52 protein-coding genes and 1 riboswitch (1 of these 53 running past the window's edge) are annotated in these 57,671 nt (G+C 36.3%); of the genes, 14 read left to right on the plus strand and 38 right to left on the minus strand.

What is annotated here, in order from left to right:
• Positions 1-305: 305 nt before the first annotated feature.
• The 3 genes from cysS to folE all read right to left on the minus strand — a co-directional run bounded on the left by cysS (position 306) and on the right by folE (position 3,001).
• Positions 306-1,772: a cysteine--tRNA ligase gene (gene cysS, locus FN817_RS05255; protein WP_142717061.1), complete on the minus strand. Its 1,467-nt coding sequence runs from the start codon at positions 1,770-1,772 to the stop codon at positions 306-308.
• A 125-nt stretch (positions 1,773-1,897) separates the two neighbouring features.
• Positions 1,898-2,329 (minus strand): DinB family protein, encoded by a 432-nt coding sequence (locus tag FN817_RS05260; RefSeq protein ID WP_142717062.1) that lies wholly within the window; start codon positions 2,327-2,329, stop codon positions 1,898-1,900.
• A gap of 3 nt (positions 2,330-2,332) precedes the next feature.
• Positions 2,333-3,001 carry a GTP cyclohydrolase I FolE gene (gene folE, locus FN817_RS05265; protein ID WP_047376638.1) on the minus strand — a complete coding sequence of 223 codons (669 nt, stop codon included), beginning with the start codon at positions 2,999-3,001 and terminating at the stop codon, positions 2,333-2,335.
• A gap of 101 nt (positions 3,002-3,102) precedes the next feature.
• Here folE and FN817_RS05270 point away from each other — a divergent pair, with 101 nt between their 5' ends.
• Positions 3,103-4,254 carry a hypothetical protein gene (locus FN817_RS05270; protein ID WP_142717063.1) on the plus strand — a complete coding sequence of 384 codons (1,152 nt, stop codon included), beginning with the start codon at positions 3,103-3,105 and terminating at the stop codon, positions 4,252-4,254.
• A 273-nt stretch (positions 4,255-4,527) separates the two neighbouring features.
• On the opposite strand, the gene metF is transcribed toward FN817_RS05270, so the two are convergent.
• The 7 genes from metF to FN817_RS05305 all read right to left on the minus strand — a co-directional run bounded on the left by metF (position 4,528) and on the right by FN817_RS05305 (position 14,158).
• Entirely contained in the window at positions 4,528-5,487 is a 960-nt protein-coding gene (gene metF, locus FN817_RS05275) for a methylenetetrahydrofolate reductase [NAD(P)H] (protein ID WP_142717064.1), read from the minus strand.
• Between the two features lie 7 nt (positions 5,488-5,494).
• Positions 5,495-8,155 carry a methionine synthase gene (metH, locus tag FN817_RS05280; protein WP_142717065.1) on the minus strand — a complete coding sequence of 887 codons (2,661 nt, stop codon included), beginning with the start codon at positions 8,153-8,155 and terminating at the stop codon, positions 5,495-5,497.
• Between the two features lies 1 nt (position 8,156).
• The gene (locus FN817_RS05285) at positions 8,157-9,248 is read right to left on the minus strand and encodes a fatty acid desaturase family protein (protein ID WP_142717066.1); all 1,092 of its coding nucleotides are present in this window, start codon (positions 9,246-9,248) and stop codon (positions 8,157-8,159) included.
• Positions 9,249-9,330: 82 nt separating this feature from the next.
• Positions 9,331-10,341: a homocysteine S-methyltransferase family protein gene (locus FN817_RS05290; protein WP_142717067.1), complete on the minus strand. Its 1,011-nt coding sequence runs from the start codon at positions 10,339-10,341 to the stop codon at positions 9,331-9,333.
• Positions 10,342-10,390: 49 nt separating this feature from the next.
• Entirely contained in the window at positions 10,391-11,551 is a 1,161-nt protein-coding gene (locus tag FN817_RS05295; RefSeq protein WP_142717068.1) for an O-succinylhomoserine sulfhydrylase, read from the minus strand.
• A 124-nt stretch (positions 11,552-11,675) separates the two neighbouring features.
• A complete protein-coding gene (locus FN817_RS05300; RefSeq protein WP_142717069.1) occupies positions 11,676-13,214 on the minus strand; it encodes an ACT domain-containing protein in 1,539 nt (512 codons plus the stop codon).
• On the minus strand, positions 13,214-14,158 hold the full coding sequence (locus FN817_RS05305) for an alpha/beta fold hydrolase (RefSeq protein ID WP_142717070.1): 945 nt from the start codon (positions 14,156-14,158) through the stop codon (positions 13,214-13,216). The genes FN817_RS05300 and FN817_RS05305 overlap by 1 nt, the downstream gene beginning before the upstream one ends.
• A gap of 66 nt (positions 14,159-14,224) precedes the next feature.
• Positions 14,225-14,331: riboswitch (SAM riboswitch) on the minus strand.
• A gap of 188 nt (positions 14,332-14,519) precedes the next feature.
• Between FN817_RS05305 and FN817_RS05310 the strand changes: the two genes are divergently transcribed.
• Positions 14,520-17,135, plus strand: coding sequence for an MGH1-like glycoside hydrolase domain-containing protein (locus FN817_RS05310; protein WP_142717071.1), 2,616 nt, complete (start codon positions 14,520-14,522; stop codon positions 17,133-17,135).
• Between the two features lie 77 nt (positions 17,136-17,212).
• Here the strand turns inward: FN817_RS05310 and FN817_RS05315 are convergent, their stop codons facing one another.
• The 8 genes from FN817_RS05315 to FN817_RS05350 all read right to left on the minus strand — a co-directional run bounded on the left by FN817_RS05315 (position 17,213) and on the right by FN817_RS05350 (position 24,483).
• Positions 17,213-17,632 carry an OsmC family protein gene (locus FN817_RS05315; protein WP_047376627.1) on the minus strand — a complete coding sequence of 140 codons (420 nt, stop codon included), beginning with the start codon at positions 17,630-17,632 and terminating at the stop codon, positions 17,213-17,215.
• 27 nt (positions 17,633-17,659) lie between these two features.
• The gene (locus tag FN817_RS05320; RefSeq protein ID WP_142717072.1) at positions 17,660-18,982 is read right to left on the minus strand and encodes a DUF58 domain-containing protein; all 1,323 of its coding nucleotides are present in this window, start codon (positions 18,980-18,982) and stop codon (positions 17,660-17,662) included.
• A gap of 67 nt (positions 18,983-19,049) precedes the next feature.
• Positions 19,050-19,403 (minus strand): four helix bundle protein, encoded by a 354-nt coding sequence (locus tag FN817_RS05325; RefSeq protein WP_142717073.1) that lies wholly within the window; start codon positions 19,401-19,403, stop codon positions 19,050-19,052.
• Positions 19,404-19,471: 68 nt separating this feature from the next.
• Positions 19,472-20,503 carry an AAA family ATPase gene (locus FN817_RS05330; RefSeq protein ID WP_185149896.1) on the minus strand — a complete coding sequence of 344 codons (1,032 nt, stop codon included), beginning with the start codon at positions 20,501-20,503 and terminating at the stop codon, positions 19,472-19,474.
• A gap of 97 nt (positions 20,504-20,600) precedes the next feature.
• A complete protein-coding gene (locus FN817_RS05335; RefSeq protein WP_142717075.1) occupies positions 20,601-21,758 on the minus strand; it encodes a DUF4350 domain-containing protein in 1,158 nt (385 codons plus the stop codon).
• 11 nt (positions 21,759-21,769) lie between these two features.
• A complete protein-coding gene (locus tag FN817_RS05340) occupies positions 21,770-22,561 on the minus strand; it encodes a DUF4129 domain-containing protein (protein ID WP_142717076.1) in 792 nt (263 codons plus the stop codon).
• The gene (locus FN817_RS05345; protein WP_142717077.1) at positions 22,554-23,516 is read right to left on the minus strand and encodes a DUF4013 domain-containing protein; all 963 of its coding nucleotides are present in this window, start codon (positions 23,514-23,516) and stop codon (positions 22,554-22,556) included. The genes FN817_RS05340 and FN817_RS05345 overlap by 8 nt, the downstream gene beginning before the upstream one ends.
• Entirely contained in the window at positions 23,500-24,483 is a 984-nt protein-coding gene (locus tag FN817_RS05350) for a stage II sporulation protein M (RefSeq protein ID WP_142717078.1), read from the minus strand. Before FN817_RS05350 ends, FN817_RS05345 begins: the two co-directional genes overlap by 17 nt.
• Before the next feature lie 28 nt (positions 24,484-24,511).
• Between FN817_RS05350 and FN817_RS05355 the strand changes: the two genes are divergently transcribed.
• Positions 24,512-25,261, plus strand: a complete 750-nt coding sequence (locus FN817_RS05355; protein ID WP_142717079.1) for an RDD family protein — start codon at positions 24,512-24,514, stop codon at positions 25,259-25,261.
• 118 nt (positions 25,262-25,379) lie between these two features.
• Positions 25,380-25,670, plus strand: a complete 291-nt coding sequence (locus FN817_RS05360; RefSeq protein ID WP_002983358.1) for a GNAT family N-acetyltransferase — start codon at positions 25,380-25,382, stop codon at positions 25,668-25,670.
• On the opposite strand, the gene FN817_RS05365 is transcribed toward FN817_RS05360, so the two are convergent.
• From FN817_RS05365 to smpB, 5 genes are all read right to left on the minus strand, one after another.
• Entirely contained in the window at positions 25,659-26,630 is a 972-nt protein-coding gene (locus FN817_RS05365; RefSeq protein WP_142717080.1) for a glycosyltransferase family protein, read from the minus strand. The two genes, FN817_RS05360 and FN817_RS05365, sit on opposite strands and share 12 nt — an antisense overlap.
• Complete coding sequence (locus FN817_RS05370; RefSeq protein ID WP_142717081.1) at positions 26,631-27,455, minus strand: UDP-2,3-diacylglucosamine diphosphatase; 825 nt, start codon at positions 27,453-27,455, stop codon at positions 26,631-26,633. It abuts the gene before it with no gap.
• 57 nt (positions 27,456-27,512) lie between these two features.
• Positions 27,513-28,253 carry a YebC/PmpR family DNA-binding transcriptional regulator gene (locus FN817_RS05375; protein WP_047422445.1) on the minus strand — a complete coding sequence of 247 codons (741 nt, stop codon included), beginning with the start codon at positions 28,251-28,253 and terminating at the stop codon, positions 27,513-27,515.
• Positions 28,254-28,348: 95 nt separating this feature from the next.
• Positions 28,349-29,860: an OmpA family protein gene (locus tag FN817_RS05380; protein WP_142717082.1), complete on the minus strand. Its 1,512-nt coding sequence runs from the start codon at positions 29,858-29,860 to the stop codon at positions 28,349-28,351.
• 77 nt (positions 29,861-29,937) lie between these two features.
• Positions 29,938-30,396 (minus strand): SsrA-binding protein SmpB, encoded by a 459-nt coding sequence (gene smpB / locus FN817_RS05385; protein WP_045501613.1) that lies wholly within the window; start codon positions 30,394-30,396, stop codon positions 29,938-29,940.
• Between the two features lie 121 nt (positions 30,397-30,517).
• On the opposite strand from smpB, the gene FN817_RS05390 reads away from it, so the two are divergent.
• The gene (locus FN817_RS05390) at positions 30,518-32,140 is read left to right on the plus strand and encodes an ABC-F family ATP-binding cassette domain-containing protein (RefSeq protein ID WP_142717083.1); all 1,623 of its coding nucleotides are present in this window, start codon (positions 30,518-30,520) and stop codon (positions 32,138-32,140) included.
• A 76-nt stretch (positions 32,141-32,216) separates the two neighbouring features.
• On the opposite strand, the gene FN817_RS05395 is transcribed toward FN817_RS05390, so the two are convergent.
• On the minus strand, positions 32,217-33,029 hold the full coding sequence (locus FN817_RS05395) for a M48 family metalloprotease (RefSeq protein ID WP_142717084.1): 813 nt from the start codon (positions 33,027-33,029) through the stop codon (positions 32,217-32,219).
• A 110-nt stretch (positions 33,030-33,139) separates the two neighbouring features.
• Here FN817_RS05395 and recJ point away from each other — a divergent pair, with 110 nt between their 5' ends.
• From recJ to FN817_RS05415, 4 genes are all read left to right on the plus strand, one after another.
• Complete coding sequence (gene recJ, locus FN817_RS05400; protein WP_047422534.1) at positions 33,140-34,852, plus strand: single-stranded-DNA-specific exonuclease RecJ; 1,713 nt, start codon at positions 33,140-33,142, stop codon at positions 34,850-34,852.
• 128 nt (positions 34,853-34,980) lie between these two features.
• A complete protein-coding gene (gene nadD / locus FN817_RS05405; protein WP_142717085.1) occupies positions 34,981-35,565 on the plus strand; it encodes a nicotinate (nicotinamide) nucleotide adenylyltransferase in 585 nt (194 codons plus the stop codon).
• 3 nt (positions 35,566-35,568) lie between these two features.
• Positions 35,569-36,372 carry a hypothetical protein gene (locus FN817_RS05410; RefSeq protein ID WP_142717086.1) on the plus strand — a complete coding sequence of 268 codons (804 nt, stop codon included), beginning with the start codon at positions 35,569-35,571 and terminating at the stop codon, positions 36,370-36,372.
• A gap of 6 nt (positions 36,373-36,378) precedes the next feature.
• A complete protein-coding gene (locus FN817_RS05415) occupies positions 36,379-36,717 on the plus strand; it encodes a DUF3817 domain-containing protein (RefSeq protein ID WP_142717087.1) in 339 nt (112 codons plus the stop codon).
• Between the two features lie 64 nt (positions 36,718-36,781).
• Here FN817_RS05415 and FN817_RS05420 read toward each other — a convergent pair whose 3' ends face one another.
• The gene (locus FN817_RS05420; RefSeq protein ID WP_142717088.1) at positions 36,782-36,994 is read right to left on the minus strand and encodes a hypothetical protein; all 213 of its coding nucleotides are present in this window, start codon (positions 36,992-36,994) and stop codon (positions 36,782-36,784) included.
• Between the two features lie 257 nt (positions 36,995-37,251).
• Between FN817_RS05420 and FN817_RS05425 the strand changes: the two genes are divergently transcribed.
• The 3 genes from FN817_RS05425 to FN817_RS05435 all read left to right on the plus strand — a co-directional run bounded on the left by FN817_RS05425 (position 37,252) and on the right by FN817_RS05435 (position 42,761).
• Positions 37,252-39,519, plus strand: coding sequence for an outer membrane beta-barrel family protein (locus FN817_RS05425; protein ID WP_142717089.1), 2,268 nt, complete (start codon positions 37,252-37,254; stop codon positions 39,517-39,519).
• Between the two features lie 44 nt (positions 39,520-39,563).
• The gene (locus tag FN817_RS05430) at positions 39,564-41,816 is read left to right on the plus strand and encodes a TonB-dependent receptor domain-containing protein (RefSeq protein ID WP_142717090.1); all 2,253 of its coding nucleotides are present in this window, start codon (positions 39,564-39,566) and stop codon (positions 41,814-41,816) included.
• Positions 41,817-41,900: 84 nt separating this feature from the next.
• A complete protein-coding gene (locus FN817_RS05435; RefSeq protein ID WP_142717091.1) occupies positions 41,901-42,761 on the plus strand; it encodes an alpha/beta hydrolase in 861 nt (286 codons plus the stop codon).
• 50 nt (positions 42,762-42,811) lie between these two features.
• Here the strand turns inward: FN817_RS05435 and FN817_RS05440 are convergent, their stop codons facing one another.
• The 10 genes from FN817_RS05440 to FN817_RS05485 form a co-directional block, all read right to left on the minus strand.
• Positions 42,812-44,566: a discoidin domain-containing protein gene (locus tag FN817_RS05440; RefSeq protein WP_142717092.1), complete on the minus strand. Its 1,755-nt coding sequence runs from the start codon at positions 44,564-44,566 to the stop codon at positions 42,812-42,814.
• Between the two features lie 27 nt (positions 44,567-44,593).
• Positions 44,594-45,619 (minus strand): hypothetical protein, encoded by a 1,026-nt coding sequence (locus FN817_RS05445; RefSeq protein ID WP_142717093.1) that lies wholly within the window; start codon positions 45,617-45,619, stop codon positions 44,594-44,596.
• Positions 45,620-45,627: 8 nt separating this feature from the next.
• Positions 45,628-47,109 (minus strand): NAD(P)/FAD-dependent oxidoreductase, encoded by a 1,482-nt coding sequence (locus FN817_RS05450; RefSeq protein ID WP_228451488.1) that lies wholly within the window; start codon positions 47,107-47,109, stop codon positions 45,628-45,630.
• An 82-nt stretch (positions 47,110-47,191) separates the two neighbouring features.
• A complete protein-coding gene (locus FN817_RS05455; RefSeq protein WP_142717095.1) occupies positions 47,192-48,706 on the minus strand; it encodes a polyamine aminopropyltransferase in 1,515 nt (504 codons plus the stop codon).
• Positions 48,699-48,914 (minus strand): DUF350 domain-containing protein, encoded by a 216-nt coding sequence (locus tag FN817_RS05460; protein ID WP_142717096.1) that lies wholly within the window; start codon positions 48,912-48,914, stop codon positions 48,699-48,701. Before FN817_RS05460 ends, FN817_RS05455 begins: the two co-directional genes overlap by 8 nt.
• Positions 48,915-48,926: 12 nt before the next feature.
• Positions 48,927-49,121 carry a hypothetical protein gene (locus tag FN817_RS05465; RefSeq protein ID WP_047422431.1) on the minus strand — a complete coding sequence of 65 codons (195 nt, stop codon included), beginning with the start codon at positions 49,119-49,121 and terminating at the stop codon, positions 48,927-48,929.
• Positions 49,111-50,574, minus strand: coding sequence for a DUF4178 domain-containing protein (locus FN817_RS05470; RefSeq protein ID WP_142717097.1), 1,464 nt, complete (start codon positions 50,572-50,574; stop codon positions 49,111-49,113). Before FN817_RS05470 ends, FN817_RS05465 begins: the two co-directional genes overlap by 11 nt.
• A gap of 2 nt (positions 50,575-50,576) precedes the next feature.
• Complete coding sequence (locus FN817_RS05475; protein ID WP_142717098.1) at positions 50,577-50,936, minus strand: S-adenosylmethionine decarboxylase family protein; 360 nt, start codon at positions 50,934-50,936, stop codon at positions 50,577-50,579.
• Between the two features lie 20 nt (positions 50,937-50,956).
• A complete protein-coding gene (gene ctlX, locus FN817_RS05480; RefSeq protein ID WP_047422428.1) occupies positions 50,957-51,880 on the minus strand; it encodes a citrulline utilization hydrolase CtlX in 924 nt (307 codons plus the stop codon).
• 77 nt (positions 51,881-51,957) lie between these two features.
• Positions 51,958-52,872 carry a dimethylarginine dimethylaminohydrolase family protein gene (locus FN817_RS05485; RefSeq protein WP_047422426.1) on the minus strand — a complete coding sequence of 305 codons (915 nt, stop codon included), beginning with the start codon at positions 52,870-52,872 and terminating at the stop codon, positions 51,958-51,960.
• A 290-nt stretch (positions 52,873-53,162) separates the two neighbouring features.
• Between FN817_RS05485 and FN817_RS23065 the strand changes: the two genes are divergently transcribed.
• Complete coding sequence (locus FN817_RS23065) at positions 53,163-53,327, plus strand: hypothetical protein (RefSeq protein ID WP_156121012.1); 165 nt, start codon at positions 53,163-53,165, stop codon at positions 53,325-53,327.
• Between the two features lie 42 nt (positions 53,328-53,369).
• Here the strand turns inward: FN817_RS23065 and FN817_RS05490 are convergent, their stop codons facing one another.
• The 3 genes from FN817_RS05490 to FN817_RS05500 all read right to left on the minus strand — a co-directional run bounded on the left by FN817_RS05490 (position 53,370) and on the right by FN817_RS05500 (position 57,218).
• Entirely contained in the window at positions 53,370-55,544 is a 2,175-nt protein-coding gene (locus FN817_RS05490) for a TonB-dependent receptor domain-containing protein (RefSeq protein WP_142717099.1), read from the minus strand.
• Positions 55,545-55,624: 80 nt separating this feature from the next.
• The gene (locus FN817_RS05495) at positions 55,625-56,686 is read right to left on the minus strand and encodes a helix-turn-helix domain-containing protein (protein ID WP_142717100.1); all 1,062 of its coding nucleotides are present in this window, start codon (positions 56,684-56,686) and stop codon (positions 55,625-55,627) included.
• A gap of 154 nt (positions 56,687-56,840) precedes the next feature.
• Entirely contained in the window at positions 56,841-57,218 is a 378-nt protein-coding gene (locus FN817_RS05500) for a winged helix-turn-helix transcriptional regulator (protein WP_142717101.1), read from the minus strand.
• A gap of 76 nt (positions 57,219-57,294) precedes the next feature.
• Here FN817_RS05500 and FN817_RS05505 point away from each other — a divergent pair, with 76 nt between their 5' ends.
• Positions 57,295-57,671 carry the beginning of an alpha/beta hydrolase gene (locus FN817_RS05505; protein ID WP_142717102.1) on the plus strand. 442 nt of this gene lie beyond the right edge of the window, so only the first 377 of its 819 coding nucleotides appear in the window; it begins with the start codon at positions 57,295-57,297; its stop codon lies beyond the right edge, outside the window.

Genomic DNA, 57,671 nt, shown 5'->3' on the forward strand with positions numbered 1-57,671 from the left:
AACACCAATGCTCCTTTTCTACATAGAAACCCAAAACTAGAAACCCAATAACCCGAACAACGGTACCCCCTAGCCCTGATAGGAATGGTTACCCCGCAGCCTGGGTTGGAGAGCAGATGGGTTTGCGCGTGGGAAAGTATCGGCGCGAGGAGTAGGAATGGATAGCAGGATAAAGCTCCTGAAAAAAAATTCGTACTATATAATAATGTATAAAGTGTATTTCTCAGAAGGCCCCCAAAAAAACATTCCGTAAGAATCCTAGTGTGGAACTCCTACGGAATGGATATAAAACGAAGTTATATTTTTTAGCTCAGAACGTATGATGTTCCGTCTCTTCCGTCTTTTAATTCGATTCCTTCTGCAAGCAGTTTATCTCTGATCTGATCTGAAAGGTCGAAATTCTTGGATTTTCTTGCCTGATTTCTCAATTCAATCAAGACTTTTAGAGTTTGATCAAGTTTTTCATTATTATTTTCCTCTACAGTCTGTAGTCCCAGAACATCGAAGATAAAAGCATTCAGCGTGGTTTTCAAATCTTCAAGATCCTCTGTTGAAATCGTTTCTTTACCATCATTCAAAGCGAAGATGTATTTCACAGCTTCAAACAGGTGGGCAATGAGGATTGGTGAATTGAAATCGTCTGTTAAAGCTTCATAGGCTTTATCTTTCCATTCTTTCAGGCTGAAACCGGATTGTTTGGTATCATCAGGCGTGATTGAATTCAATACTTTTACAGCTTCCATCAATCTGATGAATCCTTTTTCACTGGCTATCATTGCATCGTTTGAAATATCCAGCACACTTCTGTAATGGGCCTGCAGGAAACAGAAACGTACAATTGAAGGGTGGAAAGGTTTTTCGAAGAAGTCATTATCACCAGTAACCAGCTGCATCGGAAGAATATAGTTTCCTGTAGATTTACTCATACGCTGAGAATTCATCGTCAACATATTGGCATGCATCCAGTAATTTACGGGTGCAGCATCATTGCAAGCTTTCCCTTGGGCAATTTCACATTCGTGGTGAGGGAACTTCAGGTCCATTCCTCCTCCATGGATATCGAAAGTTTCCCCTAAATATTTTGTACTCATTGCAGTACATTCAAGGTGCCATCCCGGGAATCCTTCTCCCCAAGGGGAATTCCATCTCATGATGTGAGCAGGCGATGCTTTTTTCCACAATGCAAAATCCTGTGGATTTTTCTTTTCTCCCTGTCCGTCAAGGTCTCGTGTATTTGCGAAAAGTTCTTCTATGTTACGTTTTGAAAGTTCACCATAGTTCAATCCTCTTTTGTTGTATTCTAATACATCAAAGTAAACTGAACCGTTGCTTTCATAAGCAAAGCCTCTTTCAATCAGTTTTTGAGTCAATTCGATCTGTTCTACGATATGTCCTGTAGCTGTAGGTTCGATATTGGGAGGCAGAAGATTGAACATATCCAATACTTTATGGAAATCTACTGTATATTTCTGCACAATTTCCATGGGCTCCAGTTTTTCAAGTCTGGTTTGTTTTACAAATCTATCGTTATCAACATTCCCATCATCGGTAAGGTGGCCTGCATCTGTAATATTTCTTACATATCTTACTTTATACCCCAAATGTGTTAAGGTACGGTAGATAAAATCGAAGGAAAGGAAAGTTCTCACATTTCCTAAATGCACATTACTGTACACTGTAGGTCCGCAGACATACATCCCGATATTTCCGTCTAAAATAGGTTTGAATATTTCTTTTTCCGCTGTAAGGGAGTTATATATTTTTAGTTGCATTTATTTTTAAGTTAAAAGATTCAATGATTTTAAAGATTCAAAAATTAGTTAAAAAATACTTCTGTCACAACAAATAATTGTTGTGATAAAAATTTTATCTGAAACTTTTTTAAATTTTATCATAATTAAATCGCTTTTAAATGATGCTGCAAATGGTCTACATAATCATTAATAATAAACTCCAATGTAAAAACCTGTGGTGCTGTTTTGGTTGTATCGCAGGTTCTCTGTAATGCTTCATCCGGGATGTTTTCCACTACATGAACAATCTGATAATTCAAAGACTTCCAAAGATCAATAAGATCCGAAACAGGAACATTCTGATAGTTCTGAGCTTTTACCCAGATATTCTGATCATATACAATATTTTCGTTCTCTTTATATTGAGTGACAACAAATCTACGAATATTTGTAAAAGCGCTGTCACAAAGATGTCCTATAATTTCTTTTTTAGACCATTTTTCCGGAGCGCTTCTGTATGACCATTCTTCTTCAGGGATATTTTGAAATCTCTGAAGTTCGGCATCAATAATATTTTTAAGGATTTGGTAGTTCATTGTTTAATAATCCAGTTTTGCATGACTTCCTACGTAATGCAGGAATTCCTGCCTTGTGATAGGGTTTGTTCTGAAAATACCACTTAGTTCTGCAGTAATGGTAGAGCTTGCCGTATCTTTTATCCCTCTGCAGTTGACACAAAGGTGTTTTGCATCAATGATACAGGCTACATCTTTTGTTCCCAAAGCTTCTTTTAAAGCATCTACAATCTGCATCGTAAGTCTTTCCTGAACCTGTGGTCTTTTCGCATAGTAATCAACAATTCTATTGATTTTTGAAAGACCTATTACCTCACCATTGGAAATATAAGCTACGTGGGCTCTTCCTATGATGGGTAAGAAGTGGTGTTCGCAGAAAGAATATACCGTGATATCCTTCTCCACCAACATCTGACGGTATTTGTATTTATTAGAAAAAGTAGAAATTCCCGGTTTGTTTTCAGGAAGAAGTCCTCCGAAAATCTCATTCACATACATTTTGGCAACACGTCTTGGAGAATCTTTCAGAGAATCGTCTGTCATATCCATTCCCAGCGTTTCCATAATCTCGCCAAAAAGCTCAGTAATCTTTTCTATTTTTTCCTGTGGCGATTTATCAAAAGCATCTTTCCTTATAGGCGTATGTTCTTTTCCAGTGAAAATATCATCGTCGTTATCAGTAAAATCAACCATTTTTATTTAATTTGCAGCAAAAATACGGATAATATCTATTTCTCTATTTCAAATAAGATGAAAAACATTATCTTTTATAGCCATTTCTGATTAAAAAGCCTATGATTATTGTCGAAGAAGTACAAAACCAACTCCATAAAAGGGAATTTCTGGAATTCCCTGCTCAACTTTATAAATACGACAAAAATTATATCCGGCCTTTAGATAAGCACATTGAGGAGATTTTTGATACTGAAAAGAATAAATTTTTTAAAAACGGAGTGTGTAAAAGATTTCTGTTTAAAAAGAATAACAAAACGGTTGGTAAAGTAGCTGTTTTTATCATCCATTCTTATGAACAGAAGCAACCTACCGGAGGAATTGGTTTTTTCGACTGTATTAATGATCAGGAAACAGCCAATTTTATTTTTGATCACTGCAAAAACTGGCTTCAGGAAAGAGGAATGGAAGCAATGGACGGGCCTATCAATTTTGGGGAAAGGGACAAATTCTGGGGACTTTTAATTGAAGGTTTTATTGAGCCTTTATTTGGAATGAATTACAACCTGCCTTACTACAAAGACCTTTTTGAAAATTATGGGTTTCAGATTTATTTTGAACAGCTTTGTTTTACCAGACCTATTTTCACGGAAGTTTCAAGGATTTTTAAGATTGCTCATGAAAGAAACAGAAGAAATCCTGCTATTTCAGCCCAGCCTATGAAAAAAAATAACCTGGCTAAGTTTGCAAAAGATTTTACTGAAGTTTATAATAAAGCATGGGCTTGCCACGGGGAAGGAAAACATCTGGAAGAAGCAAAGGTTCTGAAAATGTTCAATACCATGAAACCTATTATCAATGAGCATATTTCATGGTTTGTATATGAAAATGAGAAACCGATTGCCATGTGGATCAACATTCCCGACCTCAACCAGTGGTTTAAATATTTGAATGGAAAATTCGGGCCTTTTGAAAAACTTAAATTATTGTTTCTAAAACGGTTTAAAAAGAATGAAAAAATGGTGGGGCTTGTTTTTGGTGTAGTTCCAGAATGGCAAAAAAAAGGTATTGACGGATATATGATCTGGGAAGGCACCCAGCATTTGAGAAAGCATACGGATTTTAAGGTCACAGAACTTCAATGGATTGGTGATTTTAATCCTAAAATGATCAAGATTGCGGAAACACTGGATACTTCAGTAACGCGAAAGCTGGCTACTTACCGGTATTTGTTTGACAGGAATAAGGAGTTTGAGAGACATGAGATTCTTTAGGGTAAGGAAGATGGAAGATGGGAGTTATTGAAGCGTGTTTATTAACTAAAAGTTCAGTTTACTTTTTTTAATACTGTAAGCTATTTGACGCAAAGTTTTTATTTGCGACTGTTATATTTTTGAGGGAGCAAAGGTTGAATCAACTTTATTGATTCTTTCTAAGCGGATGTATAGCCTGCGGCTTACTTAGTTCATCTTATTTTCTGTATCGGATTCTGATTAAAATAAAAACCCTGCCTTTTACAGCAGGGTTCCTTCATTTTGGTACTTTTATTAGAATAGCTCACCGGCTACTTTTTTTATGTTATCACTTTTCCCCATGGAGTAAAAGTGCAGAACAGGAACTCCGAAATCCAGCAATTCTTTGCATTGAGCAATGGACCATTCTATTCCGATCTGTTTTACTGCTTCATTATTTTTTGCATTTTCTACTTCATTGATGAGTTCTTCCGGAAGATCTATTTTGAATACCTGCGGCAGTATTTTTAAATGTTTCTTTGTTGCAATTGGCTTAATCCCGGGGATGATAGGAACCGTGATTCCCATCTCTCTTGCTTTCTGAACGAATTCAATATACTTTTTATTGTCAAAGAACATTTGAGTAACGATATAATCCGCTCCGGCATCTACTTTTTGTTTCAACCATTTCAGGTCATAATTCATGGAAGGGGCTTCCATATGTTTTTCCGGATATCCTGCAACACCAATGCAGAATTTATTGAGTTCATCACTCACCTGTTCTTCGTTATGAAGATATTTCCCTCTTCCAAGGTCATTAATCTGGTTGACAAGATCCATTGCACTGGCGTGTCCTCCCTGAGTAGGCTCAAAATACTGATGCCCTTTCATAGCATCTCCTCTCAGAGCCATTACATTATCTATTCCGAGGTACATACAGTCTACCAGAAGATATTCTGTTTCTTCTTTTGTAAAACCTCCGCAAAGAAGGTGTGGAACTGTATCTACATTATATTTATGTTGAATAGCAGCACAAATTCCCAAAGTTCCAGGGCGCATTCTTGTAATACGGCGTTCCATCAGGCCATTTCCTTTGTCCAGATAGATATATTCTTCTCTGGATGTGGTAACGTCAATGAAAGGCGGATTGAATTCCATCAATGGATCTATGTTTGTATACAGATCTTCAATACCTATTCCTTTTTGTGGCGGAACAACTTCTAAGGAGAATAAAGTTTTTCCATTTGCGTTTTTAATGTGTTCTGTTATCTTCATGTCAATGTTAATCTGCTAAATTTGGCGACAACCATTTTCTCGCTTCCTTGATGCTACAGCTTCTTCTCGCTGCATAATCTTCAAGCTGGTCTTCTGTAATTTTCCCTAATCCGAAATATTTGGCATGCGGGCTTCCGAAATAATACCCGGAAACAGATGCCGTTGGGAACATGGCTAAGCTTTCTGTAAGGAAAACGCCTGTATTTTCTTCTACTTTTAAAAGATCCCAGATCGTTTTCTTTTCCAAATGGTCAGGGCAAGCCGGATACCCTGGTGCCGGACGGATTCCTTTATATTTTTCAGCAATAAGTTCTTCGTTGCTTAAGCTTTCCTGATTGGCATATCCCCAGTATTCTGTTCTCACTTTTTTGTGTAAGAATTCTGCATAGGCTTCTGCAAAACGATCTGCTAAGGCTTTCACCATGATGGAATTGTAATCGTCATTAGCTTTTTCGTATTCGCTGGACAATTCGTCAGTACCAAATCCTGTTGTTACACAGAAAGCACCCACATAATCAGTCTTTCCTGAGCTTTGAGGAGCGATGAAATCACTTAGAGCCAGATATTCTTTACCTTTTGATCTTTGAGCCTGCTGTCTTAGGGTTAGAAACTTCGCCTGCTCGTTGTTATTTTCATCAAAAATCAAGATATCATCAGATTCATTGGAGTTGGCTTTAAAAATCCCGAAGATGGCTTTTGCCGTTAAAAGTTTTTCATCCAGAATTCTCTTCAAAATAACCTGAGCATCTTTGAATAATTCTTTAGCTTGGGCTCCTACCACCTCATCTTCCAGAATGTTCGGATATTTTCCGTGGAGATCCCAGCTTCTGAAAAACGGAGACCAGTCGATGAAAGGAAGAAGTTCATTCAAATCCTGATTTTCGAAGACTTTTATTCCGAGATTATTCGGGGTGAAAATCTCTTCGTTTTCCCAATCGATTTTAAAATGGTTTTCTCTTGCTTCCTGAATGGATACATAATCTTTATCTACCTGCCTGTTCAGAAACTTTTCTCTGAAGTCAGAATAGTCATTCTTTAAATCTGAAACATATTCTTTATTTCTGTCACCCAACAATGAACTTACTACGTTTACGGCTCTGGAAGCATCATTCACGTGAACGACTGCATTTTTATATTTTAAATCGATTTTCACTGCGGTATGTGCCTTTGAAGTTGTAGCACCACCGATTAATAAAGGAAAATCTAAATTTTGTCTTTCTAATTCTGAAGCGATATACACCATTTCATCCAAACTTGGTGTAATCAGTCCGCTTAATCCTATAACGTCTACTTTTTCAGCAATAGCGGTCTGGATAATCTTTTCAGCAGGAACCATTACTCCAAGATCAACGATTTCATAGTTGTTACAACCCAGAACAACACTCACAATATTTTTACCAATATCATGAACGTCCCCTTTTACAGTTGCCATCAGGATTTTTCCATTGGCGGGTTTTGCTCCGTCTTTTTCAGCTTCAATGAAAGGCTGTAAATAAGCCACCGCTTTTTTCATTACCCTTGCAGACTTTACTACCTGAGGCAGGAACATTTTTCCACTTCCGAATAAATCTCCTACAACTCCCATTCCTGTCATCAGATTAATTTCTATAACATGAAGTGGTCTTTCTGCTGATTGTCTTGCTTCTTCTACATCTTCTTCAATAAAACGGTCGATCCCTTTTACCAAGGCATAGGTAATTCTTTCCTGTAGTGGATTATTTCTCCATTCTAAGTCTTCGGTCTTTTCTTTTTTGACCGATTTATGTTTTTCTGAATAGTCAAGAAGTCTTTCTGTAGCATCTTCTCTTTTATCCAGAATTACGTCTTCTACAAGCTCCAGTAATTCTTTATTGATCTCATCATACACTTCCAGCATCGCCGGGTTTACGATGCCAATATTCATTCCTGCCTGAATAGCATGGTAAAGAAAAACAGAGTGCATTGCTTCTCTTACGGTATCATTTCCGCGGAAAGAGAAAGAAACGTTGCTCACTCCTCCACTTACGGATGCATAAGGAAGGTTTTGTCTTACCCAGCGTGTCGCTTCAATAAAGTCGATGGCATTTCTTCTGTGCTCATCCATTCCTGTTGCCACCGGAAAGATATTTAAGTCGAAAATGATATCTTCTGCCGGAAAACCAAGCTGGTTGACTAAGATATCATAGGAACGTTTTGAAATCTCAATTCTTCGGTCAAAATTGTCAGCCTGTCCTACCTCATCAAATGCCATTACAATGACTGCTGCTCCGTATCTTTTAATGGCTTTTGCATGTTTGATAAATTCTTCCTCGCCTTCTTTTAAGCTGATAGAATTTACCACACATTTTCCCTGTGCTACCTGAAGGCCGGCTTCCAGAATTTCCCATTTAGAAGAGTCTACCATAATCGGGATTCTGGCGATATCTGGTTCAGAGGCAATTAAATTCAGGAATTTGATCATGGATGCTTTTCCATCAATCAATCCATCATCGAAGTTGACATCCAGGATCTGGGCACCTCCTTCAACCTGATGGCGGGCAATATCTAATGCTTCAGAGAACTTCTCCTCTTTGATCAGTCTTAAAAACTTTTTGGAACCGGCAACATTGGTCCTTTCACCAACGTTGATGAAATTACTTTCCGGGGTTATGATAAGAGGCTCAAGGCCTGATAATCTTAAATATTTCATTTTATTCTTCTAAAATATAGTAGGCATTATTGGCATTCTGCCTCAATAAATCCCTATGCTTACTTAAAGCTGTAATCAGTGGAAATCTTTTGTACGCTAAATTGTGTTCTTTAGCAAATTCTTCAATTTCTTCTGTGATCTCATTGTAATACATATAACTGTAATTTGGAAATAGATGATGGGCCACATGAAAATTAAAATTCCCCAACATATTTTTTACCAGCCAGTTATTTTCTTTTAAATCGTTCGTCACTTCAAACTGGTGACGAAGCCAGCTGAATGGAAGACCATTCTCTTTATTTAATCTCGGAAAGGCATTATCAGGAAGCGGATGCAAAGGCAGTAAAACAAACAATGCAAAAATACTTGCTGAAATCACCTGTAAAAACCACGCACCCAAAGCCAATCCCATTGATACTTTAAAGAACACAATAGGGACTACAATCTGATAAAAGAAGTAGAACAGCTTATAACTGATCATTTTTACCTTTTCCTTAACAGGTATTTGTCCCTGAGTTTTTAAAATCACCCTTTCCTTATCAAAGAAGTCTCTAAAGTCTCTTATAAACATCCAGTTGAACAAATACAATGGATATACTAAAAAGAAAAACTTATCCTGATACTTCTGTACTCCTTTTGCCTTGATCCACGGTACGATTAAAAGCAATCCGCTCTGTTCGATATCCGTGTCCCATCCGTCCACATTCGGATAGGCATGATGGCTTGCGATGTGTCTTTTCTTCCAGATGTAGGAGTTGGCTCCTATAAAATCAAAAATGTGAAGGACTAAATTATTCAGCTTTTTACTTTTATAAATGTTGTTATGGGCTGCTTCATGAATCAGGTTCAAATAAATTAAAACCAGGGAGATTCCCATTAAAACAAAACTCAAAATATAGACCCAGTGTTTTTCAGCATTAAAAAGAGCCAGAAAATATAATCCCAGATAGATCATCGGCAGAATAACTGCTTTCATCTGAATATAGATATCCCTGTTTTCAGAAATGGCTTCTACTCTTTGGTTCACTTTCTTTCTCAGCTCATTAAATAATCTGACATCCTCCGGATCTTTTAAGTAAATTGGCTTTTCCATTATATTTAACTTTGTGGTTTACATAAAGTTACTATTTATAATTAGCCTTCATTCTTGATTTTAATTAAAAAAATCTATCAAATCAGACAAATTCTCTCAATTTTCTTGGTGGATATTTTTCCACCAAATCTGCAATCGCCTTTATATGCTCAGGAGTAGTTCCGCAACATCCTCCGATAATATTGATCAATCCTTTTTCAACATATTCTTTGATCTGTCTTGCCATATCTTCAGGGGTTTCATCATATTTTCCAAAAGCATTGGGTAAACCTGCATTCGGATACGCTGAAACATAGAATTCTGAGTTATGGGCCAGTGTTTCAAGATAAGGAGTCAGCTGATCTGCACCTAATGCACAGTTGAAACCTACACTTAATAAATTCAGATGGGAAACGGAGATCAGGAAAGCTTCTGCCGTCTGTCCGCTCAAAGTTCTTCCTGAAGCATCGGTAATGGTTCCTGAAACCATGATCGGAATTTTGATTCCTCTTTCATCCTGCAGTTCATCAATGGCAAACAAAGCGGCTTTTGCATTCAGTGTATCAAAGATGGTTTCTACCAAAAGGATATCTGAACCTCCATCCAGCAAAGCTTCACATTGCTGTTTGTAAGCCACCCTCAATTCTTCAAAAGTAATGGCTCTGTATCCGGGGTCATTGACATCAGGACTTAAACTCGCGGTTCTGTTCGTTGGCCCGATAGATCCTGCTACAAATCTCGGCTTATCCGGATTTTTTGCGGTATACTCATCACAGGCTTTTCTTGCAATCTTTGCAGACTCATAGTTCAGTTCATACACCAATTCTTCCATATGATAATCTGCCATAGCAATGGTAGTTCCTGAAAAGGTATTGGTTTCTATGATATCAGCACCTGCTTCCAGGTATTTCTTGTGAACTTCTTCAATGGCCTGAGGCTGCGTCAGAGAAAGTAGGTCATTATTTCCTTTTACCGGATGTTCCCAGTCTTTGAAACGCTCTCCACGGTAATCTTCTTCTTCAAACTTGTACCTCTGAAGCATAGTTCCCATGGCACCGTCAAGAATTAAAATTCTTTCGGATAAAGCTTTATATAATTGTTCTGAATTTTTCATTTTTATCTATTTTGGTCATCAAAACGGGCTTTAGCCCGTTCCTATTGAACTAGTCTAAGGCCTGTTTAAGATCTGCAATAATATCTTCCACATTTTCCAAACCTACTGAACAACGAACCAGCCCTGCAGTAATCCCTACTTCATTTCTTTCTTCATCTGACAGTTTGGAGTGTGTGGTGGATGCCGGGTGAGTAACGATCGTTCTTGTATCACCTAAATTGGCAGAAAGTGAACACATTTGTATCTTATCTAAAAAGTTTCTTCCGCCTTCTATTCCTCCTTTGATTTCAAATGCCACGATATTTCCTCCAAGCTTCATCTGCTTTTTGGCAACTTCATAGCTCGGGTGAGATTTCAGGAATGGATATTTTACTAATTCTACGTTCGGATGGCTTTCTAAAAACTCGGCTACCTTCAATGCATTCTCACAATGTTTTTCTACACGAATGGCCAATGTTTCGAGGCTTTTTGATAATACCCATGCATTAAAAGGAGACAATGCAGGACCTGTATTTCTTGCGAAAAGATAAATTTCTCTGATCAGGTCTTCTTTTCCTACTGCTATTCCTCCTAAAACTCTTCCCTGTCCGTCAATCAATTTCGTTGCTGAATGTACAACAATATCTGCACCATATTTGATGGGCTGCTGAAGATAAGGTGTTGCAAAACAATTATCTACAACAAATATCAGATTATATTTTTTTGCTATCTGCCCGAAAAATTCAAGGTCAAGAATTTCAATAGCCGGATTGGTGGGAGTTTCAAGGTATAAGATCTTTGTATTTGGTTTGATGTATTGTTCTACATTTTCCGCATCTTCTGCTTTGAAATAAGAGGTTTCAATATTCCATTTCGGGAAATACTTAGTGAATAATGTATGTGTAGAGCCGAAAACTGACTGGCAGCTTACGATATGATCTCCGGCATTCAACAAAGCAGCAAATGTAGAATAGATAGCAGCCATTCCTGTTGCAAAAGCATATCCGGCTTCCGCACCTTCCATTTTAGCTATTTTATCTGTAAACTCTGTTACGTTAGGATTGGAAAAACGGCTGTATAAATTTTTAGGTTTTTCTTCAGCAAAGCTTGCTCTCATATCCTCAGCATCCTGAAATATAAAACTTGATGTAAGGTATAATGGCGTAGAATGCTCGTCAAACTGGGTTCTTTCAGTCTGAGTTCTTATTGCTGATGTTTCAAAATTTTCCATATAGTTTTAATTGATTTACCAATATAGCAGTCTAACAATGTACCAATGAAATTCTTCGCTTTGCTCAGAATAACGACACCAATTATCGGCAAACTGATACATTATCAGATTGTTATATTAAATATTATTTTGTTTCACTTACTCTTAAAATATCCCCGAATACTCCTCTGGCTGTCACCTGTGCTCCGGCTCCGGCTCCCATGATAACGATAGGATTTTCACCATAACTTTCTGTATAAATTTCAAAGATTGAATCTGAACCTTTCAGCTGTCCTAATGCAGATGTTGCCGGAACTGAAATCAATTTCACATCCAACTCGCCTTTATCTTTCTGTAGATCACCGTGCAGATCCCCCACATATCTCAATACATGCCCGGGTTCCTGATTCTCTTTTATTTTCTGATATTCTTCATCCAGTTCTTCCAATCTTGAAAGGAATTCTGATTTTGAAACCTCAAGTAAGCTTTCCGGAACAAGATTCTGAATATTGATATCTCCGAATTCATTAATTAAGTCTAATTCTCTCGCCAGAATTAATAACTTTCTAGCTACGTCATTTCCTGATAAATCTTCTCTCGGATCCGGTTCTGTGTATCCTTTTTCTAATGCTTCGTTGATGATGGTTGAAAATTTATCATCTCTTAAAGAAAAATTGTTGAACACATAGCTCAGTGTTCCGGAGAACACCCCTTTAATTCTTGTGATATTTTCTCCTGAAAGGTGTAATAATTTGATGGTATCAATTAAGGGTAATCCCGCACCCACATTGGTTTCATAGAGATAACGTCTGTTGTTTTTATTCAACGTATATCTTAGTTTTCTGTACTCTTCAATCGGAAGGGTATTAAAAATCTTGTTTGAGGAAACCAGATCGAATCCGTTTTCTGCCAAAGCGTGATAGTTTTTCACAAAATCCTTACTTGCCGTGTTATCCACAACGATAAGGTTTTCCAGCTGGTTTTCGTTGGAGAAATTAATAAGCTCCTGAACACTTGAAGGATGTTCTGCTGTCAAAACCTCATCACTCCAATTGGCATCAAATCCTTTTTTGTTGAAGGCTATTTTCTTTGAATTGGCTACCGCCACTACTTTAAAGTCTATTTTTTTACGTCTTTTAATCTCTTCAGAAGATTCCAATACCTGTTGTATCAAAGTCTTTCCTACATTTCCATGTCCTATGATCGCCAGATGAACGGTCTTTGGCTTCTTGAAAATTTCAGATTCTATAATGTTTTTTGTTTTTTCGTCCTGTGAAGAAGTTACTACGATGTTTACTCTGTTCTCTCCCGCAACCTGATTCAGCAATAATGGGAAAACATTGTTTCTTGCCAGCTCAGCAAAAACTTTATTGAAATCTTCTGCCACAAAACCGATGACAGAAACATTATTGATACTGTAGATCTGGGAAACTTTTCCAGATTTTCTTTCTGCTTCAAATTCATCGATAAGGCAAGCGACTGCTTTTTCAGCATCATTTTCCTGAACCAGAATAGAAATTCCGTTTTCTATCGCTTGCTGAGAGATTACTCCTACACTGATACGCGCTAAAGTAAGCGCTTTAAAAATTCGTCCGTCAATCCCGATTTCTCCCAGGAAATCTTCTCCTTCAAATTTGACGATTGACCTGTTCTTCAAAAATTTTATTTCGTTAGCATTTTTCATTACTTCTGTAAAATGTTTTTAATGATATTATTTAATTGTTGATATTCCATTAGGAAGGCATCATGCCCGTGTATAGATTGGATCTCGTGATAAGAAACATTCTTATTTTTCTCTTTTAAGTTTTCAAAACACATTCGGATTTCAGAAGCCGGGAAGAATAAGTCTGTATCTACAGAGATCATGTGCATTCGTGCCTGTATGTTCTCTAGTGCTGTTTCATCAGCATTTATATTCATCAAGAGATGATTCATCAGTTTGTATGCTTTTAAACTAAACCTTTCGTTTAGCGCATTACCATGATAAACCAGCCAGTCTTCTGATTCCAGGCGTTGTTTTTCCTGGTTATATTGGTTTTGAAATCTGTCATTGAGTGACTGTGGCGTTCTGTAACACAACATAGCATGAATTCTTGCTTTCTGTAGTGGCTCCTCTTTATCATTCAATAAAAATTTCTGAACCAGACATTGCGCATGAAGCCAGTCGTGTGTCCTGTAATCACAGGCTATAGGAATAAATATTTCTGCGAGATCCGGCTGCTTGGCAAGCATTTCCCACGCAATCCCTCCTCCCAGAGAGCCTCCAATAATGGCATATAAGTTTTTGATATGTAAAGCTTCAAGCCCTTTTAAAAATATCGCTGCGATATCTGAAGGGGTAAAATCTTCATAGTCTTCAATTAAAAAATCGTCATAACCGTTTCCGGGTATATTGAAACACAGAACAGTGTATTGATCAGTATCAACAATCTGATTTTCTCCCACCAACTTTTTCCACCAGCCTTTTTCTCCGGATACCTCTGAGTTTCCGGTAAGGGCATGATTGATTAAAATGATGGGTGCTGTAAACAGATCTTTCCCAAAAAGCTGATAGCTTAACGGGATATGGTATTCCTTTTGGGAATTGGTTTGATACGAAAGATTTATATAGTTTAGTTCTGTTTTCAATTCTATTATATTTTAATACAAATACAATTGAAAATGCCACAGGAAATGGCTGAAAAGAACTTCAGTAAGTTATCTGTCCAAAATACTTTGGTAGAACGTAGCACCTTCTTTGCTTGCGCAAAGGGTTGCTAAGGTTTCATAGGGTCTAATCCCTCAACCTTTCTTGATAACATTTTCAATATTTAAATGAACGAATGGTGCAAAGGTAGTTCTTTTCTTTTAATTTCAAAAAAAAATTATTTTAATATTTAAAAAAGCCCTTAAATACAAGTATTCCAAGAGCATATTAATAATTGTTCAGATGAAAAAAATTGGAATTATTTTTCAAAAAAACTAACTTCGTATGGAAAAATGATGAGATATGACCGCCGAAAAAGAAAGATTACAAGATACCAAATGGAAAAACTGGGGCCCTTATGTAAGCAACCGGCAGTGGGGAAATGTACGTGAGGATTACAGCTCAAACGGGAATGCCTGGGATTTTACCAATCACAATAACGCTGAAAATTATGCTTACCGCTGGGGTGAGGAAGGCATCGCCGGAATTTCTGATGTAAAACAGTTATTCTGTTTTGCTTTTTCATTTTGGAACAGGAAAGATAAAATGGTAAAAGAACGGTTCTTCGGATTGAGTAACCCTCAGGGGAATCATGGTGAAGACATCAAAGAAATCTTTTATTATCTGGATAATACACCTACTCACAGCTATATGAAAATGGTGTATAAATACCCGATCAACGAGTTTCCTTATGATGAACTTCTTGCTGAAAATGGAAGACGTAGTAAAAAGGAACCGGAATATGAGATTTTCGATACCGGAATTTTTGATAATGATGAGTATTTCGATATTTTCATTGAATACTGTAAAGCTGATCACAACGATATCCTGGCCAGAGTAACCGTCTGCAACCGAAGCCAGCATGATGCACCTATTGTCGTAGCACCCACTGCGTGGTTCAGAAATAACTGGAAATGGGGATATAACACTTATAAGGCAGAGCTCAATGCTTCTGATGACGGAAGTATCAATATAGGACACGACAGTATTTCGATCAAAAAAGTCTATTCGCGAAATACAAATGCACAAAGTGTATTCTGTGATAACGAGACCAATACCTCTAAGCTTTACGGAGCACCTAAAACAGAGAATACTTATTTCAAAGATGGCATCAATAATTTTATTATTCATCGGGGAGATACTGTAAATCCTGAAAAAAGGGGAACAAAAGCATCTTTTCTGATTGATGAAATGGTGGGTGCAGGAGAATCTAAAATTTTTGAATTCAGATTGTGTCCTGACGAGACGGACGAACCTTTTGGAAATTTCGATACTATTTTCAGTACACGACAATCTGAAGCGGAAGAGTTTTATAACGATATCCAGAATGATACGGTAAATGAAGATGAGAGAAATGTTCAGCGACAGGCTTTTGCAGGACTTCTCTGGAATAAGCAGTTCTATCACTACAATATAGGAAAATGGCTGAAAGGTGATCCCAATTTTGAAGCTCCAAGAAATTTCAGTGAGTATGTAAGAAATACGGAATGGAATCATCTTCACAATAAGGATATTATTTCCATGCCTGATAAATGGGAATATCCATGGTATGCTACCTGGGATCTGGCGTTCCACTGTGTTCCTTTTTCCATTATAGATGCAGAATTTGCCAAAGGACAGCTTTTATTGCTTACGAAAGAATGGTATATGCATCCCAACGGACAGCTTCCTGCCTATGAATGGAATATGAGTGATGTAAATCCACCTGTACATGCATGGTCCTGCTTCCGGGTTTTTAAAATTGATGAAAAAAACAATGGAAAACCGGATTTATTATTTTTGGAAAAGGTATTTCAAAAGTTACTGCTGAATTTTACGTGGTGGGTAAACAGAAAGGATAAAAACGGTAAAAATATTTTTGGAGGAGGCTTTCTTGGCCTCGATAATATTGGTGCTTTTGACCGGAATATGGTTTTAAAGGACGGCCAGCATCTTGAACAGGCAGACGGAACAAGCTGGATGGCTATGTATGCATTGAATATGATGCGTATCGCCATGGAACTTGCCCAGTATTATCAGGTGTATGAAGATATGGCGATCAAATTTTTTGAACATTATCTTTATATCGCTGAAGCGATGGAAAACCTGGGTGAGGGAACGAAAGGACTGTGGAACGAGGAAGACGGTTTCTTCTATGATGTATTGCAGCTTGGAAACGGAGACAGTGTTTCTTTAAGATTAAGAAGTATTGTAGGTTTGATTCCAATGTTTGCTGTTGAGATCGTAGACCACCGCTTATTGGAAAAGATGCCGAATTTCAGAAGCAGAATGGAATGGATCTTAAAAAATAAACCGGAACTCACCAAACTTGTTTCTCACTGGGACGAGGAAGGGCACGGCAGAAAACACCTGATGAGTATCCTTCGTAAAAACAGACTGACAAAGGTTTTGACCAGGATGCTTGATGAAAATGAGTTTCTAAGTTCTTATGGAATCCGTGCAATGTCTAAGGTATATGAAGAGAATCCTTTTGTATTTTCTGTGCATGGGAGTCAGAATATGGTGTATTATACTCCTGCAGAAAGTGACAGCCGAATGTTTGGCGGAAACAGCAACTGGCGCGGACCGATATGGTTTCCTATCAACTTTTTGATTGTGGAAAGCCTGCAGCGTTTTCATTATTATTATGGAAACAGTCTGAAAGTAGAACTTCCAACGGGAAGCGGTGATAAAAGAAATCTTGATGAAGTAGCTCAAAATATAAGCAAAAGACTCTGTTCTCTATTTTTAAAGGATGAACATGGGCAGCGCGCCTTCAACGGAGGTAATCCAAAATTCAATTATGATGAACACTTCAGAGATTACATCACCTTTTTTGAATATTTCCATGGAGATAACGGCCGTGGTGTAGGAGCTTCCCATCAGACGGGATGGACAGCCACTGTAGCAAAACTGATAAAACCAAGACTTACCTTTTAATAAGCAATGAGTGATAGGTAATGAGCAATAAAAAAGCCGGATATGTTATCCGGCTTTTTCTATTTTTAAATAAGAGATTAAATTTTTTCTCCGTTCACATAGACTTCGTATCCGATTTCTACATTCGGTTCTAAGGTTTTGGATACGGAACAATATTTTTCAAAAGAAAGTTCTGCTGCTTTCTGTGCTTTTTTAGGATCAATTTCTCCTTCTAAAAGGAACTTAACGTTAATAGATTTAAAAGGTTTTGCATCATCTACCTGTACCCTTTCTCCTTCAACCTCTGCCTGAAAGCCTGTAATGTTCTGACGCTGCTTCTTTAAAATAGAAACCACATCAATTCCGCTGCAGCCAGCGACAGCCATCAACACGCTTTCCATTGGAGAAACTCCTTTTGCTCCTGGCTGTGAAGTATTATCCAAAAGAATAGAATTCCCCTGCGCATTGGTACATTCAAATAAAAAATCGTCGTTTATTCTGTTAAGTGTAATTTTCATTGTGTATTGCTTATTGCTTCTGCAAAGTTATAAAATTCCTCTCGCTTTTATCTCCAGATATTTATTGATAACATCGATATTCAAATTTTCCGGAAGAGTATATACCGTATAAATTCCATATTTGCGGAGTTCCTGAATGATCAGTTTCTTTTCAAATTCAAATTTTTCAGCGATGATCTCATCGTAAATTTCCTGCATATTTTCAGGATTCTTATTGATGAGCGTCTGCAGTTCTGAGTTTTTGAAAAATACAACTACCAGTAAATGGTTTTTAGCAATACCACGAAGATATTTCAACTGTCGGTTAAGCCCGTCCAATGTTTCAAAGTTCGTAAAAAGCAGAATTAAGCTTCTTTGATTGATGGAATATTTTACATCCTGATACAAACGGTTGAAATCACTTTCAAAAAAATCTGTTTTGATATTATAAAGTGCTTCAGAGATTTTTTTCAGTTGACCTGATTTATTATCAGCGGCAATTTTATTTTCAGCTTTTTTAGAAAAAGTCATCATACCGGCTCTGTCTCCTTTTCTCAAAATAATATGAGACAGCGCCATGGTTGCATTGATGGAATAGTCCAGCAAACTTAATCCATTGAAAGGCATTTTCATGGTTCTTCCTTTATCAATCAGCATAAAAATACGTTGTGCTTTTTCATCCTGAAACTGGTTTACCATTAAACGGTTCGTTTTGGAAGTTGCTTTCCAGTTGATCGTTCTGATATCATCTCCAGGGACATATTCTTTGATCTGCTCAAACTCCATGGTGTGTCCCAGTTTTCTGACCTTTTTAATTCCACCCAATAAAAACTCACTTTGAATGGCCATCAGTTCATATTTTCTGAGATGGATAAATGATGGATAGGAAGGTAAGACAGCATCCTTCTGGAAAATAAATCTTTTTGAGATCAATCCTAACGGTGAGGATGCGTAAATATTCAGTCCTCCGAAATGATATTCTCCTCTTTCTTTAGGTTCTAATGAATATTGAAAGAATGTATTCGCTCCTGAAGCAATCTGTTTTTCAATCAGAAAATCTCTTTTCTGAAACTGGAATGGAATTTCATCAATAATTTTAGCATCTATGGTAAAATTGTAATTATTTTTAATATCAATTTTAACAAAATTCTCATCGCCATTGGACAATTTTTCCGGCAAAATTCTCTGAACCTGTAATGCATTCTTTTGATTAAAAAGCAATAGGAAATCTACCATTGTCGCCAAAAAGCAGATCAACAGTGCAATATGGGCTGCCCACATCAGCACCGGAAAGAAAAATGCCAGGACATACAGAATCCCCACTCCGATGAGTGTAAAAAAGAAACGTGTATTGATGTATAAGTTTTTCATTGGTTAGGTTGCAGGTTGCAGATAAAAGGTTTTAGGTGGACGTTTATTAGCTCTATCTCTTTCATTATTATTGTTGGAGAGAGTTTATTAAGCCATTCAACATCTTTGATATTTCTATAATCCCCTGATTTAATTTTAAATACTCATCTTCGCTTAAAAAATTGAGATTTTTTGAAATAATTAATTGTGTTTCTACTTCTGCACAACTGCCTCTTGATATTTTTAAAAATTGCAGATAATCAGGTTTACTTCTTCTTGAATTCTCCTCTGCAATATTGGAGGGTATAGAAATGGCGGCTCGTCTGATTTGTGATATTAATCCGTAGATTTCATCCCTAGGAAAGGCTTCTGTAGTTTTGTAAATTTCAGTAACAAAATCAATAGACTTCTGCCAAACTAAAAGCTTTTTAAAATTCGCCATATATACTAATTTTGTTTTTTAAACATTCACCCACTATCACCTGCTACCTGCCACCTATTAGCTACTCCCTATCTTGGAATCTCTATTCCTTCTAAAATCTGGCGGATAATTTCATCTGCGGTTAGACCTTCCATTTCTCTTTCCGGAGATACGATTACTCTGTGTCTTAAAACAGCATAACTTGCTTCTTTAATATCTTCAGGAGTCACAAAATCTCTTCCTCTCAGCGCTGCAAATGCTTTTGAGGCCGTAAGAAGTGCTAGTGAAGCTCTTGGCGAAGCGCCCAGATATAAGAATTGGTTTTCTCTTGTGTTGATGATAATCTTAGCAATATATTCCATCAGCTGGCTTTCCACAATGATTTCCTTTACCAGATGCTGGTAGTTTTTCAATTGTTCAGCTGTGATCACTCGGTTTACTCCTTCTGTTTTATCTTCTTTTTTGCTTTCGTGCTGATTTTTAATAATCGCTATTTCCTGCTCAAGATTCGGATATCCTACATTGATTTTAAATAAAAAACGGTCTAGCTGGGCTTCCGGAAGTCTATACGTTCCTTCATGCTCTATAGGGTTTTGTGTAGCAATAACCAGGAAAGGTTCTTCCAAAATATAACGGATACCATCCATCGTAATTTGCCTTTCTTCCATGACTTCAAATAATGCAGACTGTGTTTTTGCAGGCGATCTGTTGATCTCATCAATCAGGATGAAATTGGAGAAGATAGGTCCTTTTTTAAATTCAAATTCTGAATTTTTCACATTGAATACAGAAGTTCCCAAAATATCGGAAGGCATCAGATCCGGTGTAAACTGAATTCTGCTGAAGCCTACATCAATTGTCTTAGCCAGTAATTTCGCAGTAATCGTTTTAGCTACTCCGGGAACGCCTTCAATCAAAACGTGTCCGTTCGAAAGTAAGGCAGCCAAAAGATGTTCAATCATCTTCTCCTGTCCTACGATTACTTTTCCGATTTCAGATTTTACTTTCTCTAAGCTTGCACGAAGTTCAATCATATCGATTCTCGACTGAAACTGCTCTTCCTGTTTATTAAGATTGATAGAGCTTTGGTTTTCTATATTCGGGTTATCAAAGTTTTCCATAATACATTTTATTTGGTCAGTCTGACAATGAACAACGGTATTCCTTTGAATTATCGTTATCAGCATTGAAAAACTGTTATATCGTCAGGTTGTTATATTATTTAAATATTTCATCAAGGAGCTTATTGATCCTTGTAAGATCTTCTTTCATTACACTGGCATAAGGGTCCTGCCCTTTTTTGATAAGTACTATAGCTTCATTAATCATCTCCATGGTTTTTCCGGTTTTCAAATGTAGTTTTTTTGCAAATTCTTCATCTAAATTCTGAGTATCTATCAACAGATCCATGCGCACTTTATTTAGAAAATACTGGGATTTCTTTGCCATCATATCATGAAAATCACCTTCCTGAAGATACAGATTTCCAATACTTTTTACAAAATCCAGGGAAGTATTCCTCAGAGGCTCTGTTACCGGTACTATTCTCTGTTTTCTTTTGGCATTAAAGAAAATGAAAAGGATAAATCCTCCCAAAAATACCCACCACGCATACTTTAAAGCCGGATTCGACAATACAAATCTCATGAAGAAACGTGATGCAGAACTTTTATTGGATACAAACCAAAGCGTTTCTCTATCCGGAAGATATGAAAATACATCCTGTGCATATTTTACGTTTCCGGGTTTCAGAAGATAATAATTGGTCAGAAAAAGAGGTTCAGTATGAGCGTAAATATGTCCTTTCCCAAACTTTACTTTGATAAAATTGGCCTGATCTGTATTCTTTTTTTCCACCGTTTTCCCAAAGACTTCAACGTTAGGTTTAATAAATGAAAAACCTCTTCCTGAAGGAAATTTATCTAATGTAACAAAATCATTCTGATATTTTTTGTCAGTAAGCTTCAGCACATTTTCTTCTTCAAAAGAGATTTCGGAATCATAATATCCGATACTGTCTGAAATTTCTTTCGGCATACGGGACACCATTAGAAAAGCATCCGAACCTTCAGATACCTGTGTCAGGATTTTATTCCAGGATTCTTTGTCAAAATTATTTTCAATAACGACAATATTGTGTGGATTCTTTTTATGTTGATTATAGTATTCGTAGGGAATCTGTTCAATCTTCTTCAGATTATTTTTAAAAAGATTTTTAGCTTCATTATTAAAAACAAATAGTCCGAACGGAGACTTTTCATTGATATCAAAATTCTTGCGCCAGTCTGTCGTTTCTTTTTTGTTAACTTCAAGCAATGCCAGAATAATCATCACAATGATGAAAATTGCAGCATATGTTTTGAAAGTTTTATTCATGGTTACTATTGTTAGGGTTTAAATGCCTGATATTGATTTTTAAATTTCTGATAGCTCTGTTCTTCAATACTGAATTCTCCATACCAGACATAATCAAAAATATAAGACAGATTAGAAAAGTCATTTTTCAGATGAGGGGCTTTCAACTCTATGGCATAATCCTTATTGGTTTTTTCCGGATTCCAGTTGATCAGCTTTTTGTCACTCAGCTTTTTAAGAATAAACAGGAACTGGTAACGGACTGCCGAACGATAATCTCCTGCCATTTCAAATTTAGCGATACTTTCAGGGAAATTGATTTCATGGATATTTTCATGGAGTTCCTGCACATTGAGATCCAGCTTTTTATTCTTTTTACCAAAAAGAAAGTTCCCATCTTTTCCCATGATATATTTAATGATGAAATATAACAGAAAACCTACCAGTATGATCGCAAACAGACGGATAAGGATTGCGGTAAATTCCCCCGATTTTGTCAATGCTGTTTCCCCGAAAATTCCTTGTATAATTTGATTGAGCTTCCGAATCAGCTTTTGAAAAAAAGACTCTCTGGGCTTTGATACGGAGTAGTCGAATTCATTTCCTTTATATCTTGACGGAATATTTTCTTTGAATGTTTTCGGATAAGCTGTATTCTCAGATACCGGATTTTTCATCAGTACAGAATCTGCACGCAGCATATTTCTGTAATGCCCGGTTGTATAGAGTGAATCTACCAGATCATCGGAAGTGGGATTATCATCCTGAGCCTGAACCAGCCCAAGAGAGAGAAAAAGCAATATGAAAAGAAAAATTTTACTCATTGATTCCAATAGTGTCTATTTCTGCAAGTTCTGCTTTCTGGTGAAGATCTGTTCTGCTGTCATAATACATCAATCCTGCATTCACATACATCAGGTTGGAAAGAAAAAATGATATCAGCATTGAAACTCCATAGAATACAAAAAACAAAATTCCTGCAGCTCCGGTAAAAGGGTTCTGCTCAAAATTCCCGTCAGGCGTAGAAGTAAGAAGCGATCCGTAAAAGAAGATCATCGGAATAAATGTGAATATAGATGTTATCATATAAACAATAATAAACATCACAAATGCGGATCCCCAATATTTCCAAAAGGGGGATTTCTCACTCCCGTTCGGATAGGAAAACTGCGATCTTAATGCGTAGCTCAAACTTTCCCAGAAACCTCTGTTTGAATTAAAATAATCATACATCAGGAATGTAGTAAAGTTAAATATCGTAGGATAAAGAAGCAGTATCAAAAAAAAACCGATAATAATAAAGATCAGGATATAAGAAAATCCTACTATAAACAAAATCGCCGGTGTGACGATAAAAATCATTCCAAGGCAAAGCTTCGCGATTCTTCCTGCATTGCTTTTAAAATCATTCAGGATTTCATCCGTTTTTATCTTCTCTGCTCCCTGTGCAATTCTTTTTAAGTAAAAAACCGGATACAGGTAATTGACAATCATCAGAACCATGAAAAGCAGAAAAGTAAGTATTCCTACTGTAATCAGCATGCCCGCATTATCTGAAAAATACTGTTCAAAATAATACGTTTCTCCACCAAGATTGGACGCGAATATTTGTGAAAAGAGTTCTTTATACCCGAAAATCACAACGGTTACCATTAAGATCAAAAGCAGACCATTGATCAGAATATAGTTCTTAAAATAATTCTTCCCGTATAATTTGAAAAAATTGAAACTGTCACTGATAAAAGTTCCAAAATCTCTTTTTTTATAAAATTGTATCATGGATGTGTTTATTAGTTTTTTTGTAAACAATAGACGGATACACAAAATAGTAAAATCCGATAATTGCCAGTGAGCCAAAAATAATCATAAGGTTCAAAATTAAAGGCATCTTCAAAGCATGCCTTGTAACATAACCTTCTATAATTCCTGCACAAATAGTGAAGGGAATAGTACTTAAAAATATTTTAAATGAATCTTTAAATCCTTTTTTAAAAGAGTTAAACCTTGAAAACGTTCTCGGAAATAAAATTGATGCTCCCAGAATCAATCCGCACATCGCTTCCACCACCATGGCAAAGATCTCAAAAACTCCGTGAAGCCATATGCCTCTTGCACTGTCTTTCAAAGCTCCGTAATCATAGAAAAAATACTGGAAAGCACCCAGCATCACACTGTTGGAAAGCAAAGCGAATAAAGTTCCTACCCCACCTGCAATTCCGTAAATATACAGTTTCGCTCCAACCTGAATATTATTAAAAATAATCCCGATGGTACTTCCCCATGTGCTGCCACTCTGGTAAACTCCTACCGCATTATTATGCTTAATATTTTCAATGGTTTCATTCACATAGCCTTCTCCCAGAATAATATTGACAAAATCTTTATCATAAATGGCAGAAAGCACACCTATTGAGGTAAACAAAATAAAAAAGAGAAATGCATACATCAGATACCTTCTGTACTGATACATCAGCAATGGAACTTCAGTTTTGAAAAAATAAACCAGCCTGTTTTCCTCTACTCTTTTTGTTTTATAGATCTTCTGAAAAATCTGGGCAGACAAATGGTTCAGGTAAACTGTGGTGTTACTTTTCGGATAATAGGTCTGGGCAAAAGAAAGATCATTGATGAGATTTATATATAACGAAGACAGGTCATCAGGATTTTTTTTAATTTTCCCTTGAATAACCTGTTCTATTCCCAACCATTTTTCTTTATTTTGTTTAATGAAATAAACTTCTCTCATAATTGTTAAGGCTAAAATAATAAAAAATATGTCTCAAATTGCGATAAATACCTCACAAAATGTAAATATTAATTTTAATATTGCAGGCGTAGGAGAAAGGATGCTTGCCTTCATAATTGATCTTCTGATCAGGATCGCTTATGTGGTGATTATCCTGTATTTATTCTTCAATATTCTTGATCTGGGATATTTATTAGATGGCCTTGATGAATGGTCCATAAGAGCGGTTTATCTTATCCTTACTTTTCCTATTTATATTTATCCGCTTGTATTGGAAAGCTTAATGGAAGGGCAGACACCCGGCAAAAAACTAATGAAAATCAAAGTGGTAAAGATTGATGGTTATCAGGCAAGTTTTGCAGATTATATGATCCGTTGGGTGTTCAGGATTGTTGATGCATCCTTTGCCGGAGTTATAGGACTGATCTCTATGATTGTTTCTAAAAACAACCAGCGTTTGGGTGACATTGCTTCCGGAACCGCTGTCATTTCCCTGAAAAACAATATCAATATTTCGCATACAATCCTGGAGAATATCCATGAAAATTATATCCCTTCTTTTCCGCAAGTTATTGCTTTGAGTGATAATGATATGAGAATCATCAAAGATAATTACACCAAAGCGCTGAAAGTAGATGACCGCCAGATCATCAGTAAGCTGTCTGAGAAAATTAAAAGTATCCTGAAACTGGAAATTGATGCTACTAAAATGACGGAAAGACAGTTTATCAATGTGATTATTAAAGATTACAATTATTACACAGGGAAAGACAGTTAATAGTGCCAAACGTCAATTTTGCTTAACAAGTGAATTGGTAGTATCGTAATTTACCATTGCTTATTACTTATACAAAGGTCGGTGCAATTTTTGTATGTTTAACCTAAAGTTCAGAATCATGAAATTTGAAAACAATAAATCCGGAAACGGCGGGGTTCTAACCCTAAACAACGAAATAAAAGAAGTAGGCAGACTTACCTATACCATTTTCCCTGAAGATCATAAACTGATTATTTCATTTGTTCTGGTACATCCTGAATTTGAAGGCAGAGGAATGGGTAAATTTTTAGTGGAAGAAGCCATCAGGTTTGCCAGAGAAAACAATTGGAAAGTATATCCACACTGTTCCTATGCAAGATCTGTGATGATGAGAATGAGTGATGTAGACGATATATTTTTAAAGAATTAAAACTTCATTAAGCAAGATATCTTCAATATCATCCGGGTAATCTACTTTCAGATGATGGTCAGAAGCTACCCACTCCATAATTTCCTGAAGATCTAATACTTTGGAATTAGGGATTCCCATTTTATCAAGGGCACATGCATTACATTCCTGTTCATACTGATTGTGAATAGGAATTACGAACAATTTTTTATCCATAAACAATGCTTCTGCCGGACTTTCAAAACCTGCGTTGCACAAAATTCCTTCACAGCCTTCAAAGTATTTCAGGTATTGCACTTCATCAATAGGAAATATTTCTACATTCTTTACCTTAACCCGCACTTTGCTGTATTTTGAAAACACTTTCCATTCCACAGGAATGTTTCTTAAAACCTTAATGATGTTTTCATCCGCAAAGCTGGGAAGATAGACAAGATAATATCCCTGTTTATAAGGATTAAGATTTCTGATTTTTCTTCTGATCACCGGTTTTTTAATCTGAGGATGGTAATTCTCAAAATGGAACCCTATTTTTCTTTCACTGGGAACATAATATTTTAAAATCATTTCTCCCAGAAAGTCTTTTTTCTTTGGTTTGGGTGTTTCCGGAAAGCTCATGGAAGCCTGATGGCTCAATTCTATCATCGGAAGCTTTTTCAGTTTGGAAGCCCAGCCTGTCAAAGGTTCATAATCGTTAATGATTAAATCATATTGTGAGAGTTCCAGTTCCCTTATTGTTTTGGCTGCTTCAAGGAATTTATTTTCGGTAAACGTTTTCCGGTAGGATAAACCGCCTGTTTTATTATAAAGAAGAGAAATACCTCTATATTGGAAATTGATGTCAAAATCAGCCTTTAATTGCGACTGATGTCCGCTGATCAATGTATCAACAGATGCATATTTTTTGAGAAGAGGAATAATTTCCTGTGCTCTGGCAACATGACCGTTCCCAGTACCCTGGAATGCATACAAAATCTTCATCTAGGAAAAATTGGTTACGATTTTTAAAAGAGCAGAATTATCCATTTCCTGAATTTCTTCCACTTCCTCATCTTTCAGCAAGTGTTTATGCTCATCATAATAAAAAATTGTCCATTCTTTATCATTGTATTCTAAAGCAGAGAGATTTTCAATCCAGTCCCCCGAATTCAAATAGGTGCAGGATCCTTTTTTATTAACAACCTCACGGATCTGTGGCTGATGGATATGTCCGCAAACTACATAATCATAATTATTGTCAATAGCCAGTTCTGAAGCTGTAAGTTCAAAATCACCGATATATTTCACTGCTTTTTTCACATTGTTTTTGATCTTTTTGGAAAATGAGTATTTCTCTTTACCCATTTTTTCTAAGAACCAATTTACAACATTATTAATAATAATAAGGAGATCATAACCTTTTCCGCCAAGTTTGGCGATCCATTTTGAGTGCTGGACGGATGCATCGAAAACATCACCGTGAAATATCCAGGTTTTTTTCTGATCAATATTCAGACAGATTTTATTACAGACTTTAAGTTTTCCTAGTTCAAAATCTGTGAACTTTCGAAACATTTCATCATGATTACCCGTGATGTAATAGACGTCTGTGTTCTTGGTCGCCAATGAAAGAATCTTTCTGATTACTTTCAAATGAGGTTTAGGGAAGTAAGACTTTTTAAACTGCCAGATATCAATAATATCACCGTTCAAAACTAAAGTTTTAGGCTGGATAGAATTGAGATATCTCAACAATTCTTTAGCCTTACATCCATAAGTTCCCAAATGAACATCCGATATAACAACTAATTCAACGTTTCTTTTCATAGTTTTGTACAAAGAAACTAATTGAAAGTTAACTGTATATGAATGCTATATTATTTTTTATAAAGAGTCCATCAGCTCTTCTGTGATTTCCATATTGTGGTAAACGTTTTGAACGTCATCATCCTCTTCGAAACGCTCAAGCATTTTCATGTTAGCTTTAAACTGCTCTGCATTTACTTCTTTTGTATTGTTTGGAATTCTTTGAAGTTCCGCACTCTTTGCCTCAATTCCCAGATCATCTAATTTGTGAGATAAAGAACCGAAATCTTCAAAAGCAGTTGTAATCATTACTTCTTCCTCATCTTTTTCCACATCTTCTGCACCACCATCAATCATTTCCATTTCAAAATCATCCCAATCCATTTTGATCTGAGCAAGATCAATGGTGAAAATTCCTTTTCTATCAAAGATAAATGCCAATTCACCATTTTTCCCAAGGTTACCATCAAACTTGTTAAAAACAGCTCTCACGTTCGCTACAGTCCTTGTTGTGTTGTTTGTAGTACATTCTACAAAAAAAGCAACACCACCTTGCCCGTAACCTTCATATGTGATTTCTTCATAGTTTTCCGCATCAGCACCGCTCGCTTTTTTAATCGCACGTTCTACGTTGTCCTTAGGCATGTTTGCCCCCTTCGCATTCTGGATACATCTTCTCAGGGCCGGATTGGCTTCCGGATCTGTTCCACCAGCCTTTACAGCCAATGCAATGTCTTTACCTATTTTGGAGAATGTTTTGGCCATTTTATCCCATCTGGCCATTTTAGAAGCTTTTCTATATTCAAATGCTCTTCCCATTTTAATTTTTAAATTTCCAACAAAATTACTTAAAAGTCAACAAAAAAAAAATACCCCCAATTAAATTGGAGGTATTCATTATTTAGAAAAATTAATTATTTTTTCTTTTTAGCAGCAGCTTTTTTCTTAGCTGGAGCTTTTTTAGCTTTTTTCACTACAGTCTTCTTCTCTACAACTTCTAGATCAGATTTCTTAAGTGCATCCCAAGCAGCACCGTTGATAGCCTCAACAACTACTTTTCTGTCAACCATTCTTTCAGCGTCAGAAGCTTTTTCAGAAACAGTAGCGTCTCTTTCACCAACTCCTACAGATTTTAACTGATTACCGCTAACACCTCTAGCTTCTAGAGCACCTACTACTGAAGCAGCTCTTTGTCTAGAAAGTTTCAAGTTGTAAGCATCAGCACCTTTCTTATCTGTGTGACCAGTTACTAAGAATGTACCGTCGTTAGATTGCTTAATGATTGTTGCAGCTTGATCTAATTTACCGCTAGATTCAGGTCTGATAGTAGCTTTATTGAAATCAAATAAGATATCTTTAAGAGCACCTGTAGCTTCTTTAGCGATAACATCTTTTGGCTTAGGACATCCATTGTATTCAGGAAGACCTGGAACAGTAGGACAAGCATCATCTTTATCTAAGATACCGTCACCGTCTGTATCTGGCCAAGGACAACCGTTGTTTTCAGCAGGACCTGCTACTGTTGGACAAGCGTCATCTTTGTCGATTACACCATCACCGTCTGTATCTGGCCAAGGGCATCCGTTGTTTTCAACTGGACCTGCCACTTCTGGACATTGATCGTCTTTATCTGGAACTCCGTCACCGTCAGTATCAGGACATCCCTGGAATTCTGGTAAACCTGGAGTATCTGGACAAAGGTCATCTTTATCTAGGATACCATCCTTATCTCTATCTCTGTTTCCAAATCTGAATAAGATAGAAGCAGAAGCTTGCCAGAAGTTAGCCACTGTAGAGTTGTCACCTGGAGTTGATACATAATCTCCCTGAACACCAAGACCGAAGTTCTTAGTTACCCAGAAGTTAGCACCAGCACCTGTAGCTACTGTAAAGTGATTAGCTTTACCGTTTTCGTTACCATCCTTACCATTAACAACAGTTTCGATTGGATTACCGTTAGCGTCAACAGATGTTCTAGGGAAAGTAAGAGCTGTATAGTCATGTCTTAAGTAGTTAGCACCAACTCTTAAATATGGATCAAACCAAGATTCTTCGTTCCATAAAAGACCTGCAGCGTGAGCCTGGAAACCAAGACCTGTCATTAGGAAAAATTCTTTCCCCATGTTGAATCTTTTGTTTTCAACGTTCCCAACAGAAGTCTGCCAGTCAATTACTAAACCTTTACCAACATTTCTAGCAACTGTTAACTTAGATAATGGAGGAGTAATAGAGAAGTTGTTCACATTGAACATACTCTTCGTCAAATTGTTAGCAGAGAACGTATTACTGAAGTTACCTCTTGCTGCTACGTGGTTTTCAGCATGAGCACCAACTCCGATTAACCACGGATTGTTGGTAGTCTGTGCGAAAACAGTAGAGGCAACAGTAAGCGCCAATGCTGAAATTCCTAATTTTAGATTTTTCATAGAATTAAATGATTAAATAATTGATAATGCAAAATAAATATAATTTTTCTTTATATACAAAGTTTTTCAAATGATTTTTAACTTTTCTTTAATATTCTGTCCAGGTTCCGTTTATTTTCTCTATCTTTTATCGCCTCTCTTTTATCGAAAAGCTTTTTCCCTCTACCCAGCGCTATCAGCACCTTTGCTTTACCTCGATCAGTGATATATAATTTTAAAGGTATTATGGTGTTCCCAGCATCCTTTAACTTTTTTTCAAGTTTTTGTAATTCTTTTTTGTGCAAGAGCAATTTCCGTTCCCTTTTTGTTTTGTGATTGTAAAAAGTACCTAATTTATACTCATCAATCATCATGTTAATGATGTACAATTCCCCATCAATAAACTGACAGAAGGATTCTGTAATGGATGCTTTGGATGAACGTAAAGATTTTATTTCGGTACCCGTCAAAACCATTCCTGCTTCATATTCTTCAAGAATTTCATATTCAAAACGGGCTCTTCTGTTTAATATGCTAACTGTTTTCTCAATCTTCATCATTTTAAAATTTCGTTAATGAAATATATAAAAAATACCATACAATTAAAAACTTGACTATTATATTATTACAAAATACCCAAATTCTTTTCGTATTTTTGCGCCAAATTTACAAAACTATATGTTAACAGTATCTAACTTATCTTTACAATTCGGGAAAAGAGTTCTTTTTGACGAGGTAAATATTATGTTTACCAAAGGAAACTGCTACGGGATCATCGGAGCAAACGGTGCGGGAAAGTCTACATTCCTGAAAATATTAACAGGAAAGCAGGATCCTACAACAGGACATGTATCTCTGGAACCAGGGAAAAGAATGTCAGTTTTGGAGCAGGATCACTTTGCTTATGATCAATATACTGTTCTTGAGGCAGTTTTAAGAGGTAATAAGAAATTATTTGAGATAAAAGAGGAAATGGATGCGTTATACGCAAAAGAAGATTTCTCTGACGAAGACGGAATTAAAGCCGGTGAATTAGGTGTAATTTATGATGAAATGGGAGGTTGGACTGCAGAATCTGATGCACAGACCATGCTTTCAAACGTTGGAGTAAAAGATGACATGCACTGGCAGATGATGAGCGAACTTGAGAACAAAGACAAAGTAAAGGTTCTTTTGGCTCAGGCTCTTTTCGGAAATCCGGATGTGTTGATTCTGGATGAGCCTACCAACGACCTTGATATCGATACAATCTCATGGCTGGAGGATTTCCTTGCAGACTATGAAAACACGGTAATCGTGGTATCTCACGACCGTCACTTCTTAGATACGGTTTGTACGCATATCGGTGACCTGGATTACGCTAAACTTAATCTTTACACAGGTAACTACTCTTTCTGGTATCAGGCTTCTCAATTAGCAACAAGACAAAGAGCTCAGGCTAACAAGAAAGCTGAAGAGAAGAAAAAAGAACTTCAGGACTTCATTGCAAGATTCAGCTCAAACGTTGCGAAAGCAAAACAGGCTACAGCAAGAAAAAAAATGATCGACAAATTAAACATTGACGATATTAAACCATCTTCAAGAAGATATCCGGCTATTATTTTCGAAATGGAAAGAGAGGCAGGTGATCAGATTTTAGATGTAAAAGGTCTTGAGAAAACAAAAGATGGAGAATTGCTATTCTCTAATATTGATTTGAATCTTAAGAAAGGAGACAAAGTAGCCGTACTTTCTAAAAACTCTTTAGCAATTACAGAATTTTTCGAAATTTTAGCAGGAAATGTAGAAGCTGACAAAGGAACTGTTGCATGGGGTGTTACAACTAACCAATCTCACATGCCTTTGGATAATACCAACTTCTTCCAGGAAGATCTAAGCCTGGTTGACTGGTTGAGACAATTTACAAAAAATGACGAAGAGCGCCACGAAGAGTTTGTAAGAGGATTCCTTGGAAGAATGCTTTTCTCAGGTGATGAGGCTTTAAAATCTTGTAAAGTACTTTCCGGAGGTGAAAAAATGAGATGTATGTTCAGCAGAATGATGCTTCAGAAAGCAAATGTTCTTTTATTAGATGAACCTACCAACCACTTAGACCTTGAAAGTATTACCACGTTGAACAACTCTTTATCGAACTTCAAAGGAAATCTTTTGTTAGCATCTCATGACCACGAAATGCTTTCAACAGTCTGTAACAGAATCATTGAACTGACTCCTGCAGGAATTATCGACAGAGAAATGACTTATGACGAATATCTTGCTGATAAAAAGGTAAAAGAACTAAGAGAAAAAATGTATTCTTAATCGAACAACATTAAAATTTATATAAAAAAACCTCAAAGCAGTGCTTTGAGGTTTTTTATTGAAAATATATAATTAATTATTTCGTAAGTTTTGCAGTAGGCAAAGTTACCGTTCCCGGATCTTTCCATAACCCGTCTTTCTCAGCTCGTTTTTTAATAGATTCTGCCCTTTTGTTACTGTCAGGGTGAGAATTGAACATTTTTTCAAAATTCGTTTGTGTACTTCCTTCTGAAAGCAGCGCTAACTTTTTGAAAGCTGTATAGGCCCCTACAACATCATATTTATTAGCTTTCATAAAGTCGTATGAGTAGGTATCTGCTTCTGATTCCTGTTTTTTGCTGTGTGAAGCATCCAAAAATGCATTAGCCATCTTTCCTACCTGGCTCTCATTAAGAGTAGCTACAGCAGAAGAAGCTGATGATGCAGCATCTAGTGCCGCCGCTTTCAGATAAGCAGATTTCATGGCATCTTTTGTATCCTGATTTTTCACGTGCCCGATCTCATGTCCGATAACAGCAAGCAATTCATTGTCTGTCATGATATCCATCAGAGAAGAGAACACCCGTACACTTCCGTCCGCACAGGCAAACGCATTGATATCTTTAACTTTATAAACTTTATAATTCAAATTCAGACCGTCCTGAGATTTGTGTTTTCCAAACAATTTGTTCAGTCTCACAGTGTATGGGTCTTTAGGTCCTGCTACGGCATTATTTTTATCTATCCAGTCTACTGATTCTTTGGATAATTTAACCGCATCTTCATTCGTAAATGTTAGAGCTTTTGCACCATTTGAAACCATTCCCGCAGCTTTCCCGAGGTTAATTTTTTGTGCATTAATCGAATACATAGCCCCAAATAACATCAGGCATAGCGTAATTTTTTTCATAGTCATTTAAAATTTTGGAGCACGAAGATAGCCTTTTTTTAACAATTATTAAGTCGAAACTTCGTTCCAGTTCTTTCTGGAATGCTATTTTTTTTCCTTATTTTTGTGAAATGAGTCAAAAATGGATTTATAAGCCTGAACCCGATGAGGAAGTTGTGGACAGACTGAGTTCGTCACTTGGTTTTGGTACTTTTGAATCTAAAATCCTCGTTTTAAGAGGGATTGACAATTATCAAAAGGCCAGAGAATTCTTCAAACCAAACCTTAACGATATACACAATCCGTTTTTAATGGCAGATATGCAAAAAGCTGTAGAGCGTATTGCAACGGCTATTGAAAATGGTGAAAAAATATTGGTCTATGGTGACTATGATGTGGACGGAACCACAGCGGTTGCTCTGATGTACCTTTATCTCAGCAAAATTGTTGAGAAAAAATATTTAGACTATTATATTCCTGACAGAAATTCTGAAGGGTATGGAATTTCTACTGAAGGAATTGATTTTGCCAAAGAAAATGGATTTTCATTAATCATTGCACTGGATTGCGGAATAAAGGCGATTGATATGATCAACTATGCCAAAAATCTGGATATAGATTTTATTATCTGCGACCATCACCTTCCGGGTGAAGAAATTCCTGATGCTGCGGCTGTACTTGACCCTAAAAGAACTGACTGCCGATATCCTTTCAAAGAACTTTCGGGATGTGGTGTTGGCTTTAAGCTTTGCCAGGGATTAAATACAATTTATAAATTACCGGAAGCGGAATTATTTGAGCTTACTGATCTTCTGGCCATTTCTATTGCTGCCGATATTGTTTCCATGACAGGTGAAAACAGAGTACTGGCTAAAATGGGATTGAAAACCCTTAGAAAAACCAGAAATCTGGGATTAAGATTGCTGATTCCTGAGGATAAACTTTCTCATTTTGAAATTTCAAATATTGTTTTTGAAATAGCTCCTAAAATTAATGCAGCCGGAAGAATCTCTCATGGTAAAGCAGCCGTAGAGCTTATGGTTTCTGACAATCTGAAACATGCCAACCAGATTGTAAGCGACATCATGAACCTCAACGACGAGAGAAGAGAGCTGGATATGAACTCTACTCTTTCTGCATTGAACCAAATTATAGAATCTCAGCAGGAAACCAAGCACACAACCATCGTTTATCATCCTGAATGGAATAAAGGAGTGATTGGTATTGTTGCTTCCCGACTTATTGAAACGTATTATAAACCTACCCTGGTATTTACTGATGGTAATAACGGGGAAATGGTAGCTTCTGCAAGATCTGTTTCTGACTTTGATGTGCATGAAGCTCTTGATATGTGTTCTGAATATTTCCTGAAGTTTGGAGGCCACCACGCAGCTGCCGGACTTTCTATGGAGAAAGACAAGTTTGACGCTTTCAAGGAAAGGTTTGAAAAAATTGTTTCTGAAAAAATCAAAGACCATCAAAAAGAACCTTCCATTGCTATTGATACTGAAATTACAGTTGATGAAATCAACAGAGAGTTTATCAATTTCCACAGAAAACTGGCTCCATTCGGGCCTCACAACATGAAACCTATTTTTACATTGACCAATCAGAAATTGTCAGGTTATGTGAAAACGATGGGGAAAGATAATAACCATCTGAAGTTTTATATCAAGCAGGAATCTACAGGACGAAATATTGAATGTGTAGGATTCAAGCTAGGACCATTTGTTGAAGATTTTAAAAATAAAAATTTTGACCTTGCTTTTACCCTTGAAGAAAATCACTGGAAAGGTAACGTCACTCATTATCTAAATATTAAGGATGTGAAATTCAGGGATTGATAGAGGCAGCAGGATTTAGTTTGCAGGTAATAGAAATCAACTATCCCCTGTAAATCTTTAAAAAAAAATCCTGAGTCAATATTTATATTCAAAAGTACTGTCACCCGTTATCTACTACCTAACAAACAATGAAAAAAATCGGCTTATTTTTCGGATCATTCAATCCAATTCATATCGGACATCTTATTCTGGCGAATTATATTCTGGAAAATTCTGATATGGATGAGCTTTGGTTTGTAGTGAGCCCACAAAATCCGTTTAAAGACAAAAAATCTTTACTCAATGACCATAACAGATTAGATATGGTACAGCTGGCAGTAAAGAATTACCCCAATATGAGAGCCTCCAATGTGGAATTCTCTCTTCCTAAACCAAGCTACACAATAGATACTCTTACCTATCTTCATGAAAAACACCCTGAATATTCTTTCAGCCTGATTATGGGAGAAGATAATCTGAAGAGTCTTCACAAGTGGAAAAATTCTGATATTCTGATCAAAAATCATCATATCATTGTTTATCCAAGAGTATTTGAAGGAGAAAAAGCAGATTCTGACTATTTACAACATGAAAATATTTCTCTCATCAAGGCGCCGGTTATAGAACTTTCTGCCACTGAAATCCGCACTATGATCAAAGATGGTAAAAATGTAAGACCTATGCTTCCGCCTGAAGTTTTTGAATATTTGGATGGTAGCAGTTTTTATCAATAATCAATGAAACTGTACTTATTTTTATTTTCCGTTTTTTTACAAAGTTGTTTATATGCACAGGAATCAACAGCTTCAAAAAGTGACTCTCTTGCAGAATTAAAGAAAATTATTTTTGCTGAAAGGATAATCTATAATAAAAAGCGCTGCAGTGAAGATTCAATAAGAGCTGTAAAAGCTTCGGAAATTCAAAATAAATATTTTATCAATATTGCTGCTCCCTATGGTGATAAGTTTTTGCCTGGAGAAGAACTCAGAATGATTTTAAAAAAGCATAATATCATTTGGGGCGGAGAATGGATGGGCAGTGATATGGGTGGTTATTCAGGTGAGTGTTATTATTCTGTAATGACTGAATTGACTGAAAAAAAGTTTGGTAAAGATTTTATTGACGGTCTCGTTAAAGAATCTGTAGCCATGTATGTAAAAAAACACCCTGATAAAATCTTTGATAACGATGAGCATTGTGAATGGACTTATAAAGGTAAATATCTCAGTTATACAGATGATAATGATCAGTTAAATAAAGATTTCTTCCATAATTTTATTTATCCGGAAGGTTATGAAAATTACAATCCTTCTTTTCAAAAATACCGTTCAAGCACTGCGATTACAATCATTTTAGATCAAAAAGGAAAGGTTTTGAAGCATCAATTTAGTCATCGTATTTATAATGATCACAATTTGAAATATATCCCTTATTTCGAAAAGGAGATCAATAAGTTTATAAAATACACTAAATTTGAACCTGTAAAATACAGTGGATATCCGGTAAAAAGCGAAACAATTTTTTTTATCTACTATAAATAATTATTCATGGACTTCATCGAAAAATTTTTCTCAAAATATTCTCAGGAAAAAATCATCAAATGGTTTAAACAGATTTGTGTTGCAGAAGCTGTTTCATGTCTTTTACTGTACTGTGTTGCGATGATCTGGATCCGTTATGATGAAAATTTATATTCTATTATCTTCATCAGCGTTATCGGCAGTTTACACGGATTATTTTTTACGCTTTACCTTATACTCTGCCTTCCTGCAAGAAAAATTTATAATTGGGATGATGAAGATTTCGTTTTTGCATTATTATCCGCATTCTTCCCTTTTGCAACAGTTTGGGTAGACAAAAAATTAGCCCGATTCGACAGAGAATAATAAATACTGTATAAAAAAAGGACCTGTTCGGTCCTTTTAATTTTTTAGTTATAACATGTCTTTCTTACATATTCTTCGCTACGTTTGAGTTTTCGGAAGATCTACTACAGTGATTGTAGATCTGTTGTTGCAGGACCATCATGTTCACCCTATCTATTCCGTTGGTAGCGACCAAGCCCCTTGATGCATTTACATATCTGGATTTCGTTACTTTTATATGGTAAAATTTTCTTTTACCGAAGCACAATAATAACACAATCATTGCTATTTTTCTCATTTCTCGTCAAATATTTTTTCAAATTTCAACCTATTTCATTTTATCATGTAACAAAATTGAACTTTAAATTGTCTAATTAAGTAACAAAGTCATTGAAGCTTTAAAATTGATGTAAAATTTTAGTTACTGACAATCAACTACTTAAATAATAACTAAAAACATTTTAAGTACTTTGCATTGCATGATACTAAATTTATTATATATCTTTGTAATGTAAAATAACAAACCATACAAGCTATTAATTAAAAAATAATATCATGAAAACTCAAATTCTTATTGCAGCACTCTTTTTCGGTGGACTTGTAACTGCAGCTGCCCAGCAGAAAAAAGACAGTTTGAAAGTAAATGCTATTGATGCAGTGAATATCAAGAAGCAGGTTTTCAAAAAGCAAGGAGACCGTTTAGTGTACGATGTAGCTTCTTCATCTATTGCTAAAGGAACCAACACCTTTAATCTTTTAAAACAAACTCCTATGATTTCCAGCATAGACGGAAAAACACTGAAGATTTTGGGAAAAAATGATGCGGTGATCTACATCAACAATAAGAAAACAAATATGGATTCTGAAGCATTGATTGAAATGTTGAAATCTACTCCATCAGAGGATATCCAGAAAATTGAAGTGATTACAGTTCCGGGAAGTGAATTCCAGGTTGAATCCAAAGAAGGTGTAATTAATATTGTAATGAAAAAAAGCAAAAACAACGGTTACAACGGAACGTTGAAAATGCAGAATGAGCAAGCTTATTACAACAACCCTAATGCAGGAGCTTCTTTTAATTTCAGACAGGGAAAGTGGTCCGGTAATTCTAACTTCAGAACGGGAAGCTGGACAGACAGACAAAGATATACACTCTCAAACGGAGATCCTACTTTCAGAAATGAATCATACGGGTTTAATGATGATCCCAATAAAAATTTTGGCGGAGGTTTTAACATTGATTATGAGATCAATAAAAAACATAGTCTTGGTTTCTCCTACAACATGAGATATAATAAAAGTTTCAATTCTGTACTGGATATTACCAACTGGCAAAACGGGGGTTTAAATAACAGAACAGTCAATTATGAAGATGCACAAACCAGAAATCATTCTTTCAATTTAAATTATGAAATGAAAACCGATTCTTTGGGAAGCAAGCTAACCTCAAACGTTTCTTACCTGTGGTTCAACAGAGATAAAGTAAGTTTCAATGAAAGTTTTCCTTTAACTAATGATACGATCAACAAGTATTCAGCACTTCATCAATCAGTACCCCAGATCATTAACAACTATGCGGCAAATATCGACTATCTGAAAAAAACAGCTAAAGGCGCAACATGGTTAATGGGAATCAGCTACAACCATACGAATACAGATAATGATACTCAACAGGATAAACTGAAAAACGGAGAATTTATAATAGATCCAAATCAAACCAATCACTTTATTTATAAAGAAAATATACTGGGGATTTATCTGAACTATGAACGTAAACTGACTGAGAAAATATCCGGAAAAATAGGAGCCCGCTACGAAATGACCAGAAGTACCGGAGATATCGTAGACAAAACAGGATTTGAAAGAAATTATAATAACCTGCTTCCTTATTTGAATTTAAATTATGCAATCAATTCTGATCATAATTTGAGTTATACATTTTCCAGCAGAATCAGAAGACCTAGATTCTGGGAACTTAATCCTTCGAGAACATACTTTACCCCAACCAATTATACGCAAAACAATCCATTTATATTGGCTTCCAAATATTACAATCAGGAGCTCAATTATATGTACAAAAATGCATTCTATGCCAATCTTAGTTTTAATATGGTGGAAGATGCTGCTGCTTCAGACCTGATTCCATTACAGGGAACCGTAACCGCTCCCAAAAAAGATTCTAAGGGCAACATCATTTACGATATCAAGGGTAATAAAATCATGGAAACAACAAGATTTCTAAGATATATCAGAACCAATTATGGTAAAAACAGAGAGATTGCTCTGACGCTGGGAATGAACAAGTCATGGTTCAAAGACATATGGACTACCAATTATTCTGTGAACTTAGGGTATGTCACTTATTCAGGCGGGGTATGGGAAGATCCAACCTCTATGCCGGTTCCGGGAGAAACGGAAGTTGTAGATCCTTATATCATTGATGTTAAAAACTACAATATGTCTGCAACGATCAATAACATTATCAGACTTTCATCCAAAAAAGACTGGTTCTTAGGAGTCAATTACTTTTATGCAAGCCAGACAGCAATGGAAGGAGGTATGATAGGGACAAGACAAAGTTTCGATTTTAGTCTGAAAAAAATTGTAGGCGACTGGACTATCGTGGCGGAAGTAAGTGACTTATTTAACCAAAGCTTTTACAGCGTTAAAGGAGTACAGCCTAACGGAAAGTATAATAACATAACCAACTTCAGCTATCCAAGGTTAATGAGCATCGGAGTTACTTACAATTTCGGAAATCAGAAACTGAAAAAAGCAAGGGAGATGAAATCAGCTAATGATGCTGTAAAATCAAGAACTTAATCTATACAACTTATATCACAAAACCACTCTTAAATAAAAACAACATGAAACGTATAATTTTGTCAATGGCTATCGTATTCGGTACTTGTGTATTTGCCCAGGAGAAGAAATCTGATACGGCAAAAACAAAAAATATAGAAGGAGTTACCATTACAAAACAGGTTTTCAAAAAACAAAGTGACCGTTTTGTATATGATGTGGCAGCATCACCAGTAGCTAAAGGAAATACCACTTTTGACCTTCTGAAACAGACTCCACTATTATCTTCTACGGATGATAAAACATTGAAAATCGCAGGGAAAAATAATGCCCTGATCTATATCAACGGAAGAAAAAGCAATATGGATTCTGAATCTCTGGCTCAGTTCCTGAAAAATACTCCGGCAGAAAACATTCAGAAAATTGAAGTGATTACCGTTCCGGGCAGTGAGTATCAGGTTGAATCATCAGATGGGATCATCAATATCGTTTTAAAGAAAAAAATGAGTGACGGTCTCAACGGAAATATGAGGATGTCTAATACAACCAGTAAATACAACGGAAGCCAGGCCAGCTTCTCTGCCAACTACCGAAAAGGAAAGCTGGGAGTAAGCGCCAATCTTAGCGGAGGTGAGAATATAGAGGCACAAACCTACACGTTAAGAAACGGAACTGCCAAGACGTCTAATGAATCTACAGGAGATATTGATGATCCGAACAAAAACATCGGAGGTTATCTGAATATTGACTATCAGCTGAACGACAAAAGCAACCTGGCATTATCATGGAACACATGGGCTAATAAAAGCTATAATTCTACTGTAAATCTTTTCAATACCATTAAGACAGAAGACGGAACAAAATATACATGGTCCAAAAATAAAGAAGATGTAAGATCTTACAACAATTCCGTGAATTTAAATTATGAATTAAAGACCGATTCCTTAGGCAGTAAGCTTAATGTAAATGCGGCTTATCTTAATTATAAAAGATTCCAGTTTACAGATAACAGAACACATATGTCTGATGTGAATATGGGAGTTGGAAAAATGACTACACAGGTGTTCCAGGATCTTCCCCAGATCATTAATAATTTCTCTGGAATGGTAGATTATAACCAGAAATTTAAAAATGACCTGACCATTTCAATAGGAGGAAATTATAACAAAACCAAAACAGACAACGATTCTAAAAACATAACGTATTCTTTTAATCCCATAGAAGCTCCGGATTCAAGACCCAATCATTTTATCTACGATGAAAATATTTATGGTGCTTATCTGACGATAGAAAAGAAACTATCGGATAAAATTTCCGGAAAAATCGGAGCGAGATATGAAATTACCAACAGTCTTGGAACCTCTGACAATGCTCCTACAGATGAACTTAAAAGAATTGAAAGAAATTATAACAACCTTCTTCCCTATTTGAGCTTCAACTACGCCATTAATGATAAAAACAATATTTCTTATTCCTTCTCAAGCAGGATGAGAAGACCGAGCTTCTGGGAAATCAATCCGGTAAGAAACATTTTGACAGATGATAATTATACTCAAAATAACCCATTTGTAAAGGCTTCATCTACTTATAATCAGGAGCTGACTTATATGTACAAAAATTCATACTTCCTGATTTTAAATCATTCCTATATTCAGGATGCTATAACCCAGGTTCCGCTTCAGGGTTATCCGGTATCTCCTGATGGTACGGTGGGTCCCAATCCTGTATTGAGATATATAAGAACCAATTTTGGAAATAAACAGGAAATGTCTGCAATGATAGGTATTCAGAAGTCATTCTTCAAACAATACTGGACAACCAATTTCAATATCGGAGTACAGCATAACATCAACAATGGAAGCCTTGATATTGATCCTACAACAGGAGACCGATTCAGAAATCAGGATGGTAAAGACATAGTATACACCAACAAAACCAATTCTACGAGTCTTTTGATCCAAACCAACAACACGATCCGTCTTGATAAAAAGAAAACATGGTTCTTTGGTGTTAATTATTTCTTCGTAGACAAGCAGCAGATCGAACTTGGATTACTGAAAAGTTTAATGAGCTTAGATCTCAGCATCAAAAAAGTGTGGAACGAATGGACCTTCGCAGTTAATGCCAATGATATTCTTAATACCAATATCGTTAAAATTGAAGACTTCCAGGAGAACGGTAATTATAATTACATTCACCAAAACCGTTACAACAGAAATGTAATGGTAAGCCTTACCTACAATTTCGGAAACCAGAAAGTGAAAAAAGTACGAGACATCGAAGGTGCATCAGATGCTATCAAAAGCAGAACAAGATAAAAGATTATCTTTCTTCATATTCAATTAATTATTCTTTACAGTATCCGCTGATTCTTTTCAGCGGATTTTTTATATTTAATTGCTATGAAAAAAAACATATATATTATTTCGGTTTGCCTAATCCTGTTTTTTCTATGTACTGGCTGTAAAGAAAAAAAGATAGAACTGGGCAAAGATATAAGCTTCGATAAAGAAGAAAATATTCATTATGGAAATAGCCCGGAACAGAGTATGGATCTATATGTTCCCAACAAAAAATATCAGGGTAAAAAAGATGTATTTATCATGATTCATGGTGGAGGCTGGCGCAGTGGAAATAAATCACAATTGACTTTCTTCACGCTTTCTATGATGCAGAGATTTCCTGATCATATTTTCGTCAATATGAACTACAGACTGGCTTCAGCAACTCAGTTTGGACTTCCGAATCAGACTGAGGATATTAAAAAAGTGACTGAGCTATTAGAAAATAAACTAGGTTACAATCCCAGCCTTATTTTATTAGGAAACAGCGCAGGCGGGCATTTGTCTATGTTATATGCCTATCAATTCGATGTTGACAAAAAAGTAAAAGCTGTAATTAATATTGTTGGTCCTGCAGATCTCTCAGACCCGGGTTTCAAAAATTATCAGGAATATTCTTTTGTGGAAAAAAGGCTTGTTGATCCCCGTGTACAGAAATCGGGAACATCACTAATAGATTTCGCAAGTCCTGTAAAATGGATAAAAGAAAACTCCACTCCTACTTTATCTTATTATGGAAACTCGGATTATGTCATACCTTCTACTCAGGAAAAAATCTTAGATTCAATTTTAAATAAAAACCATGTTATCCATGAATCTTATCAGTTCAATGGTGGACATCTGGATTGGGATAAGCAGCCTAATGATGAGCTTCTGATCAATAAAATTGAAGCTTTTCTTAAAAGGCTGACAAAAAAATAACACGTCCTCATATTTCAAAAACGTGTCATTCTTTTATAATTTAATTGTATTTATTCAGATTTTGCAACGGCTGTTCTTTCCGAAACTCCATTGGCATTGAAAGCTTCAATCTGGAAATAGTAAGCATCTGTTCTGTCTGCTCCTGTAAAGAAATATTCATTCTTACCGTATACCATAATGCTTCCGTACAATTTATCAGGAGATTTTCCAAAATAGATTACATAGCCGTCTGCATCAGGATTCTGCTGCCATTTCATCCAGATACTTCTTCTTTCACCATATTTCTTTGGATCAGCTCTTAAAGGTACAAAACCTTCCACTTTTGCAGGCTGTTTCCCGGCACCTTTTCCGAATACCCTGAAACCGCTCAATGCAAATTTTCCTGTAGGCATTTTGAGGTTTTCCATTTTAAGGAAACGGGCTTTTGCAGGCTGCTCCAGTTCTACATAATCATGAGGAACATCTTTTGTGTTTTTGCTTTTATCCACAATTACATTCCATTTTTTACCGTCATTAGAACCGTAGATTTTGTATTGGTGCATTTTCCCTAAAGTTTTCCCCATAAACTCTGCATCCTGATCAGCATAATTGATCTGAATAGCATTGATGGTAGAAACTTCACCAAGATCTGTCTGAAACCATTCCCCGGAATTTCCTGTTTTGGCACTCCAGTAGGTTTTGATATCTTCATCTACGGCATAGTTGGGCTGATAGCCACCTAAAGTAGATGAAACCTGAACCGGTTTGCTATAATTCAGCAGCATCCATCCGGCAAAAAGGCCTTTTGTAAAATCTTTTCCCTGTGCATACTGGGGAAGGTATGTAGGATAATCACCATAAGCCGTATTACAGTACATTACATCATCCTTATCAAAACCTGCCGGCCAGATTCCCAGTCTTCTTTCAAAATTATTTTTAGTGGAAATAAAGATGGTTGAAATGTGCCACCAGTTTTTATAATTGTCTTCAAAAGTAGCTCCATGGCCTGCTCCTCTGGCAAAGCCTCCCGGTTTATAGGAAAACGGATTATGCTGTTGGTATTCGAACCCTTCCAAAGGACTTTTACTTACGTATACTCCATCAGAATATCCACTGAATTCTGTTGCCGGAGCACCATACTGCATATAATATTTTCCGTTGTGCTTGGTCATCCACGCTCCTTCTACAAATGGCTGAAGGAAAACATTATCATTATATTCCCCGAAACGTTCCCATCCGTGGTCTTCTGGTTTTAGTTTAATAATTGGTTTTACGAAACCTTCAGACTGAAGATTTTTCACTTTCACTTCTGTTCCCAGCAATGGCCATTCATTACTTGAACCCCAGTACAGATACAGTTTATTTTTATCTTCATCATAGTGAAATGCCGGATCCCATGCTCCTACTTTTAAAGTATCTACCGCAATTTTCCAATCGTCTTTAGTAGGATTTGTACTTTTCCAGATCGGAAAGTCCTGCTCCCAGGTAGAGCCATAGACATATAAAGTATCTTTCATGGCCCAAACTGCCGGAGCATTAAGGTCATGGATATATTTATTATCTCTGAGAAATTTCCTTTTTACAAACTTCCAGTCCAGCATATCATCACTGTACCAGTATCCTTCCTGATTGGTAGAAAAAAGAAACAGTTTATTCTTAAAATTAACAATCACCGGATCTGCTGTAGCACGGTGTTTTCCCTGTTTTGAAAAAACTTCAAAAGGCGTATAACCATAATCAATATTGATGGGATTACAGAAAGTCTTCTGCTGTGCCCCTGCAATGATTCCGAGAAAAACAGCTAATAACAGAAAGTATTGTCTCATTTTTAGATTTTAAAGATTACCGCAAAGTTAGCTAACTTTTTTTGGTTTTCTCCAAATAAAGCCATCCAGCAGATAATGAGTGAGCTGAGGCATGACTAATAATGGAACCAGAAACTGAAACCATTTTTCTGATAGCATTACATTCAGGGAAAAATGTTCATTCCAAACCAGCGTTTCCCATAAGAATTCTTCTACAAAGGCAAATCCTAAAATAATACCCACAAATAAAAATATCCCGGAAAAAGATTTAAAAACCTGCATTCCATTCAACTTATTATTTTCCTTTTGATGTATTTCCCGGATATAAATCAATGCGATATAAGGAATCCCATGGGAAACCACATTCAGAAAAGTAAAAAGAAGATCATTGTTGAAGTAGACAATTCCGAAATACCAGGAAAGGAAAGTTCCTGTAATCAGCGCTGTTTTGGGAATATTAATTCTTTTGGTTTTAAAAGCTTCAAAAGCAGTTTTAATAATCCAGATAATCAGAATGCTAAAATATATGACTGTGAGTAAACGAGTATAATCCGGAAGATTTTTAAGCCAGTCAAACTCATTACTGACAAACCAGGTAAAGGCACGTGGTGTACTGAACCAGTATAACATAGGATAGATTGTTGCGGAATAAACAGCCACCTCATCTATTTTCTTGCTCCAGTTATTCGGTTCAAAACGGGCATAGATTCTCATAAACCCATATTGCTGTCGTATAAAATGAAAAACTGCAACCAAAGCCAGTACCGACCAGAATGTCAGACTTCCAAATTGAAACAGGACAATTCCCAATATCCAGCTTACGGCAGGAATACCTAGATAAAGCAGCTTATTCTTCTGTACTTCTCCTTTTACAAAATAGGTTTTGAACAGTGTAGAATAAACGTGGGCTACATCCACGAAAACAATCAGGAAAAGCCATGTGTAAAAGGAATAATGATTTTCCAGTCCCTGAATCTGTTTCTGAAAGAGAAAGATAATCAGCAATACCACAAAAGGCGGTGATAAAATAAACCACCAGTCTGTTTTTGCATTATGTATCCACGGCTGTTTCATATATTATTTTAAATCATTCGTTCTGCAGTCCGGATTCCCTGATAAAAAGCTTCTTCAAAAATAGATATTCCTGACAGATCGGAATGGGCAAAGAAAATTTTATCTTCAATAGGTTCTTTTGCCATTTGGGTTTTTTCTCCAAAAATCTGATCAGGAACCGGAGCAATCATGGCATGCCCTATTTTATGAAACTGCATTTCCAGAATAAAATCCTCTATCAAAGGGTGTGCTTCCTTCAGATCATCCAAAACTAAAGTTTTCAGTTCAGCATCTTTCATGGCATACAGCTTTTTCCTTGCTTTCCTACAGTCTCCGGTTGAAAAGCTCTTATAATGGGTAATCACTTTTTCACCCATAATCTGGTTCAAATTCTGATGCTGATCAAAAATATAGCCCAATCCGGAAGATCCATAGATCACATTATCCCAGGCCAACTCTTCATCCCCTCCGAATTCATTCTTCAGGGTAATGGTTGTTAAAAGCCAGGGGACATAGTTGAATGAAGCCGCTTTTTGGTGATTGAAAATCCTTTCGTTTACAAACTGTGGTGATGCAAACAGTACTTTATCTGCAATGATCTTCTTTGTTTTTTTCTGGGTATTATCAAAACTAAGGACCTCAACTTTATCATTAATTTTCACATCAAAAACCAGATTTCCGGACTTATACTTTCCTTCTGTATATTTTGAAAAATGTTTTGTCAATCTTGCATTTCCTTCGGGCCATGTGAAGACCTGATCTTTATATTTCGTGCTCCAATTGTTCTTTCTACCTGCGAAATAATGAATTCCTGCCCAAGCAGAAACGTAATCTATTCCTAATCCGAAATCGTCTCTGCAGGAATAATCCAGCAGCCAAAGGAGTTCTTCGGAGTGGTAATTATTTTCTTTGAGCCAGTCTTTAAAAATGACCTTTTCAAGCTTCAAAACCTCATCGTCTTTGCTGGAATCATGTACAGGAATGGCAAACCAGTATTTTCCCTCTGCATCTTTCTTTACACGAAATTCATCCATCAATTTAAAAAAACGGTTGAGCTCTTGCTGGGTTTCGGATGAAATTCCTCTTTGTGGAACAATATCGTTCTGCCAGGAGTTTTTATAGAACAGTCTTTCCTGCTGTGGGAAAGTCATTTGGTATTCATCAAGAATAGGCTCTCCGTTATCCTCGATTCCTAAACAGATTCCGCATTCTTTCAGGAACTCAATAATTTCTATATTTTCTTTGTTCGGCAACGGTAAATAATGAGCCCCTAAGGGGAATTTTGAGAATGTATTCTGTCCGTTGGAAGAATTTCCTCCCAAATGGTTTTCCATTTCAAGGAGAAGATAATCCTGCTCATGATGCTGACTGAAGAACCTGCATGCTGAAAGTCCGGAAATTCCACCACCCACAACAAGATATCGGGTGTGGATAACTTCTGAAAACTGTGGAAAATCTTTTGCCCATAGCCGATGCCCTAAAACATGGTTTGTACCCGTGATCTTCAGCAATAATGATTTTATCTTCTTTTCACAATACTGTAGCAAAGGAAGCATAAGGCCACCTAAAAATATAGTTTTGAGAAAATCCTTTCTACTGTACTTTTCCCCACTCTTCATCGAAATAACGAACTAGTATCTGGTTATCCAGACGGTTAACTTCTACTTCTTTCACCTTCATATCTTTATTGAAATAAGACATCTGTAAAAAGTTGTAATCATAAAATTTTAAACCCGGAAGTTTTCTGTAGATTCTGTTGTTGACAGGTTCAAACGAAGCCATAGAAAATCCCCATTCTCCGAAAGACGGAACATAAGTGTGATACGCTGCTGTGAAAGGAAAAATCTGATTGATCGTTTTTTCTATACACCAGAAAGATTTAGGCGCGAAATACGGAGAGGTGGTCTGAACTACAATCTTTGTATCAAGGGTAGTCAGTCTCTCCAATTCTTTATAAAACTGCAGGGAGTATAGTTTTCCTAAGCTGTAATTGGATGGATCCGGAAAGTCTATGATGATGACATCAAACTTTTTTTTGTTCTCTTTTACCCAAATGTAAGCGTCTTTATTAATGACCTCCACTTTAGGATTGGAGAAAGAGCCCTGATTCAGCCTGCGCATGGTTTCATTGGTCTTAAAAAACTGTGTCATTTCTCCATCAAGATCTACCAGTGTAATTTTTTTAACGTCTTTATATTTTAATACTTCTCTTGCAGCAAAACCGTCACCACCTCCCAGAATCAGAACGTTATCAATCTTTTTCGCCATGGACATTGCGGGATGTACTAAAGCTTCATGATAACGGTATTCGTCAGTGGAAGAAAACTGTAAGTTATTATTCAAATACAAGCGAAATTCATGAGTATTTCGTGTCAAAACAATCCTTTGGTAAGGAGAACTTTTAGTATAGACTACATTTTCACCATATAATTTTTCCTCAGAATAAGACAAAATAGTATCAGAGAAAATAAAAAGTCCTACCAATACAATAAATGCTGAAATTGATTTTACTTTTAATGAAAATGGCTTTGACAGTTCTCTTTTAAGGTAATAGCATAAAAATATAGCAATCGAAATATTAATAAGTCCGAAAAACAAAGGTGTCTTTACAATTCCCAGCTTCGGAATCAAAACCAGCGGAAATAGAATGGATGCCAGCAAAGCCCCGATATAATCGAAGGCAAAGACATTGGAAACCAAATCTTTAAACTGTACCCTATCTTTCAGAATATTCATTAAAAGTGGAATTTCCACTCCAACGAGACACCCTGTGAAAAAGACAAAAAGGTAGAGAACGCTTTCAAAATGTGCGAGTGTATTAAACAAAGTAAAAAGCACAACAGAGCTGATTCCGCCTACGATTCCTACCAGGATCTCAATCTCAATAAACTTATCGATCAGGTTTCCTTTGATGAATTTCGCAAAATAGGAACCTACTCCCATTGAAAATAAATACACCCCGATAATAAAGGAAAACTGCTTTACAGAGTCTCCTAAAAGATAGCTCGCCAGGGCTCCGGCTACCAGTTCATAAATCAATCCACATGTAGCAATGACGAATACTGAAAACAATAAAAGCAGCTCAAGAGGAATCCTCTTCTTATCCATGAATTGCAGCGCTTATAATCATTGAAATTCCGATAATAAATGCCGCAAAGACAATAGCAATTGCTATATTTTTGTTCTGGGCGATCTCATGCCATGTTTTTTCAGGAGTAATTTTTTCAATAATGAAATAACATGCAAGCAAAATGGCGATTCCTAAAAATGAATAAAGAATCGAGTTTAATATGGGTAATAAATTGATGTTGTCCATAGTTTTATATTTTTATTTGTGATAGTATCTGTAGAACCCTACTCTGGAATGGCTTCTTGTGGTTCCGTCGCGGTATGTTTCCGTCTTGGCACAGTCGCAGACCTGATTTCCCTGATAGGTAAGATATACAAACCAGGTCAGGCAGAATCCTCCGATCAGGCAGAGGATCCAGTTTTGTCTTATGTAATTGGTTATATTAGTTATCATTTGCAGGATAAGGTGAGTTTGAACTATTCTTCCATTTATTTACATTAAAATAATGTTTTCCTATCCACATCGCAACAAACAGAACAATCATGATGAATAAAATAATTACGAAGTTCCAGAATGAGACGGGAAGCCAGGTTGCTTTAAGCTGTACATAGGTATTACTTGAAATTGGATCTGTAGTGAGTCTAAGTGCTTCAGTATTAATCAGCGAGTCCAGCTTTTGAGTTCCAAACGATGCTTTGGCAAGCCTGATTACTTCCGAGGTATCTTTTTCCAGTGTCTGTCCGTCTGTAAAAGTTTTGGTCTGCACCTTGAATATATCAGTAATCTCAATGATTCCTGATTTATCCCGTGATATCATAACCTTTGAATCAGGCGATGTAAGACCTGAAAATGAAGGTAAGCCTCCTTCTTTTTCGGCTGAAATAATGAAGTGATATTTTCCGGAGCCTACTCCACAGAGATTAAAATCTTCGGACTGACTTCCTTCTGACCAGCTTTCTCCATCTTCGTAACCATGATATTGTTCGATGTCTTTGGAGGTATAGATAATTTCATTGGTCTTTTCATTTACAAGACTCAACTGGATATTTGCCCAGGAATTATCAACTCCTGAAAATGCATTAACCTTTAATGGTGCTGAGCCTCCTGAAAGGATAAAACTTTTACTGACCAGCTCCTTATCTTTTACATCCGTAAAATTGATGGTCTCCGCAAAAACGGTTTCGTTGGTTCTTGACGTATAAACATACAGCTGAAGCAGGCATATCAATAACGCTGCTATACAAAAAATGTTTATTGCCTGTCTGATATCAAAATAATAAGGCTGAACAATCCCAATTCCTGTATAATAGGGCATATGAGCTATTTTAAAAGCTCTTTTAACCTCATATTTTGAAATGTGAACTCCATAGAAGTATTGATTTTTTTTACCCACCGTCTCCTGTGAGATCATACGGGTTCCGTTGACGTATTCCTGGTAAGTAGCAAGATTGAAATCCAGATGCTCATCAAAAAATCCGGCAGCCGCATAGATGCTGCATGGAGTGTTTTCATACCAGCGGTAATTTCTTCCTTGATAAGTTTTTACTTTTGAACTTTTACCTTTAAAATCATCGGGATGTATGGTCACCAGAAAAACCCAGTGCCCGTCACTTTCACTCAGGAAAGCATCACCTCCTTTGCTGTCTTTTAAAGAATATTCCCGCCAGAAAATACTGTTTCCGTATCTTTTGACAATAATTGCAACGACTGTATATTCTATGCCGTCAATTTCCCCTTTCTGTCCGACGTCCAAGACAACGTTTTCTGTCGGTATTTTCAAATGTTTAGTCTTTTTATTTCCGGCTACATCAATGAGATAAGAGCAGGTTTGACAAACATATTCTTCAACAGGAAAGGTGAGATCTAATGTATTTTCTGATTCGCATGCTGGGCAGACATAGTGCATTTTTATCTGTAAATTTTGTGTTTCTGAATGGTATTAGCTTTAAAATACTGAACCACTTCATCTGCAATCTGTTCTACTTTTGTGGTATTGTCCTGTGTATAATTGCAAAGGAAAACATCAAAAGTAAGCTGTTTAAATTCCGGCCACGTGTGGATACAAAGGTGAGACTCTTTAAGGATCACTGCGGAAGTAAAGCTGTCATTCTCAAAAATATGATTGGTTACTCCTACAATTTCTACCTCTTTGGTTTTCAGAATTTCTTCTATAAATGCCAGAAAGCCTTTGCTGTCTAATAACAAATCTTCTGACTCCGTTTCCAAAGTCAGAAGAATATGTAAACCTTTACTTGATAATGGGTTCAATTAATTTTTTCGTAAATATATTATTTTTTTGGAAGAAAAACCTCAGCAAGCATACATCTTGCACTTCCTCCTCCATTTACTTCAATGGTATTAAGGTCTGAATAGATAATTTCGCAGTATTTTTCAATAGCAGCTACTTGTTCTGTAGTTAAAGACTGGTAAGCGGTCTGGCTCATCACCAGGAATTTCTCTCCGTCTTTATTCTGAACCTGAAGCATATTGCCTGCAAACTGTTGCATCTGCTCTTCTGAAATTTCGATGATTTCTTTTCCGGAACCTTTTATAGTTTCTACTACTTTTTCTCTTTCCAGCTCATCATCAATACAATCAAGACAGATTACGACAAATTTATCTGCCACACACATCATAACGTTGGTGTGATAGATAGGAAGTCTTTCTGTTCCTACCGTCTGGAATGAATGGAACACAACCGGAGTAAATCCGAATTTTGCACAGAATTCTCTGAACAGTTTTTCATCCAGTCTCAAAGAAACAGAGCCGTAAGCAATTTTGTTATCGTGATCGAAAATCATACTTCCTGTTCCTTCCAGGAAATGCCCCTGAGTTTCAGGAAAAGACCAGTCATCAATTTCAGCAACTTCAAAGCCCTGATCTTTGATGCTTTCAATAATATCGTCTCTTCTTTCTACTCTTCTGTTGGAAGCGAACATGGGATATAAAACCACCTTTCCGTCTTTATGGAAACTTACCCAGTTATTCGGGAAAATAGAATCCGGAGTATGAGGATCTAAAGTATCTTTTATAGTGATCACATTGATTCCTTTTCCTCTCAGCTTTCCAACAAAGGTGTTGAACTCAGCCAAAGCTTTTGACTGGATATCAGAACCCGTCTGTTCTACCTGAAAGTAATTGTTTTTTGCTGTCTCAGCGTTGTAACCGAATGCAATCGGTTCTATCATTAATACTGTATCTGTTGTTTGCATTGTTTTTGATTTAAAAAATTAAAAGATTGAAAGACTACAACTCTCCCACTCTCAAACCCTAAAACACTCCTACCCAATTATTCTCTCACAAGCGGCATTGTAGAGCATCTCAACAAACCACCCATTTTAGAGATTTCTCTGTAAGGGATTTCTTCAACGGTCATTCCCCATACATTTCTCAAATGGTCATTCATTCTTGTGAATGCTTTGTCTGAAACTACTACATCAGGAGCAATTGAGAAGATATTAGGGAACATTTCAAACATTTCTTCATCATTGATATGGAAACAGTTTTCTTCTCCGAAAATATCGATGATCAAGCGGTAATCACTTTCATCTACGAATCCGTTTTTATAAATGATACATTTGTCTTCTCCTACCGGATTAAATGTACAATCCAAATGCAGGATACCTTCAAACGGAACTTTATCATTTTTCTTCAGTTCCAGGTCAATAATTCTTTTCTTTGGAAAATATTCTTTTAAGATTTCAATGGCATATTCGTTTGTTCTTGCCGTCTTATAGTTTCTGTAATCTTCGCTGAAGCAGGTTCCAATGAAAAGGAAATCATTCCATACGATCACATCTCCTCCTTCAATATGAGCTGTTTCCGGAAGGTTGATGATCTTTCTCCATGCTACTTTCTCAAAAACGCTTTTGTATGCTTCCTGCTCGTCTGCTCTGTCCGCAATCACATTGGAAATGATCATCTTATCGTCAATCACAAAGGCCACATCTCTAGAGAAAACCTGGTTGTAATCTTTGATGATACTTGGACGCAGTACTTCAACGTCATACTTTTTTAAAACTGCTTCAAAAGCGTTCATTTCATTAATAATATCCTCTTCTTTAGGATAAATATTGTGTTCGATTGAGTAATATGACTTTGCGTCATAACTTTCCTCTAGTGTGGGAACTGCTCCCAGTGAATTAGGCTGGCCTAGAACTACTGACTTCAGCCTACCCGTTTCGTTTTTAATGTTTAGTCTCATAAAGATTTATGCAATACTACAAATATAAGTAAAGGTCTCTACCTGTAAAACTTTTGGATTATTTTATGCATTAAATTTGACCTCCGAAATCAGCACCCTTCAACAAAATTTCCTTGTCTGTAAAGCCAACTGTAGTGAATAGTTCCAAAAACATCTACAACTTACTATTTTCCATCTACATAAGAACAAAAAAACAGATAATCATATTATTTAATTTCCTATATTAGTGATATAATTTTCGCGAAATTATATTTCTTAAAACTTAACTATTAACACCAAAAATCAAAGTTATGAACAAGAACAATCCGGTGCTGAAAAATGCACAAAAATTAGGAAGAGAACAACAGAAATCCGTAATGGGAGGTGCACCAATCTCAACAGGCAGAAGATGCTGCGAGTGGGATGATGCAGGAAATTGTTATATCTGGACATGCGACAGATGTCAATGCCCATAATAAAAAAACGAAAGCCTGCTTTTTCAAGCAGGCTTTCTTATCTTATCTCGTTCTGTTTTCTTCTTCTGTCTTCTGGATTTCTTTAACCTGATATTTTGAACTTCCTAGATTATAACTGAGAGAAAATACCAATCGGCTGCTATCCCACCAATGGGTAAAACGATTATCCATAATCTGCTTGTGCCGGAATTCCAGTCGTTGTTCGTAGGAATCCAAAAGATTATTAAAACCTATTTTAATGTTCAGTTGATTATCAAACCACGACTTTTGCACTGATACATCTACGGTATACCTTGGTTTGATAATGTAAAGGCTGTTCCCCGTTTTTGATTCATAGTTGGCAAATACGTTTACGGTAAATCCTTTTGGAAGGGAAAACACCTGATTTAGCCTTACTTCATAATTGTAAATTTTCAATGCAAAAACCTCATCCAGATAAGGCCTGAATTCATCATTATAATATCCTGTAATCTGGCTGGTAATATTCCACCATTTTGTAATTCTGACTGGAAAGCTGGTTTCCAAAACAGCAAAGTTCCTGTACGGAAGATTCGTTCCCAGATACTCCAATACATTCGTTTCCGGATTGTACAGTGGATAACGTGTCATCACATCTTTTTCTTTTCCAACTGTAAAGCTGGCGATCCAGTTTTTGTATCGGTAGGTTGCTTTTATCTGGCTTGTAAAGGAAGGAAGCAGATAAGGATTTCCTATCCAGTAATTTAACGGACTGAAATAAAACCGGAACGGATTAAGCTGAGAGAAAACCGGTCTCGTTATTTTCCTGCTGTAAGAAAGGGAAAACTCACTGGATTTATTAAAAGTATAATTTGCACTTAATGAAGGCAGCCATTTCAAATAATTTTTTGCAACAACGGAATCCACGGTAACTGCATTGGAAATACTGTTGGTATTTTCAAATCTTAATCCTGCATTGATCTGTAAGTTTCCTATTTTCTGCCTGTATGCCAGATAACCTGCCCAGATTTTTTCTTTATATGAAAACACATTACTTCTCGCAGGATCAAAAACAAACTGATTTCCGGCAGACAGTGTATCGTACCGGATGTTGTTTTGAGTGTCTGAACTGCTGTATTTGACTCCTACTTCAAGATCTGCATGATTAATTTTCTGTGCAGCATCTATCTGTGCAGTATAGATATTAATTTTATTAATCAAGTCAGATTTCCAGTAAGACAGAAGATCTACTGTAGCCTTATCTCTATTGATAAAATCATCATTCTGTTTATTTTTAACTGAAAGATAGTTTCCTAAAAAACTGATTTTAAATCCTTTGTTTTGAAAAGAATAATCGGTGGTCATTCCATAATTATCCTGTGAATAGCGGGTGGGATTTTCACTGGCGGTATTCAATACTGTCTGGGTTTCACTTTTATCGGTACTAAAAAGAGAGCCGTCCCGTGTACGGTCATTATTCCTGAAATTACCTCTCAGATTGATCCCAAGCCTGTTTTTATCATTCATTCTGAAATCAGCTCCCGCCTGAATATTGTATACCTTCCCAAAATCTTCCTGGTAGGTATGGGTACGCATACTATTGGTATTTGCCAGCCGCTGCAACGCATGATAACGATAGGTAGAAATCCCTTCATTATAACCTGCCTGAAGACTGTATGTCACTTTTCCCGTATGATAAGATGTATTGAATGCATTTTCCCTGTAGTTGAATTTATTAATATACACGTTACCATTACAGTTTGCTTTCCAGCCGAGACTGATATTCTTTTTTAATTTAATATCAATGATCCCTTTAAATTCGGCATCGTATTTTGAAGACGGATTGGTATTCACTTCTACAGATTCCACCATATCCGGAGATAAAGACCGCAAATAGGCCTGTAATTCCTGATTGCTCATCACAACAGGTTTTCCATCAATAAGAACAGCCGGAGCAATTCTTCCACCAATAAAAATTCCGTCTTCCTGGTCTACTGTAACACCGGGTGTTTTTCTTAAAACATCAAGAAGATGGGTAGCGGTTTTAAAATCTCTGTTTCCGGCAACAGATACAACCAGGTTTCCATCATTCAATTTCATCTTTCGCGGAGCTGATTGAAGAATGACTTCAGAAATAGTTGTGGTGGAAGATCTTACCTGAGTCAGAGAATCCGAAACTTTACTATTTACAATTTCCTGTGCTTTTCCAAAAATGGAGAGAAATAGCAGGAATAACAAAAGCCACAATTTGATGATCATAAATTTTAAATTTTATGAAATCAAAAGTATAGGCTTGTCGTAAAAAAGCGGTTTTAAAATTGAAATTCCGCAGTACTGAATTATAAATTTGAACTCTGAAACCTAGGCTCAGTAAGGGTTTGAGACTGTTTATACAAAAGAGGGGTTGTATTTTTAATTTTCTTGAAAGCTGAAAAGAAAGTTGACTTGGAATTAAATCCTACTTCATAACCAATCTCCTCAATCTTTAAATAAGATCCGTTTTCTATCATTTCACAGGCTTCATTGATCCTGTATTCATTAATGCAGGTAGCAAAACTTTTCCCCAAATTATCATTCAACAATTGGGAGAGCTGGTGAGTTGACATATTCATTCTTGAAGACAGGTCGCTCAATTTAAGGTTTGGATTTTTATAGAGCTCTTCTTTATCCATCAATTTTTCTAATCTGGATACAAAACTGTCTGCCTGTTCTTCGGAAATTTTTTTATTGGAATACTTTCCTGTTTCTTTTACCGGAAGCTGTTGATATTTTTTATTGAATAAGATTAAAAAGTTGGCATACAACACAAATGAAAACACCAGACTTCCTCCTGCACAGTATATCTGTACCCAACCCGTTGAAATCAACTGATAAGTCAAAAAGATAATCACATTACTGATCAGTACCGGAAGAACAAATTTGTTCGGGCACTTATGATTTTGCTTTGAAAAGTTATAGTACTGGTAAACTGTAAGGAATACAAATATAGACCAAACGGTATAAATAAATGTTCCAAAATAATGTTCCCATGTAACAGGGAAAAGCAGATATAATAAACCAACCGCTCCTAAAATCAGGGTTAGTATTCCAAACCATTTCTGACAGTTTTTCCAATCAAACTGATCTTGCTGAAAGGAGGATTTCACATAGTAATATAGAGCCAGACCGGTGAAAAATAAGGCTGACAGCCCCAAATGCGGGATAATTCTTGGCAAGTCGGGATAAAAGTAAATGCAAACAGAAATTCCTACTCTTAAACTTAGCATGAGAAGAAGAAGACCAAGAAAAAAATCCGGAAGATACTTCAGTTTTTTAACAAACAACAGATAAATCCCCAGCAGAAGTCCGTTGAATGCTCCTACTGCACTGAAGAAAAATAACATCTGTTGTCCGAAAGTCATGATAATTAATTTATTCTTAAATAATGAAACATTTGATATTGCAGTTTATTATAATGCCTGGTTATTCAATCATTCAGTTCTGGGCATACCAATCATTTTATAAAAGCAAAATTAACAAATTATTGGATTCAATTTCAGCAACATATATGTTTTTCTAAGAAATATTGCAGACCATTATTTCTTTCCCATTCTCATATTCTTTTCCCCATTCACATAAGCTTTTCAGGATAGGGACAAGGTCTTCGCCTTTGTTTGTCAGTATATACTCAATTCCGGAAGGAATGGTATCGGGAATGTCTTTTTTGATGATAATCTTATGGGTTTCCAATTCCTTTAGCTGTCTCCCTAAAACCTGTTCAGAAATATTAGGCAATTCTTTCTTCAAAAGATGAAACCTGTTGTTTCCTTCCGATATCGAATAAATAATCTGCGATTTCCAGCGCCCGCTGATAATGCTTACCGCGGAATTCAGTTCACAGATACCGAACAGAAACTGTTCATTTGCTGCGTTGGTAGAAGTTTCTTTTCTCATAATGATCACTCATAATTTTGTTCGTTATTGCAATCCACAGACATCTTGCAGAAATTTACATTAAAATTACAAAATTATGTATACAAAAAACATCCTGTTGATTATTGGCCTTCTCATAAACCTGCAACTATTCAAAGCGCAGGAAAAATGGGTTCTAAAATCCAGATTTATATCAAAACCAGATACGGTACTGATTTTCAAACCCAAAACCTATGATATGAAAGAGAAATATCCATTAGTATATTTACTGCATGGATACAGTGAAAATTATCGTCAGTGGTCACAAACAACAGACCTTCAGAAATTTTCTGATCAATATAAAATGATTATTGTCTGCCCGGATGGGTTTACAACATGGTATATAAACAGTCCTTATGATAAAGGGTCAAGAGCTGAAGATTTCTTTTTTAAGGAGCTGATTCCCAAGGTTCATAAAAATTACAGCATCGACAA

Source organism: Chryseobacterium rhizoplanae (genome assembly GCF_900182655.1).
GTDB classification, from domain to species: Bacteria; Bacteroidota; Bacteroidia; order Flavobacteriales; family Weeksellaceae; genus Chryseobacterium; species Chryseobacterium rhizoplanae.

Excerpts from the sequence above, each read along its gene's own strand:
- folE (WP_047376638.1), bottom strand. The coding sequence starts at position 3,001 with ATGGTTGATTTTACTGATAACGACGATGATATTTTCACTGGAAAAGAA.
- FN817_RS05440 (WP_142717092.1), bottom strand. The coding sequence starts at position 44,566 with ATGAGACAATACTTTCTGTTATTAGCTGTTTTTCTCGGAATCATTGCA.
- FN817_RS05310 (WP_142717071.1), top strand. The coding sequence starts at position 14,520 with ATGACCGCCGAAAAAGAAAGATTACAAGATACCAAATGGAAAAACTGG.
- metH (WP_142717065.1), bottom strand. The coding sequence starts at position 8,155 with ATGAAATATTTAAGATTATCAGGCCTTGAGCCTCTTATCATAACCCCG.
- FN817_RS05365 (WP_142717080.1), bottom strand. The coding sequence starts at position 26,630 with ATGAAGATTTTGTATGCATTCCAGGGTACTGGGAACGGTCATGTTGCC.
- FN817_RS05315 (WP_047376627.1), bottom strand. The coding sequence starts at position 17,632 with ATGAAAATTACACTTAACAGAATAAACGACGATTTTTTATTTGAATGT.
- FN817_RS05390 (WP_142717083.1), top strand. The coding sequence starts at position 30,518 with ATGTTAACAGTATCTAACTTATCTTTACAATTCGGGAAAAGAGTTCTT.
- FN817_RS05465 (WP_047422431.1), bottom strand. The coding sequence starts at position 49,121 with ATGATAACTAATATAACCAATTACATAAGACAAAACTGGATCCTCTGC.
- FN817_RS05350 (WP_142717078.1), bottom strand. The coding sequence starts at position 24,483 with ATGAGAGAAGTTTATTTCATTAAACAAAATAAAGAAAAATGGTTGGGA.
- FN817_RS05425 (WP_142717089.1), top strand. The coding sequence starts at position 37,252 with ATGAAAACTCAAATTCTTATTGCAGCACTCTTTTTCGGTGGACTTGTA.
- FN817_RS05300 (WP_142717069.1), bottom strand. The coding sequence starts at position 13,214 with ATGAAAAATGCTAACGAAATAAAATTTTTGAAGAACAGGTCAATCGTC.
- FN817_RS05375 (WP_047422445.1), bottom strand. The coding sequence starts at position 28,253 with ATGGGAAGAGCATTTGAATATAGAAAAGCTTCTAAAATGGCCAGATGG.
- cysS (WP_142717061.1), bottom strand. The coding sequence starts at position 1,772 with ATGCAACTAAAAATATATAACTCCCTTACAGCGGAAAAAGAAATATTC.
- FN817_RS05325 (WP_142717073.1), bottom strand. The coding sequence starts at position 19,403 with ATGGCGAATTTTAAAAAGCTTTTAGTTTGGCAGAAGTCTATTGATTTT.
- FN817_RS05270 (WP_142717063.1), top strand. The coding sequence starts at position 3,103 with ATGATTATTGTCGAAGAAGTACAAAACCAACTCCATAAAAGGGAATTT.
- FN817_RS05430 (WP_142717090.1), top strand. The coding sequence starts at position 39,564 with ATGAAACGTATAATTTTGTCAATGGCTATCGTATTCGGTACTTGTGTA.
- FN817_RS05360 (WP_002983358.1), top strand. The coding sequence starts at position 25,380 with ATGAAATTTGAAAACAATAAATCCGGAAACGGCGGGGTTCTAACCCTA.
- FN817_RS05380 (WP_142717082.1), bottom strand. The coding sequence starts at position 29,860 with ATGAAAAATCTAAAATTAGGAATTTCAGCATTGGCGCTTACTGTTGCC.
- FN817_RS05320 (WP_142717072.1), bottom strand. The coding sequence starts at position 18,982 with ATGAAAAACTTATACATCAATACACGTTTCTTTTTTACACTCATCGGA.
- FN817_RS05495 (WP_142717100.1), bottom strand. The coding sequence starts at position 56,686 with ATGACTTTCGGACAACAGATGTTATTTTTCTTCAGTGCAGTAGGAGCA.
- FN817_RS05490 (WP_142717099.1), bottom strand. The coding sequence starts at position 55,544 with ATGATCATCAAATTGTGGCTTTTGTTATTCCTGCTATTTCTCTCCATT.
- FN817_RS05340 (WP_142717076.1), bottom strand. The coding sequence starts at position 22,561 with ATGAGTAAAATTTTTCTTTTCATATTGCTTTTTCTCTCTCTTGGGCTG.
- FN817_RS05260 (WP_142717062.1), bottom strand. The coding sequence starts at position 2,329 with ATGAACTACCAAATCCTTAAAAATATTATTGATGCCGAACTTCAGAGA.
- FN817_RS05290 (WP_142717067.1), bottom strand. The coding sequence starts at position 10,341 with ATGAAAAATTCAGAACAATTATATAAAGCTTTATCCGAAAGAATTTTA.
- FN817_RS05455 (WP_142717095.1), bottom strand. The coding sequence starts at position 48,706 with ATGGATAAGAAGAGGATTCCTCTTGAGCTGCTTTTATTGTTTTCAGTA.
- FN817_RS05330 (WP_185149896.1), bottom strand. The coding sequence starts at position 20,503 with ATGGAAAACTTTGATAACCCGAATATAGAAAACCAAAGCTCTATCAAT.
- FN817_RS05500 (WP_142717101.1), bottom strand. The coding sequence starts at position 57,218 with ATGAGAAAAGAAACTTCTACCAACGCAGCAAATGAACAGTTTCTGTTC.
- FN817_RS05470 (WP_142717097.1), bottom strand. The coding sequence starts at position 50,574 with ATGCACTATGTCTGCCCAGCATGCGAATCAGAAAATACATTAGATCTC.
- FN817_RS05435 (WP_142717091.1), top strand. The coding sequence starts at position 41,901 with ATGAAAAAAAACATATATATTATTTCGGTTTGCCTAATCCTGTTTTTT.
- metF (WP_142717064.1), bottom strand. The coding sequence starts at position 5,487 with ATGAAGATAACAGAACACATTAAAAACGCAAATGGAAAAACTTTATTC.
- recJ (WP_047422534.1), top strand. The coding sequence starts at position 33,140 with ATGAGTCAAAAATGGATTTATAAGCCTGAACCCGATGAGGAAGTTGTG.
- FN817_RS23065 (WP_156121012.1), top strand. The coding sequence starts at position 53,163 with ATGAACAAGAACAATCCGGTGCTGAAAAATGCACAAAAATTAGGAAGA.
- FN817_RS05420 (WP_142717088.1), bottom strand. The coding sequence starts at position 36,994 with ATGAGAAAAATAGCAATGATTGTGTTATTATTGTGCTTCGGTAAAAGA.
- FN817_RS05285 (WP_142717066.1), bottom strand. The coding sequence starts at position 9,248 with ATGGAAAAGCCAATTTACTTAAAAGATCCGGAGGATGTCAGATTATTT.
- ctlX (WP_047422428.1), bottom strand. The coding sequence starts at position 51,880 with ATGCAAACAACAGATACAGTATTAATGATAGAACCGATTGCATTCGGT.
- FN817_RS05485 (WP_047422426.1), bottom strand. The coding sequence starts at position 52,872 with ATGAGACTAAACATTAAAAACGAAACGGGTAGGCTGAAGTCAGTAGTT.
- nadD (WP_142717085.1), top strand. The coding sequence starts at position 34,981 with ATGAAAAAAATCGGCTTATTTTTCGGATCATTCAATCCAATTCATATC.
- FN817_RS05355 (WP_142717079.1), top strand. The coding sequence starts at position 24,512 with ATGTCTCAAATTGCGATAAATACCTCACAAAATGTAAATATTAATTTT.
- smpB (WP_045501613.1), bottom strand. The coding sequence starts at position 30,396 with ATGAAGATTGAGAAAACAGTTAGCATATTAAACAGAAGAGCCCGTTTT.
- FN817_RS05415 (WP_142717087.1), top strand. The coding sequence starts at position 36,379 with ATGGACTTCATCGAAAAATTTTTCTCAAAATATTCTCAGGAAAAAATC.
- FN817_RS05395 (WP_142717084.1), bottom strand. The coding sequence starts at position 33,029 with ATGAAAAAAATTACGCTATGCCTGATGTTATTTGGGGCTATGTATTCG.
- FN817_RS05335 (WP_142717075.1), bottom strand. The coding sequence starts at position 21,758 with ATGAATAAAACTTTCAAAACATATGCTGCAATTTTCATCATTGTGATG.
- FN817_RS05370 (WP_142717081.1), bottom strand. The coding sequence starts at position 27,455 with ATGAAAAGAAACGTTGAATTAGTTGTTATATCGGATGTTCATTTGGGA.
- FN817_RS05345 (WP_142717077.1), bottom strand. The coding sequence starts at position 23,516 with ATGATACAATTTTATAAAAAAAGAGATTTTGGAACTTTTATCAGTGAC.
- FN817_RS05410 (WP_142717086.1), top strand. The coding sequence starts at position 35,569 with ATGAAACTGTACTTATTTTTATTTTCCGTTTTTTTACAAAGTTGTTTA.
- FN817_RS05295 (WP_142717068.1), bottom strand. The coding sequence starts at position 11,551 with ATGGAAAATTTTGAAACATCAGCAATAAGAACTCAGACTGAAAGAACC.
- FN817_RS05445 (WP_142717093.1), bottom strand. The coding sequence starts at position 45,619 with ATGAAACAGCCGTGGATACATAATGCAAAAACAGACTGGTGGTTTATT.
- FN817_RS05460 (WP_142717096.1), bottom strand. The coding sequence starts at position 48,914 with ATGGACAACATCAATTTATTACCCATATTAAACTCGATTCTTTATTCA.